Origin of the sequence: Parasutterella muris, from assembly GCF_943193095.1 — a bacterium.
Lineage (GTDB): Bacteria > Pseudomonadota > Gammaproteobacteria > Burkholderiales > Burkholderiaceae_F > Parasutterella > Parasutterella muris.
Map to the genome: position 1 here is coordinate 1 of NZ_CALPCV010000017.1, position 47,238 is coordinate 47,238.

General features: G+C 50.6%; 40 protein-coding genes and 3 pseudogenes. 22 read left to right on the forward strand and 21 right to left on the reverse strand.

Annotated features, from left to right (window positions below; translation table 11 throughout):
- Together NFR90_RS07270 and NFR90_RS07275 are read left to right on the forward strand one after the other, a co-directional pair.
- Positions 1-507, forward strand: a pseudogene (locus tag NFR90_RS07270) (hypothetical protein); the annotation flags it as partial.
- A gap of 343 nt (positions 508-850) precedes the next feature.
- On the forward strand, positions 851-1,264 hold the full coding sequence (locus NFR90_RS07275; RefSeq protein WP_251451897.1) for a helix-turn-helix domain-containing protein: 414 nt from the start codon (positions 851-853) through the stop codon (positions 1,262-1,264).
- A gap of 12 nt (positions 1,265-1,276) precedes the next feature.
- Here the strand turns inward: NFR90_RS07275 and NFR90_RS07280 are convergent, their stop codons facing one another.
- From NFR90_RS07280 to mpl, 9 genes are all read right to left on the reverse strand, one after another.
- Positions 1,277-2,479 (reverse strand): MFS transporter, encoded by a 1,203-nt coding sequence (locus tag NFR90_RS07280; RefSeq protein ID WP_160335397.1) that lies wholly within the window; start codon positions 2,477-2,479, stop codon positions 1,277-1,279.
- A gap of 127 nt (positions 2,480-2,606) precedes the next feature.
- On the reverse strand, positions 2,607-4,100 hold the full coding sequence (locus tag NFR90_RS07285; RefSeq protein ID WP_251451900.1) for an FAD-dependent oxidoreductase: 1,494 nt from the start codon (positions 4,098-4,100) through the stop codon (positions 2,607-2,609).
- Positions 4,101-4,560: 460 nt separating this feature from the next.
- The gene (locus tag NFR90_RS07290; RefSeq protein ID WP_251451903.1) at positions 4,561-4,893 is read right to left on the reverse strand and encodes an MBL fold metallo-hydrolase; all 333 of its coding nucleotides are present in this window, start codon (positions 4,891-4,893) and stop codon (positions 4,561-4,563) included.
- A gap of 256 nt (positions 4,894-5,149) precedes the next feature.
- Positions 5,150-6,325 (reverse strand): histidine-type phosphatase, encoded by a 1,176-nt coding sequence (locus tag NFR90_RS07295; protein WP_160335400.1) that lies wholly within the window; start codon positions 6,323-6,325, stop codon positions 5,150-5,152.
- Positions 6,326-6,337: 12 nt separating this feature from the next.
- Entirely contained in the window at positions 6,338-7,795 is a 1,458-nt protein-coding gene (mgtE, locus tag NFR90_RS07300; protein WP_370267275.1) for a magnesium transporter, read from the reverse strand.
- A gap of 50 nt (positions 7,796-7,845) precedes the next feature.
- Positions 7,846-8,673: a shikimate dehydrogenase gene (gene aroE / locus NFR90_RS07305; RefSeq protein ID WP_251451906.1), complete on the reverse strand. Its 828-nt coding sequence runs from the start codon at positions 8,671-8,673 to the stop codon at positions 7,846-7,848.
- Positions 8,674-8,733: 60 nt separating this feature from the next.
- Positions 8,734-10,722 (reverse strand): ribonuclease catalytic domain-containing protein, encoded by a 1,989-nt coding sequence (locus tag NFR90_RS07310; RefSeq protein ID WP_251451909.1) that lies wholly within the window; start codon positions 10,720-10,722, stop codon positions 8,734-8,736.
- Between the two features lie 150 nt (positions 10,723-10,872).
- A complete protein-coding gene (locus NFR90_RS07315; RefSeq protein WP_160335404.1) occupies positions 10,873-11,442 on the reverse strand; it encodes a YqiA/YcfP family alpha/beta fold hydrolase in 570 nt (189 codons plus the stop codon).
- Between the two features lie 10 nt (positions 11,443-11,452).
- Positions 11,453-12,817, reverse strand: a complete 1,365-nt coding sequence (gene mpl / locus NFR90_RS07320; protein ID WP_251451912.1) for a UDP-N-acetylmuramate:L-alanyl-gamma-D-glutamyl-meso-diaminopimelate ligase — start codon at positions 12,815-12,817, stop codon at positions 11,453-11,455.
- A 235-nt stretch (positions 12,818-13,052) separates the two neighbouring features.
- Here mpl and NFR90_RS07325 point away from each other — a divergent pair, with 235 nt between their 5' ends.
- The 6 genes from NFR90_RS07325 (at position 13,053) to NFR90_RS07350 (ending at position 17,988) form a co-directional block, all read left to right on the forward strand.
- Positions 13,053-13,697, forward strand: a complete 645-nt coding sequence (locus NFR90_RS07325; RefSeq protein ID WP_251451916.1) for a hypothetical protein — start codon at positions 13,053-13,055, stop codon at positions 13,695-13,697.
- 174 nt (positions 13,698-13,871) lie between these two features.
- Positions 13,872-14,303: a type II 3-dehydroquinate dehydratase gene (gene aroQ / locus NFR90_RS07330; RefSeq protein WP_251451919.1), complete on the forward strand. Its 432-nt coding sequence runs from the start codon at positions 13,872-13,874 to the stop codon at positions 14,301-14,303.
- Between the two features lie 34 nt (positions 14,304-14,337).
- Entirely contained in the window at positions 14,338-14,799 is a 462-nt protein-coding gene (gene accB / locus NFR90_RS07335) for an acetyl-CoA carboxylase biotin carboxyl carrier protein (protein WP_251451922.1), read from the forward strand.
- Positions 14,800-14,813: 14 nt separating this feature from the next.
- Complete coding sequence (gene accC, locus NFR90_RS07340) at positions 14,814-16,172, forward strand: acetyl-CoA carboxylase biotin carboxylase subunit (RefSeq protein ID WP_160335409.1); 1,359 nt, start codon at positions 14,814-14,816, stop codon at positions 16,170-16,172.
- An 8-nt stretch (positions 16,173-16,180) separates the two neighbouring features.
- On the forward strand, positions 16,181-17,080 hold the full coding sequence (gene prmA / locus NFR90_RS07345) for a 50S ribosomal protein L11 methyltransferase (protein ID WP_160335410.1): 900 nt from the start codon (positions 16,181-16,183) through the stop codon (positions 17,078-17,080).
- A 17-nt stretch (positions 17,081-17,097) separates the two neighbouring features.
- On the forward strand, positions 17,098-17,988 hold the full coding sequence (locus NFR90_RS07350; protein WP_160335411.1) for a DUF3426 domain-containing protein: 891 nt from the start codon (positions 17,098-17,100) through the stop codon (positions 17,986-17,988).
- On the opposite strand, the gene modC is transcribed toward NFR90_RS07350, so the two are convergent.
- Genes modC through modA form a run of 3 tightly spaced genes read right to left on the reverse strand, consistent with a single transcriptional unit; the run spans position 17,985 to position 20,512 of the window.
- A complete protein-coding gene (modC, locus tag NFR90_RS07355; RefSeq protein WP_251451925.1) occupies positions 17,985-19,070 on the reverse strand; it encodes a molybdenum ABC transporter ATP-binding protein in 1,086 nt (361 codons plus the stop codon). The two genes, NFR90_RS07350 and modC, sit on opposite strands and share 4 nt — an antisense overlap.
- Positions 19,067-19,747 (reverse strand): molybdate ABC transporter permease subunit, encoded by a 681-nt coding sequence (modB, locus tag NFR90_RS07360; protein WP_160335413.1) that lies wholly within the window; start codon positions 19,745-19,747, stop codon positions 19,067-19,069. The genes modC and modB overlap by 4 nt, the downstream gene beginning before the upstream one ends.
- A 12-nt stretch (positions 19,748-19,759) precedes the next feature.
- Positions 19,760-20,512 (reverse strand): molybdate ABC transporter substrate-binding protein, encoded by a 753-nt coding sequence (gene modA / locus NFR90_RS07365; protein ID WP_251451928.1) that lies wholly within the window; start codon positions 20,510-20,512, stop codon positions 19,760-19,762.
- A gap of 82 nt (positions 20,513-20,594) precedes the next feature.
- Between modA and NFR90_RS07370 the strand changes: the two genes are divergently transcribed.
- Both NFR90_RS07370 and NFR90_RS07375 read left to right on the forward strand, forming a co-directional pair.
- Positions 20,595-21,347: a LysR family transcriptional regulator gene (locus NFR90_RS07370; RefSeq protein ID WP_160335415.1), complete on the forward strand. Its 753-nt coding sequence runs from the start codon at positions 20,595-20,597 to the stop codon at positions 21,345-21,347.
- Between the two features lie 196 nt (positions 21,348-21,543).
- Entirely contained in the window at positions 21,544-22,173 is a 630-nt protein-coding gene (locus NFR90_RS07375) for a NapC/NirT family cytochrome c (RefSeq protein ID WP_160335416.1), read from the forward strand.
- A gap of 120 nt (positions 22,174-22,293) precedes the next feature.
- Here the strand turns inward: NFR90_RS07375 and NFR90_RS07380 are convergent, their stop codons facing one another.
- From NFR90_RS07380 to NFR90_RS07405, 6 genes are all read right to left on the reverse strand, one after another.
- Complete coding sequence (locus NFR90_RS07380; protein ID WP_251451931.1) at positions 22,294-23,724, reverse strand: C69 family dipeptidase; 1,431 nt, start codon at positions 23,722-23,724, stop codon at positions 22,294-22,296.
- Positions 23,725-24,045: 321 nt separating this feature from the next.
- On the reverse strand, positions 24,046-24,954 hold the full coding sequence (locus NFR90_RS07385; RefSeq protein WP_160335418.1) for a permease: 909 nt from the start codon (positions 24,952-24,954) through the stop codon (positions 24,046-24,048).
- A 67-nt stretch (positions 24,955-25,021) separates the two neighbouring features.
- A complete protein-coding gene (locus NFR90_RS07390) occupies positions 25,022-25,330 on the reverse strand; it encodes an ArsR/SmtB family transcription factor (RefSeq protein WP_251451934.1) in 309 nt (102 codons plus the stop codon).
- Positions 25,314-25,895 (reverse strand): molecular chaperone TorD family protein, encoded by a 582-nt coding sequence (locus tag NFR90_RS07395; protein WP_251451937.1) that lies wholly within the window; start codon positions 25,893-25,895, stop codon positions 25,314-25,316. Before NFR90_RS07395 ends, NFR90_RS07390 begins: the two co-directional genes overlap by 17 nt.
- Before the next feature lie 31 nt (positions 25,896-25,926).
- Positions 25,927-26,688, reverse strand: a complete 762-nt coding sequence (locus NFR90_RS07400) for a 4Fe-4S dicluster domain-containing protein (RefSeq protein ID WP_160335420.1) — start codon at positions 26,686-26,688, stop codon at positions 25,927-25,929.
- Positions 26,689-26,702: 14 nt separating this feature from the next.
- Positions 26,703-29,228: a molybdopterin-dependent oxidoreductase gene (locus tag NFR90_RS07405; protein ID WP_251451968.1), complete on the reverse strand. Its 2,526-nt coding sequence runs from the start codon at positions 29,226-29,228 to the stop codon at positions 26,703-26,705.
- A 380-nt stretch (positions 29,229-29,608) separates the two neighbouring features.
- Between NFR90_RS07405 and pepN the strand changes: the two genes are divergently transcribed.
- The 6 genes from pepN (at position 29,609) to menC (ending at position 38,441) form a co-directional block, all read left to right on the forward strand.
- The gene (gene pepN, locus NFR90_RS07410) at positions 29,609-32,311 is read left to right on the forward strand and encodes an aminopeptidase N (protein WP_251451940.1); all 2,703 of its coding nucleotides are present in this window, start codon (positions 29,609-29,611) and stop codon (positions 32,309-32,311) included.
- A 40-nt stretch (positions 32,312-32,351) separates the two neighbouring features.
- On the forward strand, positions 32,352-33,341 hold the full coding sequence (locus NFR90_RS07415; RefSeq protein WP_251451943.1) for a class 1 fructose-bisphosphatase: 990 nt from the start codon (positions 32,352-32,354) through the stop codon (positions 33,339-33,341).
- A 368-nt stretch (positions 33,342-33,709) separates the two neighbouring features.
- Positions 33,710-35,008 carry an isochorismate synthase MenF gene (gene menF / locus NFR90_RS07420; protein WP_251451946.1) on the forward strand — a complete coding sequence of 433 codons (1,299 nt, stop codon included), beginning with the start codon at positions 33,710-33,712 and terminating at the stop codon, positions 35,006-35,008.
- Between the two features lie 13 nt (positions 35,009-35,021).
- Positions 35,022-36,692 (forward strand): 2-succinyl-5-enolpyruvyl-6-hydroxy-3-cyclohexene-1-carboxylic-acid synthase, encoded by a 1,671-nt coding sequence (menD, locus tag NFR90_RS07425; protein ID WP_251451949.1) that lies wholly within the window; start codon positions 35,022-35,024, stop codon positions 36,690-36,692.
- Entirely contained in the window at positions 36,689-37,447 is a 759-nt protein-coding gene (menH, locus tag NFR90_RS07430) for a 2-succinyl-6-hydroxy-2,4-cyclohexadiene-1-carboxylate synthase (protein ID WP_251451952.1), read from the forward strand. The genes menD and menH overlap by 4 nt, the downstream gene beginning before the upstream one ends.
- Complete coding sequence (gene menC, locus NFR90_RS07435) at positions 37,386-38,441, forward strand: o-succinylbenzoate synthase (RefSeq protein ID WP_251451955.1); 1,056 nt, start codon at positions 37,386-37,388, stop codon at positions 38,439-38,441. The genes menH and menC overlap by 62 nt, the downstream gene beginning before the upstream one ends.
- Positions 38,442-38,534: 93 nt before the next feature.
- On the opposite strand, the gene NFR90_RS07440 is transcribed toward menC, so the two are convergent.
- A complete protein-coding gene (locus tag NFR90_RS07440; protein WP_160335427.1) occupies positions 38,535-39,044 on the reverse strand; it encodes a LapA family protein in 510 nt (169 codons plus the stop codon).
- A gap of 120 nt (positions 39,045-39,164) precedes the next feature.
- On the opposite strand from NFR90_RS07440, the gene upp reads away from it, so the two are divergent.
- The 3 genes from upp (at position 39,165) to NFR90_RS07455 (ending at position 42,436) form a co-directional block, all read left to right on the forward strand.
- Positions 39,165-39,815: a uracil phosphoribosyltransferase gene (gene upp, locus NFR90_RS07445; RefSeq protein WP_251451958.1), complete on the forward strand. Its 651-nt coding sequence runs from the start codon at positions 39,165-39,167 to the stop codon at positions 39,813-39,815.
- 171 nt (positions 39,816-39,986) lie between these two features.
- Positions 39,987-40,826 carry a fumarate reductase cytochrome b subunit gene (locus tag NFR90_RS07450; RefSeq protein ID WP_160335429.1) on the forward strand — a complete coding sequence of 280 codons (840 nt, stop codon included), beginning with the start codon at positions 39,987-39,989 and terminating at the stop codon, positions 40,824-40,826.
- Between the two features lie 656 nt (positions 40,827-41,482).
- The gene (locus NFR90_RS07455) at positions 41,483-42,436 is read left to right on the forward strand and encodes a sugar phosphate isomerase/epimerase family protein (RefSeq protein ID WP_160335430.1); all 954 of its coding nucleotides are present in this window, start codon (positions 41,483-41,485) and stop codon (positions 42,434-42,436) included.
- Positions 42,437-42,612: 176 nt separating this feature from the next.
- Here the strand turns inward: NFR90_RS07455 and NFR90_RS07460 are convergent, their stop codons facing one another.
- A complete protein-coding gene (locus tag NFR90_RS07460; RefSeq protein ID WP_160335431.1) occupies positions 42,613-43,884 on the reverse strand; it encodes an amidohydrolase in 1,272 nt (423 codons plus the stop codon).
- A gap of 299 nt (positions 43,885-44,183) precedes the next feature.
- Positions 44,184-45,455: a C4-dicarboxylate transporter DcuC gene (gene dcuC, locus NFR90_RS07465; RefSeq protein ID WP_251451962.1), complete on the reverse strand. Its 1,272-nt coding sequence runs from the start codon at positions 45,453-45,455 to the stop codon at positions 44,184-44,186.
- Between the two features lie 261 nt (positions 45,456-45,716).
- On the opposite strand from dcuC, the gene NFR90_RS07470 reads away from it, so the two are divergent.
- The 3 genes and pseudogenes from NFR90_RS07470 to NFR90_RS07480 all read left to right on the forward strand — a co-directional run.
- Positions 45,717-46,880 carry a hydantoinase/carbamoylase family amidase gene (locus NFR90_RS07470; RefSeq protein ID WP_251451965.1) on the forward strand — a complete coding sequence of 388 codons (1,164 nt, stop codon included), beginning with the start codon at positions 45,717-45,719 and terminating at the stop codon, positions 46,878-46,880.
- Positions 46,835-46,936 (forward strand): annotated as a pseudogene (locus NFR90_RS07475) (hypothetical protein); the annotation flags it as partial. The gene NFR90_RS07470 and the pseudogene NFR90_RS07475, both read left to right, overlap by 46 nt.
- Before the next feature lie 42 nt (positions 46,937-46,978).
- Positions 46,979-47,238 (forward strand): annotated as a pseudogene (locus tag NFR90_RS07480) (histidine kinase); the annotation flags it as partial.

Below are 47,238 nucleotides of genomic sequence, written 5' to 3' on the forward strand. Positions count from 1 at the left end.
CGGCCTTCGGTAACAGACCAAGGCGGCAAAATTACGAAAAGAAAAACTCGAGTTCTTCCGGGAGCTCTTTTACCGGAAGAAATTCTTAATAAATGGGTTGGCCTCGATGAAGGATCGATCGTGGAAGCCGTCACTGACACGGTGAAGAAAAACACCGGAGAAATTCTTGGGCCTCAGGTCCGCTATTACATCTCATCATTAAGGTACGATGCCCCGAATGTGGAGCAGGTTCTGCATCGTGCCATTCGTCAGCACTGGGCAATTGAAAACAAAGGCCATTGGGCGTTAGATATGGCCTTTAATCAGGATCGGCTGCAGTGCACAAACGCTCAGTATCTGGCCGGAAGAACACTGCTTAACAAGATCGCCCTAAACTTCACGACGAAAATCCAAACACGCTTGGAAGAGACAACGGGCAAAGAGGCGCCGTCCAAACCGGTGATCAGGGCGAGGCTGAATAAAATTGAGGATATGCTGGCTGCAATGAATGATTGCATACGCATCTAGCGGCTCCCTGGGCTAAGGTCTCCCTTCAAAAGGAAACCCTTATCGTGGTCTTCTATTTAATTTCTGATGCGTCCGACCTGTATTCCATGCCCTCCCCTGGATTCCTCCAAAGGAACCCGACACCGTCATCAAACTCTTTCATGAGTATGGAGTCCCGCTGACATTTCATTCACGCCAGCTTTTAAAGGCCAAGGGAGAAAATAATAAGTTATATCTTGTTACAAAAGGAGCGCTGGCTTATTACATTGCCGACCAATATAAGAGCCATGCAAGTGTGCTCAATCTACTGATTCCAAATCGTGCTGCGTGCGACCTCTCTGCGCTCACTGGAACCAGAGTCAATGTGACCACTCGCGCCATCGGCACCTGCGAAGTTCTTTCCATGTCTCCGAACATCATTCCGAACTATATGCTCGAACACGCGGAGTTTGGTTTGGAAATGGCCAAGCACGTAACTATCAAACAGGAATGCTCCATTGAGGCGATGGTCGCAAACTTTACACTTGAACCGGCTGACCGCCTGCGCACTCTGCTTAAAGTGCTGCTCCTAAGCTATGACAAGCCGATCGTCGACGATCAATGGATGAAAATCCCGCTTGATCTCACCAATGAACAGTACGGATCGGTCGTCAATCTCACACGAGTCTCAGTAAGCAGACTCTTTTCCGACTGGAGCGCTAAAGAACTCATAAGAAAATCCGGCCGTAACGTCTTTGTTCGTTCAGAACTCTTTAAAGATATCTACGACTGGGTTTAATCAAACGATTAATTACGAAGAAGAAGCCTCGTCATCCTGATTCTTGTCTTTGCCTTCCGAAGCCAAATACGCAAAGATAACCATCAGGATCATCGCCAAAATAGCGCATGCCCTGACTGAATGGACTGCGCCGAACTTCTCGGAAGCCAGTCCGAGAATAAACTGCCCGATCGGAACAAAACCGAGCATCACAGCTAAATACATCGCCGAAAAGCGCCCTCGATAAATATTGGGCGCTCGGCTCTGCACCAGATTATTCGCGCTCGCCAAAGAAAATGTCAGCGATGCGCCGGCAACCAATGCGCACAGCCACTGCGAAGTCAGTGAATCCAAGGCGGGAAGTGCCGCAAAACCGATACATGTGACCCAGCCGCCCATCCATACGGTTGTTACATGGTCAATGATTCCGCGGTTTCTCTGCATCAGAACCGCGGCGGCCACCGCTCCGAAACCTAAACCGGAGGACATGGAGCCGAAACTCAGCAGCTCGCTGCCTTTCAGAGAAATCGCCGGCAGCAGTGCGACCGCAGGCATCACCAGAATGGACAGACAGGCCACCTGAGGAAGGATGTCGCGCAAGATTCGATACCGCATAAAGAGTTCAACTGAACCCATATTGACGCTTTCTTTGCGTTCCTCCTCCGTCGTACGGTTCGGAATTCGGACAATGCGCATCAAAGCGATCATCGGAATAAAGCAGACCGCGTTCATCGCAAAGCACCAGGTTGCTCCGACGCTTTCAATGATAAATACCGCAAACATCGGCGCCACGGAGCGTGCGATATTCATAATCAGAGACTGCCGCGCAATCGCTTCCGAAACGGTTTCACCGGTTTCCACAAGCATCGCGTGCATGCACGGGCCGTCAATGGATGTAATGATGCCGAAACAGAGCGCGAGCAGTGCAAGCTGATACGGCCCGAGATCGCCCTCATAAGACAGCCAGGCGGTCAGAGCGGCAATCACGCAGCCGAAGGTCTGTGTGATTAAAAGAATATGGTGGCGGTGAAATCGGTCGGCGATTTGGCCCGCAATCGGAGCGAGCGGCAGAGAGGGAAGCGCAGACAGCAACGCAATCGCGCTTAGCCAAAGCGGAGACTTGGTTAACGTCCAGACAACCCAGGAGAGCGCCATGCCGTGTACAAAACGGCCGAGCGTAGAAAAACTGTAGGCGCTCCAAAAATAGGTATTTGTTCTGTGGTTGGTCTTTTGCACACTCTTCTCCCGACTGAGAGATTATTTTAGTCGTCGATAAAGTATACGTGAGCGGCTTTTGCGTTCTGAGAAGCCCGAAACGGCAAAACCGCCCGAAGGCGGTCTTGTCTAAGTTATCGCAGAAATATTACTTCTTAGCAGCGATGTTGTGATCCTTGATCGCGCTTTCCGCAGCGATACGAGCGGAGTTGACGGCGAAGCCGATTGTGGAGCCGGCCATCAGGAGGTCATAGGAGTCACCGTACATACCGCCGACGTCAGAACCGGCAGCGTAGAGGTTCGGGATTGCCTTATCTTTGTCGGTAACAACCTGCAGACGGTCGTTAACCTTGATACCGCCGAGTGTGCCGAGAGAGGAGGCAACGCTCTTGATCGCGTAGAAGGGACCCTGTTTGACCGGGAAGATGTACTGCGGATCTTTAGCAAAGAGGGCGTCATGACGCTGTTCAGCAGCCTGGTTGTACTGTTCAACACTGGCTTTCAGCTTGGCAGGATCCATACCAGTCTTCTTGGCGAGTTCGTCAAGAGTGTTGGCTTTGACTGCCCAGCCGGCCTTTTCAGCGGCATCCCATTCTTTGTCGAAGTTGGTGAGCTTGGCACCGATCGGAACCATAACACCAACACCCTGAACAATACCGTCGTGCTTCATAGAGTCGAGGTTCTTGTTGTCATAGACAACCCACATCTGGCCGCCGATTCTTTCAAGAGCGTTACCGGCTGCGGGCCAGTCACCCATGATTGTTTCGTCGGTGAAGCGTTCGCCCTGCGGTGTCAGCCAAAGATGCGGCTGCTTAGCTGTAGCGGAAACGTGGTTTGTTGTTCCGACGGCTCTCGGACCCGGACGATAGGACTGCTGAACTTCCAGACCTTCTTTACCGCCGCCTGCGGACCAAGCCATCTGAATACCGACACCGTTCTTGCCGGACTGAGCCAGACCGTCTGTATCCGGGAAGCGTGTGTACTTCTTCATCATTTCAGGATTATCAGCGAAACCGCCGGTAGCGATAATCACAGCCTTGGCGTTAACAGTAACGGTGTTGCCGTCTTTGTCTTTAGCAATAACGCCGGCGACCTTGCCGTCTTTCATGAGAAGCTTTTCAGCCGGAGTGTTGAAGAGCACTTCCATGCCGTATTCTTTTTGTCCTTTTTCCTGGAAGAGCTTGATCCAGCCGGCGCCGCGGCCTTCATAGATGTGCCATGTGTAGAGACCGCCCGGGTAATTGGTTGTCAGTTTTTCGAATTTAACGCCGTGTTTCTGCATCCAGTCAACGGTGTCGGCGGATTTGTCAACGAAGGCTCTGACGAGGCGGGCGTTGCTTCTCCAGTGGCCGTAAGCCATGATCTTCTTAAACGCTTCGTCCTTTGTCAGAGGAATGTAGTAGTCGCGCTGCATCTTGGAGCCGACAGCGAAAATACCTTCTGAGAAGTTGCCTGTGCCGCCGGCGATCGCTTTCTTTTCAAGACCGATAACCTTCGCGCCTTTTTCAGCGGCGGCGAAAGCCGCGGCTGTACCGGCTGCGCCCTGACCGACGACGACGATGTCAGCGTTCAGAACCTTGTCGGCAGCATAGGACATTGTTGAGAAAGCAGCTAACACTGCAACAGCTAAAAGTTTTTTCATTCTTGAATACTCCTTGAGAAAAACAGCCTTTATCGGCTTTTATGAAACTATTTCTAGGACCTGTGGTGAGGTGGTCTGTGTCTTTATTTCTATGGAGAAAATTATCGCCTCTCCCCATTAATCATGTCTGTAATTACTGTTACAGCTAAATTAGAAAAAACGTATACACGATTACATTTATAGGAAAAACCCTCCTATTTGTAGACAAATTCCTCTACACGAACAAATACCGGGTTAAATCAGTCCGCTCCCCATGAGTTCGTCATCTGCAGCCCTTGTCCGCCAAGCGATTTTTCTTTTTCCGGCTCTCCAAACACCCCCCTCTCTCAATTCGTATTTTCCCAGCCCAAGAAAACTATCTGAGCAAAGAAACCAAATCTGTCGGATCTTCCTTCCGGGCACAAAAAAGCCGGAAAATACAGATCCGGCTCCTGGTGTATCTCAGCTAAAAAACTGAATCTTAAAATTCAAGCGTCTCTCCATCCTCCGGGATAAGAGCGCTCTTCTCCATCTTGTGCTCTGCGACAAACTTCCGCATACCTGCTCTGTATACCGTTGCGTGCGCAACATTATCCATATGGCTGATGATGGTCTTCGCATACGGCGCTTCCTTATGAACCTCTAAAACATCATGGGCGTCCATAATCAGTCTGCCGAAATACTGAAGAGCGGCACCGCAGGCATTGAGAATGATGACTTCCGGACGATACTTTTCCAGAACTGCTGCAACTTCATCATAAAAAATGGTGTCTCCTGCAATATAGAGAGTCTTCTCGCCGGGAGCCCGGAACAAAACTCCACACGCCGGTCAAGAAATAAAACTCTTCGTCGCAAAATTGGTCGCGAGCGCCTACTTCAAACTAACCCGCTCATTCTCAGCCCTGAAGCCGCTTTAGAGCCAAGAGTTAATTGCTTATACCCAAACAATGTCTAAAGCAGATGTCTTACTGAAAAAACTTTCGCAAACGGGACGACTGCGGAAAATCAAAGCCGGTCATAAAAATTAAAGCCGAAGTTTTTGGCTCCGGCTTCAATCAGACAATCGCGCTTTAAAGTGCGCCGTCTTCAATGCACTTACTAAACAAGAAGCGGCTGCTTGCTTTCTTCCACTCGTCAAACTTAACGCCGCGAGGCAGAATCTCAAAGTCCGCTGTCGGCTCCGTAACCGTTTCCGCGTTCATCTGTTCAGGTGTCAGCGCGGAATAATAAACTCGGATTTCAGCTTCGCCGTTCACCAGCCACTTTTCAAATGTTAAGTAACCGCCCGGCGTGTTCTCGTTCTTTGCGCGGTTCGGAAGCTTCCAGTTCAGATCAAACAGCGCCCCGAGATTTGCAAGGTTCGTGTCGTGCCCGACCAAATAGGTGTATTTCGGACCATGATCCAGAGAGTCAATAATCTTTTTCGCAAGCGCAGAGCCTTTATAAGCGGCAACTTCCATATCGCGGTTCAGTGCGGTAAATACACCGACTCGAAGCGGCATCAGCTGCATAATGCCGGGCCAGTCCAATACGCCCCAGCCCGCCTTTTGTCCGGGGAACTGTCCCCATTCCAAAGCAAAAATCTCTGTGATGCTCGCAGCGGAATACGGCGCGCCTTCATAACCGACTTTATGTTTGCTCGCTTTACCGCGCATTTTCCCTGTGAGCTCCCGCCCTAGGATTTTTTCGACTTCGGCTATCTCGCTGCCGTAAATCTTCGAAAAGCCTGCGGCCCGTTCCGTCAGCTTCTCGGCAAGCTCTTTCGGATACTCAATCTTGCATACTTTGGCTTTCAAAGGAGAAAAAAGGGCGGAATGCTTTTTATCTGTCGTTCGTACCTGATAGCCGCATCCCGGATACAAACCTTCATTCAGCGCTTTGGCGGTCGCGATGGTTCGCTCATCCGTATCGGCGATGATCTGAACATCATCTGGTTTAGGACAAGTCCCGTATGTAAAAGGCGCACGAGTGCGATTCAGCGCCCAAGTACGCTCTACCAGATAGTAGCCGCGCTTTGTGAGAATGCCGGGATCGACCCCGAAATTCGGCCACTTCTTCGAAGACCAGGACTCCAGTTTCTCTGCCGACTGCGTCGGAGAACGAACACCGTGTCGGGAAACCACGACGACGTTCATCAGTTCTTCGGAATGTACGCCGGGAAGCGGGCCGGTTTCAGCTGCCGACGCCCCGGCCGATGCGAGAATAAAAAGAGATACTGCAGCGGATGATGCAAGCGATGTTTTCATTTTGTCTATCCATTAGGAAGATAGTCCAAATATATACGTCGCAAGCGCCAGGAAGATAAAAAATCCGCCTGAATCGGTAATAAAGGTGAGAAGGACAGATCCGCCCATCGCCGGATCGCGGCCGAGTTTTTTCAATGTGATCGGAACAAGAATCGCAACAATCGCACCCATCAGCATGTTCAGCAACATCGCCAGGAACATTGTCAGCCCCAGCAGTTTGCCGTCCGGCGTGTTGTAGTAAAGCGCCCAGGCAAAAAGACCGGCAACAATGCCCCAGATGAAACCGTTCACAATCGCGACCAAGACCTCTTTCTTCACCACGTCGATTTGGTTGGCGTCCGTAATCTGACCGGTCGCTAAAGATCGAACCAGAAGCGTCAGAGTCTGGTTGCCCGAATTACCCGCAATACCGGCGACAATCGGCATCAGCGCCGCCAGAGCGACAACTTTCTCGATCGTTCCGTCAAAAGCGGAAATCACGCGGGAAGCAAAGAAAGCGGTAAAGAGGTTTACACCAAGCCACAGCCAGCGGCCTTTCGCCGATGACCAAACCGAATCAAATAAGTCCTGATCATCATCCAAACCGACGGCACCGTAAGCTTCTTCATCACTTTCTTCACGGATGACGTCAACAACTTCGTTAACCGTCAGACGACCGACCAGTCGTCCGGTCTCGTCCACCACCGGAGCACTCACCAAGTCATATCGCTCAAACGCCTGAGCGGCGTCGCTCACATCTTCCAGAGGCGAAAGCCGCAGTACTTCCGTCAGCATCACGTTCTTAACGGAATCCTCCGGATAGTGCGTAAGAATTCGATCAACCGGCAGCGTGCCCATAAGCTTCTCGTCCCGATCAATCACAAAGACCTGGTCCGTATGATCCGGAAGCTTTTTCAGCCGTCGGAGATAGCGAAGCACGATATCGAGCGTCACATCCTGCTGAATCGAAACAATTTCGAAATCCATGCGGGCACCGACCGTGTCCTCGGGATAACTCATCGCCGCACGAAGCTGAGCTCTCTCTTCGTGCGAAAGTCCTTCCTGAACCTCCGCGACAACGTCAGGCGGGAGGTCCTCGACCAAGTCTGCGATTTCGTCGGTATCCAGTCCTTCGACCGCGTCCACAAGTTCGTCGCGGTTCATCGCGTCGATAAGCGTTTCTCGTACGCCCTCGTTTACCTCGACAAGGATCTCACCGTCTCGGCCCGCGCGCACGCAGTCCCAGACGATGAGACGCTCATCCAGTGGGAGCGCTTCAAGAATGTAGGCAATATCCGCAGGGTGCAGCCCCGAAAGCGTATCGCGGAGCAGTGTCCTGACTTCTTCGCCGACCCTTAGGTCTTTGCGCTCCTGGGCCTCTTCTCCTTCATCAAGCAGCTGCTGAATAATCGCTAAACCGCGCGCAGCCGCCTCCGGATCACGTACAGCGATGTCGTAATCCGGATCGTGAAGAGGTGTATCTGGATTGATCGTACCCAAATCAATCTCCTTAGAAATTCAAACGCGGGGTTTGAGAGGAGTTAAGCCGCAGAAGCCGTGAGCATTTTGCGAATCGCTTCGTAGACGGAAGCGGTTTGCGGACGATGTCCCATCCAAATCTCATAGGAATCGGCGGCCTGCTCGACCAGCATGCCGAGTCCGTCAGAAGCCTCTTTTGCGCCGCCGCGTTTTGCGAGCTCCATAAAGGGAGTAGGCACAGCCGCATAAACCAAATCGTACGCCAATGTACAGCTGTCAAAAGCAAAGGGAGAGACCAAAGGCGCTTTATTCTGAAGACTGGTCGGAGTCGCGTTGATGATGAGATCGTAATTTTCCGAACCGGTTTCATCGTAAAGAATGCTCTGAATGCCGAATTCGTCACAAAGTTCAGAAGCTCTTGCAGTACTTCGGTTGGCAACCGTCACGGATTTTGGCTGACGATCCATCAGCGCGGGAAGAATACCGCGCACGCCGCCGCCCGCACCCAAAATCAAAATCGACGTCCCTTTGACGGCAAACTTCAGACGTTCTTCAAGGTCGCGAATAAAACCGCTTCCATCCGTGTTCTCGCCTAAAATCTTGCCGCCCTGAAAAGTCAGTGTGTTCACTGCTCGGGACTGTCTGGCCTGAGAGGAGCATTTCGTAGAACAGCGATAGGCGTCAACTTTGAACGGGATCGTCACGTTGATTCCGAAATATTCTTCATCAATCAGATCTCCGATGGCGCTTTCAAATTCCCCCATCGGAATCTCTATTTTTTCGTACGAAATATTGTCTCCGAACTGCTTGGCAAATAATTCGTGGATCGCGGGGGAGTAGCTATGCGCTACCGGGTTCCCAACAACTCCCAGTTTTGTAAGCTTTTTCATCGAATATCTCCTGCTCCTCTGTTTTTGTAATCTTAACTCATGCATACAGCGCTTGAATATCTATTGATTTTCAACCGCTGCAGTCTGATTTTCCCCTTCCTCGGAATCAGCAGAAAGTTTCTCCCCTTCCTCTTCTTCCTGTTCTATTTCGTCATCAAAGTCATCTTCATGCGTTTCATCGAGCACTTTGACGAGACTGCATTCCATCACCAGTTCGACATAGTCCAAATTCAAAACACGCATCAAAACCGACTGTCCGCGCGGAAGCTCCGGCAGTCCGGGCACGCGCTGAGCCATCGGAAGGCCTTCGACGCGAACCAAGTCTCCTTTAACAACACTTGCCTTAACTTCCTTAATACCTTCCTGCTCAATCCAGCGCATCGACCAGTAACGAGACATTCTTGACTGGAAGTCATTAAAGGCCGAGTAGTTGCTGTCAAAGAGCGAAATAATCGAAAACAATTCGCTGTCGTTGCTTCGCAGCGCCGGAGTCTCCCCTTTCAGCGTCGAGATGATCTGACGCTGATTGATCAGGTCCACATAGCGTCTCAGCGGCGAAGTCGACCATGCGTAATACGGCACGCCGATTCCGTCATGCGGTCCGGGCACGCTGGTCATTTTGACGCGGCCGGCGCGCTGTGAACGATAAATTCCCGCGGTACCGCGCTCTTCAAGCCACGCGCCCCAAGTGCAGTTCGCAAAAATCATCATTTCCGCAACCAGCAAATCGAGCGGGTCGCCGCGGCGGCGGCCTTTCAGCTCGATCTCCGCATTCTCGTCTTCGCCCTTCAGACTGAAGTACCAGTCAATGCGGCCGACAGGCTCGGGTCTGCCCCGAACTTCTTCACGATTTTTAAGAAGTACCTTGGCAAAGTTCCACAGCCAAATAATCTCACTGCTGAAGGGCACATCCAAAGAGCCGCTTTTAATCGTTTCTTCCGTGACTTTGTCGGCAATCAGGTCATAGCGCAGATTCTTTTCCACCCGCACCCGTTCAAGCCGGGTTTCGGTCGAAATCACGCTGAAGGTCTCGTTGTCCACGACCGCGTATAAAGAAACCGCAGGAGACGCTTTGCCCTCGTCCAGCGTAAACGCTTCAATCCAATTCTTCGGCAGCATCGTGGTCTTCAGCCCCGGTGCATAAACCGTGGACATGCGCTCTCTTGCAGCCAAATCTATAGGAGAGTCATGTGTGATGCCGAGTCCCGGTGCGGAAATATGAATGCCGACTCTTGTACGGCCGTTGTCAAGCGGTGTCACGGAAATCGCGTCATCAATCTCGGTCGTTTCCGAATCATCAATAGAAAACGCGACAGCGTCCGAAATCGGAAGCTCCTCATGAACATCTGCGGGAGGCGTGCCTAAATTTCCCGGGAAGTTTTTGCCATGCGGAAAATTGACCGTGAAGAAGCTGTCCACGTGCCAGTGCCAGGCGTTCTTAATCGCTCCGACATTTAAAAGCATGCGCAGCGGAGAAGTGCTGATCTTGTCGCTTGCTTCCTTAACCGCTTTCCATTCCAATGAATTCTTATCAGGCTTGGTTAAAAGCTCAATCGCCTTGGCTTTGATTGCCTCAGGAGTCTTATGCTCTTCAGTAATCTTGCGCACATACTCGTCTTTGACGCGTTCCTGTTCTTTCTTGCGCTCGATGGCGGCCAAAGCCAGTCTCAGAGTCTCCTCCGGCGCTTTTCGGTAGGAGCCTCTTCCCTTACGGTAGAAGTAAACCGGATTGGCATGTAGTTTGAGAAGAATCGCCGCTTTCTGCACCGCCGTAGGCGCAGCGCCGTAATACTCGTCGGCAATCGCACCGAACGTGAAGTCGCCTTCGGGAGAAAACTCCCAGAGAAGATCCACATCGATTGTCTCAGCCTCTTCCTGAGCACATCTAAGAAATTCTGTCGGACTCGGGTTCTCAAACGTAATCAGTATGTGAGAGCGTTTTGCTTTAATCCGCTTACCTGTCGGAAGTTCCACCTGACAGGCAGACGGAGTCGAACTCTTTTCCGTTCCAACTTTAAATGCTCCGTCTTCTTCAAAAAATAAATTCATGCCGGCCTTTCAGTCGCTAAGCAGGAGTTAACTCAGCGACAAATTTTTTAAATCTCGTTCTGCTGCAATTCTAAGCGAGCAGATATGTTTTCAGCTTCTTCTGCGCTTGCCGCACAGAAAACTTCTTCAGCGCGTCTACTTTAACCGTTCTTACGAGCGAAGAAACTCAAGAATCGGCTCAACATAGGGCGTAAAGTCCGAAATTCTGTGATCGCCTTCCGCTATCTCGATGATTTTGGTCTTAGCAAGCATCTTCGCTGTAACAGTCGGATCGAGAACCTCGTCCTTCAGACTCAGCAGCGTGAGGCAGCGCTCGGGGCGCGTCACTTCGCGCACCAGCATCTCATTGAGCTCATCCATGAAGGATTCGCACACGTACATCTTTTTATCAATGCCGCTGACCTGCATCCAGCCCGGGCGAAAATCCACTTTGCCCCAATTGCCGAGCGCGGGGTTCAGCAAAACCGCCCGATTAATATCAAAATGCTCGGCAAGCCAAGCCGCGTAAAAGCCGCCCAAAGAAGAGCCGACGACATTGACGTTTTCCGCGCCGAGGCGGCAAACCGTTTTTGTCAGCAGCTCTGCGACTTCCTTAGGCGACATGTAAAGCTCCGGCGCCTCAAAGGGGATACCGGCCTTTTCATGTGCCAAGCGCAGAAGGCTGCCTTTATTAGAATCCGGATGCGATAAAAATCCGTGCAGATACAGAGTGGTTCTCATCGCAGACTCTTTAGGCTTTCTGACCAAAACGAGCCTTCAGCTCATCGAGGATCATCCCATGAACCCCACCGAAACTTCCGTTGCTCATAACCAAAATAATGTCTTTCGGATTCACAGCAGCGGCTGCCTCGTGCGCAAGCACGTGCAAATCTTTATAGACATGTGTTTTGTCTTCGATCGGCCTGAGCGCTTGCTGAATATCCCAGCTCACGGACGGCCCCTGGAAAGCAAATACCTGAGCCGCCTGAGACAGACTCGGCGCAAGCGCCTGCTTGACCGCTCCGAGCTTCATAGTGTTGGAGCGCGGCTCAAATACCGCAATGACTCGCCCTCCGTCGGTCTTGGCCGCAACCGCTCGAATGGTTTCTTCTATCGCGGTCGGATGGTGCGCAAAGTCATCAATGACGCGAATTCCGCCGACTTCGCCCTTAACTTCCATACGACGCTTGACGCCGTGGAAGCGAGTGAGCGCATCCAGCGCCTCTTCCGTACTCACGCCGGCGGTCGTCGCCGCGGCAACCGCAGCGAGCGCGTTCAGACGATTGTGCTCTCCGGGCAGATCAAGCTGCATCCAGCCAAGCTCTTTACCGCCAGCCGAAACTCTCCAGCCCTCATGATCAACCAGACGCCAATCCGCGTCTTCTTCCAAACCGAAACTTTCCGCCGGCGTCCAAAGGCCCATCGCAAGAACCCTGCGCAGCGCTTCGCTCTTATTATTAAAGATGACCTTTCCTTCCGAAGGGATTGTCCGCACCAAATGATGGAACTGCCGCTCAATCGCCGCAAGATCGGAGAAGATATCGGCGTGGTCATATTCAAGATTATTCAGAATCGCAGTTCTCGGACGATAGTGAACAAATTTGCTTCGTTTATCAAAGAAAGCGGTGTCATATTCGTCGGCTTCAATGACAAAGAACTTAGAATCCGTCAGTCTTGCCGAGCAGCCGAAATTCTGCGGAACGCCGCCCACCAGGAAGCTCGGATTCAGACCCGCGTCTTCCAGCATCCATGTGAGCATGGATGTCGTTGTGGTTTTACCGTGTGTCCCGGCAACCGCAAGCACATGCTTATTCACCAGTATGTTTTCAGACAGCCATTGCGGACCCGACGTATAAGGAAGGCCCTGATTCAGGATCGCTTCCAAAAGCGGATTGCCGCGGCTGATAGCGTTGCCGATCACATATAAATCCGCGCCGAGTGTAAGCTGATCCGGGCTGTAACCTTCAATTAAATGAATTCCTGCCTGCTGCAGCTGATCCGACATCGGAGGATAAACACCTGCGTCACAGCCGCTTACTTTAAAGCCCATTGCCTTTGCCAGCTGGGCAATACCGCCCATGAAGGTTCCGCAGATGCCGAGAATATGAATATGCACCTTATGCTCCGTCAGAAAATAGTTCGGAGTCCAATATACAGCGGAGAGGACTCAGAAGAAAATACCTGAAGAAAAACTTTAGTAAGCGAGTCCTTACTAACAAATACGGTGCCATTAATTAGAAGCAGATCGTGATAATTTGATACTTTTTAGGTGCGCACAATTTTTTTGCGCTCGTTATGATTGCTCTTCTTAGAGAAATAAAGAAAAATCGGTCTGAGTATCGATAAATTTCATGAAAAATAGAAACAAGTTAGAAGAATTTAGTGAATTAGCGGCAAAAACCGCCGAACTCATTGCCGAAGGTCGGGATTGGAGCGAGGCGAGAAGCAAAATCGCGGAGTTTTACGACGTACCGGTTTTCCGTCAGCCCTCAGACGAAGAAATTGAATCGGCTCTGCGCTGTCACTACAGCATTTACGACCCGCAGGGGCATGCCCTTCGACTGCTTGAGCTCAGAGAAACGGCGCTCTTTATTATGCGCGAACTATCTGCGTTTCAGCCTCGGCTCACCAAAGGCGTTCTCAGCGGGTGCGCCGATCAATATTCCGATATCTGTCTTCAGGCGGTGAGCGAGGACTTAAAAGCGTTCCAAATCGCCCTGCTTGATCGGGATGTCGACTTTACCGTTCTGCCTAATCCGAAATCCGGCAGGAAAGAATTTGCGGAGGAAGTCGTTTTTGAGGCACCCTTAAAACCGAACGGATACTTTGCGGTCAACCGCATGACCGTTTGGGTCCGAGTCAAGGTATTTGAAACACAGCCCCCTGTCAGACAAAAGAGCGAAAAAACTCCGGACGCGTGGCAAATTCCGCTCGAAGCGGCAAAATCCGTCGACATTGACGGACTCACGCGTTTAATCGACTCGACACGAGTCTAATCCTGTATTTTTCATTATCTTCGTCTATCTTTTCTCATCGTTTTCCCAAATAGTCTTTAAGGTTATTTGAAAGAAAATCATGCAAAAGAGAAGATTTTTAATGTTTTAAATACAGTTAAGCCCTATACTTGCGAAATATTGACTTATTCCCGCTATAGCTCGGGATATAACTCTATGAAAAAAATATTATTGCTTAACGGGCCGAATCTCAATTTGCTGGGAACTCGTGAACCGGACAAATACGGGAATAAGACACTCGCGGATATCGAGTCGTCGCTTTCAGCCTACGTATCAGAAAAAGACGCGAAGCTGAGCTACTATCAGAGCAACCATGAGGGAGACCTGGTAGACCGTATTCAGCAGGCCAAAGAAGAAGGAATTGACGCCGTTATTATTAACCCCGGCGCCTATACGCACACCAGCATCGCGATCCGCGATGCCTTTTTGTCTGTGCAGATTCCTTTTGTCGAAGTGCATCTATCCAATATCTTTAAACGCGAAGCGTTCCGCCACCATTCCTATCTGTCCGATATCGCGCAAGGCTGCGTGATCGGTTTAGGCGCCAAAGGCTATTTTCTGGCTGCGGACGCGCTTCTCGACAACTAATTAATTTATCTCTCTTATATAAAGAGGCTTTTCCATGGACTTGAGAAAACTTAAAACATTGATCGACCTCGTTCAGGCTTCAGGCATTTCTGAAATCGAAATCACAGAAGAAGGCGATCATGTCAAAATCGTCAACCGTCCGGCTGCAGCTGCCGCTGCGCCCCGCGCTCCGGAGCCTGTTGTCTACGCGGCTCCAGCTCCTGCCGCACCGGCCGCTCAGCCCGCAGCTCCGGCGCCCGCCGTCACCGCGAACACGCCTTCCGGAACTCAGGTCACAAGCCCGATGGTCGGAACTTTCTACCGCGCCCCGAGCCCCGGCGCCGACCCCTTTGTCGAAGTCGGCACTCAAGTCAAAAAGGGCGACACTCTGTGCATCATCGAAGCGATGAAGCTGCTTAACGAAATCGAGGCCGAAGTCAGCGGCACCGTTAAGGAAATTCTCGTTGACAACGCTTCTCCGGTTGAATTCGGTCAGCCGCTTTTCGTCATTGAATAACCAGAGAGATATCTATGTTCGGTAAGATCCTTATCGCAAACCGAGGAGAAATCGCGCTCCGTATTCAGCGGGCGTGTAAAGAAATGGGCATCAAAACCGTTATCGCCCATTCTCTTGCGGACACAGACGCAAAATATGTTCGGCTTGCCGATGAGTCCGTATGTATCGGACCGGCGCCTGTTCATCAGAGCTATCTGAATATGCCCGCGCTTATCAGCGCCGCTGAAGTCACCGATGCTGAAGCCATCCATCCGGGCTACGGATTCCTTTCTGAAAACGCCGATTTCGCTGAACGCGTGGAATCAAGCGGCTTCGTCTTTATCGGCCCGAGACCGGAAACCATCCGTCTGATGGGAGATAAAGTCTCCGCGAAGAAAGCGATGATCGAAGCGGGCGTGCCCTGCGTCCCCGGCTCCGGCGGCGCGCTCCCGGACGATCCTTCCGAAATTATCAAAATCGCTCGTCAGGTCGGCTACCCGGTCATTATTAAAGCCTCCGGCGGTGGCGGCGGACGCGGCATGAAGGTCGTCCACACGGAAGCGGCGCTCATCAATGCGGTCCAAACCACCAAACAGGAAGCAAAAGCCGCCTTCGGCAATGACACTGTCTATCTTGAGAAATTCCTCGAGAACCCGCGCCACATCGAAATTCAGGTACTTGCGGACTCTTTCCGCAATGCCATTTGGCTCGGAGAGCGCGACTGCTCCATGCAGAGACGCAATCAGAAAGTCATCGAAGAGGCGCCCGCTATCGGTATTCCCCGCCGCCTGGTCGAGAAAATCGGCGAGCGCTGCGCAGAGGGCTGCCGCAAGATCGGTTACCGCGGTGCCGGCACTTTCGAATTCCTATATGAAAACGGCGAGTTCTACTTTATCGAAATGAATACCCGTATTCAGGTCGAACATCCCGTAACTGAGCTGATTACGGGCGTGGATCTGGTGCAGGAACAAATTCGAATCGCCGCAGGTGAAAAGCTGCGCTATCGCCAGCGCGATATCCAGATTAAGGGACACGCGATCGAATGCCGTATCAACGCCGAAGATCCGTTTAAGTTCATTCCGAGTCCGGGCCGTATCACAACGCTGCATCAGGCGGGCGGCCCCGGTATCCGCGTGGACTCTCACGTCTATCCGGGCTACTTTGTTCCGCCTTACTACGACTCCATGATCGGCAAGCTGATCGCTTACGGCGACACTCGTGAACAGGCAATCGCCAGAATGCGCACCGCGCTTTCTGAAACGGTCATCGAGGGCATCACGACCAACCTTCCTCTTCATAAGGAAATGATGATCGATCAGAAATACATGCAGGGCGGCACCAGTATTCATTACCTCGAAGAAAAGCTTTCTCACCGGGCTTCCGTTCAAAGTTAAGGACTCATATGCTGCACGAGTTTTCTCTATTAGCCACAAAACAGATGGCGGAACCGCTCTCTGACTTTCTGATGGAGCACGGCGCTTATTCCGTCTCCATTGAAGACGCAGACGCCGACACCGATCAGGAAAAACCGATCTTCGGCGAACCGGGAACCGAACTTGATGACTTCGCGTGGGACCGCTCTCTTTTGAAAGTGCTCTGCCCTGACGACTTCAACATCAAAGCCGTCGTTGAACTCAGCGCACAGGAACTGGGCATTGAGACACCCACCATCGAAAACGTCGTTGAGGTCCCGAACAACGATTGGGTACGCATCACACAGGCGCAGTTCACGCCGACCCGAATCGCAGGCGACCTCTGGATCGTCCCCTCCTGGCATGAGCCCCCCAACCCGGATGCCGTCAACATTCGTCTGGATCCGGGTGTCGCGTTCGGCACGGGTACGCATCCGACAACGCGTCTTTGCCTGGAATGGCTTCATGATCATTCGCTCAGCGGCAAATCCGTTCTGGACTACGGCTGCGGCTCGGGCATTCTTGCGGTTGCCGCTAAAAAACTCGGCGCCTCCGAGGTGCTCGGTACGGACATTGATCCGCAGGCGATCGAAGCGGCCAACTATAATGCGGAAGTAAACCAAGCAGACGCGCACTTTTACCTGCCCGAACAAATGCCGGAAGGAAAGTTTGATGTTGTGGTGGCCAATATTCTCAGCAACCCGCTCAGAATCCTTGCACCTGCTCTGCTCGGCAGAGTAAAGTCCGGCGGTCATTTAGTGCTCTCCGGAATTCTGGAACGTCAGGCTGACGAGCTGATTGAAGTTTATCGCTCGTATCGCCCTGATTCTCCGCTCTCCGTATGGAAGAGCATGGACGGCTGGATCTGTCTGGCAGGACAGATCGCGTAAATACAAAGTGAGGATTTATGGAGCCAAAACTCAGCGACACTAATGTTTCTTACCATCTGCCTGACGAACCGTCTCTGACGCCGTTCGGCGAGCAGAAGTCCGACATTCCGAAAATTGTGCCGGCTGATTTTAAGGCTCCTCCGCGTGTGGTTCCCAAGCAGGAAGCAGGCGCGGTAAAGCCTGCGGCGGCAAACCCCGCTCCGGCACCCGCTGCGCCTCAGGCTGCGGCGCAGCAAAGCGCGGCACCGTCGAACACGTCCGGAACAACCTACAGCGCAAACGATCCTCGAGCCCTCATGGCTTCGCTCTCTAAAGACATTTCCGAGCTTTCTCAGCCACGTAAAAAGGAAGAGGCGCCCGTCACTCCGAGCGAACCGGAAATCGGCGTTAAAGGAGCCGACGGCATCATGTATCCGCCGGAAGATGATCTTGGAGACCCCGAGGTTCCGCCCTCTTCCTCCGGTTTCTTCCGCTCTGTCATGCTGCTGATCTGTCTGTGCTGCGTCATTGTGGCCGCTTGGCAGGTCACACTTTTCCTTCAGCCGGAAATTCTTCAGAAAGAACCGTTCAACTCCATTTCGGAAAAGAGCTGCGACTATCTGTACTGTCCGCCTCTGAGAACGCCGGTTATTCTCAAAAGCGGCGTGGATGCTGAAGGCCCCAACAAGTGGATGCTTTCGATGCAGATTCAGAATCAGGACATGCGCTCACAGAAACTTCCGAACCTGCAGCTAACGCTCGAAGGTACGGACGGCGCAAAGACACAGAAGATTTTTGAACCGAGAGAATATAAAGTCGTTTCCGGAGAGAAAGCCATTAAGGGCGGCGGCACTATCGAAATTCAGGTACCGTTTGACTACACGGAAAGCAGACCGAAGTCTTTCAGAGTCAAAGTGTTGGAAGATTAAACATGGTGCAGAGCTACGCTCTTCACTAAAAGCCAGACCTCAGAGCCCTTCCGGATTGATAAGTCCTGAAGGGCTTTTCTTGTGAGCTTGGCGACGATCGTCTGACCCGAACATAAAACCTGAATCAAAGCGCCTGAGCCGTCAGCAAGATCGGTCAAAGCGGACACAGTGCCTTTGAGTCGGTTCTGCACCGACAGATGTGCGGGATTTTCCAGCGAGACCACAATGTCCTTTGCGGGGATCGTCATCGAAATCTTATCGCCGACCTTCAGGCCGTCAGCGCTGACCCAAAGCATGAGATCGCCTGAGCGCACCGCGGCAAGATTCCACTGTTCATCGATCGAATCCACAGCGCCTCTCAGAAGCGCGCCGGAATCTTCTCCGACTTTCACCGGAATATCAATGTTGGTCAGAACCGACTGTAGCTCTCCCGAGGATTTGATTTTGCCCTGCTCCATCACAACCAGATGATCGGCCAGACGCATAACCTCTTCGGCCGAATGCGTCACATAAAGCATCGGGATATTAAGACTCTCGCGAAGTCGCTCCAGCCAGGGAAGAATTTCATTTTTTCGTTTGAAATCGAGCGCCGCCAACGGTTCATCAAACAGCATAATTGCGGGCTCTGTCGCAACGGCGCGTGCAATCGCGGCGCGCTGTCTTTCGCCGCCTGAAAGCTCCGCAGGACGGCGATTCATGAGGTGACCGATTCCAAGCAGATCGATGGCTTCGTCCATTCGCCTGCGCGCATTCTCGCTCTTTGAGCGGCGCACGGCGAACTCGATATTCTGCTTTGCGGTCAAATGAGGAAAAAGGGATGCCTCCTGAAAGACGTACCCAAGCGGCCTGTCCCATGTCGGCAAAAAGATATTGCACGCATCATCCTGCCAAAGCTGTCCGCTGATCCGAACTTGCCCGAGGGCTCTCTCCAGTCCGGCAACGCACCGCAGCACCGTTGTTTTGCCGGACCCCGACTCTCCGAATAGGACCGTGATTCCTTTATTCGGAAAGCTGAAAGAACAATCCAGCTCGAAACCGTCTGCACGCTTGAGAAGTAAAGATGCGCTACAATTTTCCGTCATGGCATTACACGCTCATTTTTGCGATTCAGAAGTGTCAGCCCGAGCAGTACGATAAAGCTGAAAGCTACCATCCCACCGGCAAGCCAATGCGCTTTCCCGTACTCCATAGCCTCGACGTAACTATAGATCTCGGTTGACACGACCTGAGTCTTTCCGGGAACATTCCCGCCGATCATTAGAACTACCCCAAATTCGCCGATCGTATGAGCAAATGTCAGAAGCGCTGCCGTCACAAAACCCGGACGCGCCAACGGTACGACAACATTCCAAAAGGCATCCCATGGACGAGCGCCTAATGTCGCCGCCACTTCCAGCGGCCTTTTTCCGATCGACTCAAACGCAGCCTGCAGCGGCTGGACGGCAAAAGGCATTGAGTAAACAATGCTGCCGATCACAAGTCCCGGAAAAGTAAACGTCAGAATGCCGATACCGAGCGCTTCCGTTAGCTTTCCCAAGGGACCGTGCGGTCCGAGTGCGACCAAAAGGTAAAAACCTAAAACACTAGGCGGTAATACAAGCGGAAGCGTCACAATCGAACTGACTGGCGCACGCCACTTTGAATTTGTGTGCGAGAGCCACCAGGCAACCGGCGTCGCGACAGCGATTAAAAATACCGTCGTGATCAGTGCGAGCTTGAGCGTCAGCCAGATCGGGAGAAGTTCTTCCGCTGTAAACATAATTACTGTTAATTATTCAAGACCGTAGCCATAGGAAAGGATAATGTCCCTGACCTTCGGGCTGGTTTCCATAAATTTCATAAACGCAGCAACATCCTTGTTGTCTTTGCCGAGATTCAGCACCACGACGTCCTGTCGAATCGGCGAATACAGATCCGAAGGCATAACCCAGCCGGAACCGGATGTCATCTTACCGCCTTTATACACCTGAGAAAGGGCAACAAAGCCGACTTCAGCATTGCTTGTCTTAGCAAACTGATAAGCCTTGCCGATATTGTCACCGGTCACAAACTTATTCTTAACCTTATCAAGCATGCCCCACTTCTCAAGCGTCTGATAAGCCGCCTCTCCGTAAGGCGCAAGTTTCGGATTGGCGACCGCAATCTTCTTTACTGCGGGCTCTAAAAGAAAGTCCTTGCTTTCCTTAACGAAGTCAGGAGTCGCGCTCCACAACACTAACTTTCCGTACGCGTAAGGTCTAGCGCTGCCCTTAACACCTAGGCCTTCGTCTTCGATTTTCTTAGGCGTTTTAGCATCCGCGGCAAATAGGATCTGATAAGGCGCTCCGTTTTTAATCTGCGCAAAAAACTGACCGGTCCCGCCGAAAGAAGCAAGAACTTTATTTCCGGTTTCCTTTTCGTATACAGCGGCAATATCTTTCATCGGAGCGGTGAAATTTGCAGCAACTGCGACATTGATGTCTGCAGCCTGCGCTGATCCGCAGAAGATGAGCGCAGAAAGGGAGGCAAGTGCAAAAGTTTTCATAAAAGGATTTAAAATGTGGAATTAACGATGTCGTTATTCTAATCTGGAATAGCGAAAGAAAACAACTCTTTCAACTTCAAATATGACGCTCAATATTTCGAACGCTTTATCTCAGAATGTTGTCGACAAGCGCGTAGACGTGCTTCGCAAAATTAAGCAGTGCGGGAGCATTTCGGAAGCCGCCCGCAGTGCCGGTATCAGCTATAAGGCCGCTTGGCAGGCTATTGAAAATATGTCCGCGCTTGCGGGTGTTCCACTCGTTGAAAAAATCGTCGGCGGATCTTCCGGGGGCGGCGCACGCCTGACGGAAGCCGGAGAATCCGTTCTTGAAGCCGCTGCCGCTCTGAGCAAACTCAGAGATCAGCTCATTATCGATATTGAAAACAAAGGCAGCAGCGGACTTGCGGCGCTTGCCGCAAACACTCTGAAAATGAGTATCCGCAACATCATTCCCTGTGTTGTAGAAGATATGCACGGCGGAATGTCGATGACCAAGGTAAAACTCAAAATCTGCGAAGGAGAATACCTGCGGTCGAGCATCACGATAGAAAGCCGGGAACTGCTGGACCTTAAGACCGGGGACAAAATCTTAGCTTTATTTAAGGCCTCCGGCGCAACGATTAATTTGGACCCGGAAGCGGAACCCAAAAGCTGCTGCCTGAAAGGTCAAGTGGTACGACTTCCTCCCAAAGAAAAAGGAGGCGAAGTGACAATCCGCCTTCCCAATGGGTTTAATGTCGTTGGTTTTGCTCATAAATCCAATGGGTTATCTGTTGGTTCAGACGCCTACGCCCATATCCCCGAGCAAGCTGTTGTACTCGCACTTTTTGGGTAATACGTCTTCATGACTCCTTTAATTCTTCAAAAAATTATCAGGGAAAATTCTAAGAAATAATCAAAGCGCCATACTTGTTTGTATAATCCTTAAAATAATATTATGAGGTTACGATCAGATACACCTCATCTGCTCGTCCTCACAACCGCTGTAAAGAGCGCTAAAAACTGCTCTATAGAACAAAAGAGTTGATCATATGTCTCAGGCCAGTAAATGGGGAACCTTTTGGCTTCTCGTCATTGGTGTCGTTGTCGGTATTCTTCTTACCGCCGCCACCGTCGGTGTCGTCCAGTGGGCGGGCACTGACAAGTTCTGCACCGGCTGGTGCCACTCTATGGACGGCGTAACTTACGCCTGGAAACAGGGCCAGCACGCCCGTACTCCCTCCGGCTATACCGCCGGCTGCTCCGACTGCCACCTGCTTAACGAAACCAACCGTCCGCTGACCCCGGTTGCCTACGTTGAACTGCTTTTCGCAAAAGCTAAAGCCGGTTCCATTTCCGGTTTCGGCGAACTTCGCGGCACTCTCAACACACCTCAGATGTGGCTCGAAAAACGTGCTGAACTCTCCAAGAGAGTGGTCGACACAATGACCGGCAACAACTTCAGAAACTGCCGCGGCTGCCACAATCTTGCTGAAATGTATGACGCTAAGAAACCGATGGTTGCTGCAATGCACAAGGGCTTCATTGACAAACCCACCAACTGCGTCATGTGCCATAAGATCGCCGGCCATAACTACAAACAGGCTGATGAAATTATCAAAGAAACCGGCAAATGGCCTGATCCTGCTAAAGCTTGGGAAACCGCTGAAGCTAAGAAATAATTAGGTCCCTAATCAAAAAACGGAGCGCGCAAGCTCCGTTTTTTGTTTGCATGAATTCTTCGCCGACAAAAAAAGCCCGCAGAGCGAATCTTGCGGGCTGATTTTTATGCGATGACTTAATTAGTCTTTCTTGGAACGATTGGCAAAGAAGATGTCCTTCTGAATCGTTTCTGTCGCGAGCGTGAAGACCTGGTTGGTCAGTTTTTCACACAGAGCTTCTGTTTCGGCAAGCATTTCAAGGTTGACCTTCTGCAGCAGAGCTGTCGCAGCCTCTTTGTCTGTCTTAACAAGAGCCATGTATTCTTCTTCCAGCTTGGCCTGTTTGGCGCTGAGCGCCTGTTCCTGTTCGGCAAACGCCTTCTTAACGCGCGGCGCATAAACTTCATAGTTCGTCATAACGAGTGTCTGAAGTTTGCGGAACTTCCAGTAAACAGAAGCGCTGTCAGCCTGATCCGTACCGATCTGATAGTGTTCCGGAACAGATTCGAGACCCTGATAGAACGGCATGAAGCAGGAGAGATCAGCCATACCGAAAGCGATATAGATCACATCGCCGATCGCATGCGGCATCCAAGGACGAACCTGAACCACATGCGCTTCGTATGTACGGAAAACGCTGACCGGACGCCACGGTTCTTTACCGTTAAGGCCATTTGAATACGGATCGTGTTCGGAACCGTCAAAATGGTCTCTCATCACGCGCTTAGCGTCTTCAACGCTGAGTTTGCGTTCCGGCTTCATAAAGACTGCAAATTCTCTGCCGTCATCAACCGGCTGAATCACAGACGGATTAAAGAGCTTCTGAATCTGCCAGACGCGCGGGTCATTGTAAATACGGTCGCGCTCGTCATTGCGGGTGTAAGCGGCTGCAAAATCAAAGGGACCTTTGGCCGGATCATAGAAACCGTTCTTTTCAGCGAACTCAACCAATGTCGGGCTTGCGAGCTGATCCTGAGCTTCGGGATCATAGAAGCGCAGACGGCCCTGATTGCCGGAAGCAAAGTAAACATCATCAGGGATGCGCTGAGCAAACCACTGATGGCCAGTACCGGTTTCGAGATACCAGATTTCTTTGTCGTCGCAGAAGCCGACACCGAAGCCTTCGCCGGCGCCGTGAGTTTCGATAATCTTGCCGAGGAGCTCTACGCCTTCCTTAGCGGTCTTGGCGCGAGGAAGAATGATATCGATGATGTCATCTTCGGTAATGCCGGACTCTTTGTTGTACGGGTCGATCGCGAGCGCATCGTCACGCGCAAAAATCGACTCAGTTCCCGTAACGGCAAGACCGACTTCGTTAAAGCCGACAGCGCCGTGCAGTTTGGTCTGCCAGTTCGGAACGGAGGTGTAGCGCATCGCGTGAGCGGGCTGCGGGTAAACAAAATCCGTTGCGCCATTATGATCCTTTGTGCGATACATTTCGCCGGCGGCATAATCCTTGGCCGGGTGAATAAGAAACAGCTGGGCCTTAAGGGCGGAGCTGTCCGCGCTGCGGGCCATGATGAATGAACCGTCTGCAGAACATTTGCCGCCAACAATAAAAGTAGTACACATATTCGGATCCTCTTTAAAAAAGTTCACGACATTCTAAAGCCGAGGACCGTTTGAGGGAATACTCAAACTCACTGCTTATATAACAAAAGTGTGAAGATTTTCGACAAATAAAATATTCTCCGCTAAACACTCCGTCCTGGCTTCAGAAACAAATTATTTTGCGGTCTCCTTCGTTGACTGAGCTTTCCTCAGTTTGGATTCCTCTTTAGAAGCGGAGCTCCCACTCGTTTCCACTTTAGTGATACTCATCTGGCAGCAGCACTTCTTTTCGGGTGCAATGAAAATTTTTTTGAATAGAGATTTCAAATCCGACATAACTAATTAACCTAATAGCTGATTGAAAATAAAGCCTGTGGTGCAGGCAACAATAAAAACCGATAACAGAAAGGCGGTAAGCATCTTTTTCGTAAAGATCGAACTCAGTAATGAGACTTCCGGGATACTGGCTCCTCCGCCTCCGATCATCAATGAGATTAAAACACCCGGACCTAAACCGCAGCTTTGAAGAATGGTCGCCGCCGGAATAATTGTTTCGGTCCTTAGGTAAAGAGGAATACCAACGACAGCTGCAACGGGAATACTTAGCCAGCCGGGGATCGAAGAAAGTTTTTGAACCACGGAAACCGGAAGTACTCCGTGTATGACGCTTCCAATGGCAGCGCCAAATAGAAGATACGGAAATACTTTTCTAAGCAAAAGCAAAGAACCAATCAGAGAATTTCGAAGAGCAGTACGGATTTTCTCTCCGGTCGTTCCGCTTAACTCTGCCCAACTGAGAGACTCCTCACTTCCGCCCGTAATATTCACGTCATAGACTTCCTTTTCAAAACCAAGACGCTCCAAGAGAAGACCAAAGAAAACCGCAAAGAAGAAGGTGCACAAGCCATAGAGCACCGCAACCCTAGCTCCGAAGAAAACTCCCATAAGTGTAAGGATCGCAGGATTCAAAATGGGAGAAGAAATAAGAAAGGCTACCGAAGTTGAAAACGGCACTTTTGATTTGATAAAACCCACAAACAATGGGATCGTAGAACATGAACAAAAAGGCGTGACTGCCCCGACAAGAGCTCCGCAAGCCGCCGAAAGCAGTTTGTTTTTCCCTGCATACTGAAAGAGTCTGCTTCTGGGATTTATGAAGTATCTGCCAAGTCCGACTAAAAAGGAAATTGCAAAAAAAAGACCGACAAGCTCAGCGGTCAGCTTTAAAAAGTACAGCAAATAAGACAACATAGATGATACAAATTGCGTTTATGCGTTATCTATACGCATAATTAAACAGGTTTCCTCAGTACAGACTTCAGAGTTTTTTTGTGATTCGGCTCATTGAGATAAAGTCTTTTGAACACTGCAGGAAGCTTTTCAGGCAAGACATTTCAGCAGAGTAAATAATGGAATTGGATTTTTTCTCTGACTTAACAATCTGGGCCTCTTTCAGCACAGCCAAATGACGTGAAACAGTCGGCATTTCCAATTGAACTAAGGCGGCAAGCTCCGTTACAGTTTTTGGTCCTTCAAGCAAAGCTTCAGCCATCATTAACCGTGCAGGGTGACCAATGGCCTTAAATATCTTTGCCTGCCCCTCGTATATTTCAGGAAATTTTGCCATATTTTTTTGCCTCCAAATTACCCCATTCAAAAAAGAACTTTCCTAACTCTTTATAAAATTTATGTGTTGTCTCTTCCGTTAGAAGGCTAGACCATTTTAGGATGAAATTACTCAGGAATTTTTCAAAGAATTCCTGCTTTTCTTCTTCGTCTAATAATTCATACACTTCAAGAACGGGAACAATATGCTCCGGAAGTTCTCTGACATCCTCTTCTATCTCAAATCCCTTGCTCTGCAAATAAGATAAGTAGTCCTCGAGAACATTACTGCCCAGTTCGTTCTTCCAGCACGTTAAGTAGTTTCTTGCCAGCGGCTGCCCGGGACTGAGAAATAATCTGGTGTACTCCAGCAGCATTTCTTCAAAAGCCTGTTTGTCACGAGTCCCCTGGCTATACAGCGCATCTAGAAGACGTGCTTTTTCGGCCAGCCCATCCTCCAAAGATTCCGCGGCTCTATTAAACACATGTAACTCTCTAATTTCGTCGCTTGGCTCAAACAAGCCAACAAGCACAAGATTCAGCGGTGAAGTTTGCATAATTAAACTTAAATCGGACGGAAGAGGCACAAAGCCTCTTCCGTGTTAAAACATCAAATGCTTATCCTCGCGGAGAATACTGACCCATATAAAAGACCTTCGGAGATGTTCCTTTATCTTCCTTGAGCCTCCAAACCTGACCGGACTTCATTTTCTTTGAAATCACAGAATTCGGATCATCTAAATCACCAAAGACTCTGGCCCCGGCAGGGCAAGCGTCCACACACGCGGGATTTAATCCGTTAGATGTGCGGTGGTAGCAGAAGTTGCATTTTTCCACAACGCCCTCTTTTCTCTGCGTAGCGGAATCACCGGCTTTAAACAAATTGGCATAGGCAGGAAGCGCCCCTGCTTTGCGAGCGAGTTCCTGAGCTCCGCCTGTGACACCCTCAATTAGAGTAGGCCTAGTCGAAGCATCTCCTCTCGGATCAACCCCCTTTGGATTAAAACTAATCACCGAATAGGATTTCCCGTCGAGACTTTCTACTCCCAATTCCGCTGCCGAGTAGGGACAGGCATTCTGACAAAGACGACAGCCGATACAGGCTTCATCATTGTGGAGAACGACTCCCTCGGGGCTGATAAACATCGCGCCCGTCGGACAAACCTTTACACACTGCGGATTTTCACAGTGGTTGCACAGCACAGGAATAACTGCCTGAGTAGTATTTGGGAAAGCTCCTTTGGTTTCCTGAAGGAAATCGGCCCAGTTGAAACTCTGACCTTCTCCTCTTGTTCGGGTGTTGTTTTCCGCTTTGCATGCGAGCGCACACGCCCCGCAGGAAGAGCATAAATTCAAATCAATGATCATTCCAAATTTCATTTTTCTCTCCCTGGTTAGATGATTTTGGAAACTTTCTTAATGCTGACTCTTGTAAAACCACCGTTTCTGCACGAGGTTCCGGACAATCTATCGTAGTCATCAATAAGAATCTCATTGTTGTTTCCGCCGCGAGGAACTTTTCCATATTCTTTCGCCGCCACCTGACCGTATGCCCAGTGACCCTGTCCGTAGGCTTTGGCAACCGTTCCCGGCCCTACTCCTTCCCAGACCTTAATCTCTGTAACAATGGTGCCCGCCGGCGACGTAATTTCGACAAGATCATTGTCCTTTAAGCCGAGAGTCTTAGCGTCCGCAGGATTGATCTTCAACACATCTCCCCATGAGCGATCACCAGCGTCGCATTTTTTGAATTCCTGCATCCAAGGAAGGTTCGCAGAACGTCCTTCACGATTTAAGCGGCTCTTGTGATCGATAAACAGGAACGGGAACTGTGCTGCGTCGCCGTGACGCAGAGGTTCTTCATAATGAGGCATCCAGCCTTTAATTCCTCTGGCTGTGTAATGACAGGCTTCAAGGATCTGATCGGGTGTGGAATTGTATTTGGCTGAATGGTCTTCGAGTACTTTTCTTAATGCGCCCGAAACAAATTCAAACTTGCCGCTGGGTGTGGGGAATTTACCGCCCCAATGCTTTTTGTATGCCTGAGGCGCTGAGTTATGCATGCCTTTTTGTCTAAAGTCTTCCCAGCCGTTGATCTGGTCACCGGGGATCGCTTTGGCTCCTTGTTTCCAGCAAGGCGCAGAAGCAATCTTAGTCGTGATTAGCTGGAACTCTTTCTCATTTGTCGGCTTGGCTCCGGTCTCAGGATCCGCAAACTCATTAGCATAGTAGTTCAGCAGAGCCGGCCATCCTTTCTGAGCCAACTTCTCAGCCAAGAGCCATGTAACTTCATTCTCTTCCTGTTTAACATCCCAGATTCTGTTGCAGGTCGGCTGCTGTATTGAAGTCCACGCGTGCATTGAGCCGAAGCCGGTCACTGTACCCATTCCCTCAGCCGCATTAAATGTCGACGGCAGAACGATATCTGCAAATTGTGTCATTTCAGAAGGGAACGGAACCATATGAACGAAGAACGGCACATTAGCAAGTGCTTTTTCCCAGCGCTTACCGTCGGCCGCGGCAAACGGCGTGTTCGTCCACGAACTAATCATGATCTTCACAAAGTCAGGATGGCTGAGCATGTAGTTAGCAATGTTGTTCGTAACAACACCGCTTCCGAGTTTTGCCTTCATTGCGGCAGGCATTTCTTTATCCCCGCGGCCGTCGATTTTCTTGCCTTTACCGTGGGATTTAGCCAGTTCATCTACATACTTATCGGCTGACGGATAACTGCCTTTTAAGGATTTGGCCGGATCATGGGTACCGCCGACATTGTCAACGGATCCTAAGATACCGTTCAATGCATGCACGACCATTGCGGTGTAGGTTCCTCTGGGATTCATGCAGACGCCGGGTCCCATCCAGACAATTACATTGGGTGCGGCTTTACCGAGAGTCCTTGCCACTCTCTTAATCTGTTCAGCGTCAAGTCTGCATTCCTTGGCCGCTCTTTCCGGTGTCCAGTCCTTCGCCTCCTCGTTCCAGTATGTGACTAGACCAAGAGTGTTATTCTCCTTAAAAAGAGCGGGATCGACAGTCTTGCCGGAAACAAATAAGTTTTTCCCGTTTTCAAAGTCGCCCACAAATTCTTTATGCCAGAGTCCTTCTGTGAGAAGAACATGCGCAATTGCGTTAGCGAGGGCTCCATCAGTTCCCGGAAGAATCGGAAGCCACTCTTTTGACTTGGCTGCTGCAGTCGAGAGTCTCGGGTCGACTGTGATTAATGTACCGTTTTTCTGGAGAACACCGAGTTTGGAAATGACATTGGGAACCTGACGATTTGAGGAGAAAGGATCAGTACCCCAGAACACCACGCACTTAGTATTTCCGAGATCATAATCTCTATAGGAGAATAACCCTTGTGTATAACCCGGACCCATTTTTTCAGTCTCTGCACAAAGAGCAGAAGTTGAAAAGTTGTTCGGAGAACCGTAAACCTTAGTTAAAGTTCCATAAAGCAGACCGTGAGAAGTATTTCCGTATCTGCCTTTTAGATAAAGCAGTCTTTCGGGTTCACCGCTATTGCGGAGCTCAATCATCTTGTCTGCGACTATGTCAAGAGCCTCATCCCAGGAAATTGGAACCCATTTAGGATCAACTCCACGGCCTTTTTGCGGATTTGTTCTTTTAAGCGGCTGCTTGATACGATCAGGATCGTAGTTTTCCTGAGGAATCAAATGTCCTCGCGGACAGCAAAATCCATGATTACCTTTGGAATTTTGATTGCCGCGTACACGAGTTGCTCTGCCATTTTGGTTAAAGATTTCAATCGCACAATATTGAGTACATCCTTGGCATGTCGTACCAATCCACTTGCCTTGCGAAGGGCTGCAAGGGAGAGGAAGTCTTTTCACGGACAAACCCTGAGCTTTCAGTAACGGCGAAGAAGCTATGAAAGCAGCACTGCCGACAAGCTGCATGAATATTCTTCTTGTAAGTTTCACGAGATGGTCTCCTTGAAGGAAGAAGTTGGGGTGTTTAGCTAATTTGCTACTTAGCCATATTGCTAAATATATCCCATATCATACCTCTTCAATAGAGCGTTTACCCTAATATTTTCTTACTAATTTAAGAAAGATAAACAAAAAGTAATTTTCCTCAAATGTATTTAATTTGTCCTAAACCTGCACTGATCAGACGCAGTAAATTAAAAACCATGAGATAACTTGTTTCTTTGCGCCTCTGCCGGCTTCTTTAACCCAACAATGGAGAGCTCTCAAACAGGATTTACATTACTCACTTCCCATTGAAAAAAAATCGGACGCGCTAAAATTGCAAAATCTTATATAAGAGGAAGCTGATGACAGCCAATACCAACAAAGCCGGGACCGAATCTATCGTTCATCGCGAAGATTACGCCGCTCCCGACCACAATGTGGAATCCATACACCTTACTTTTGATCTGGTACCGAATCAGACGACCGTCACGGCAAGAATGATTGTTATTCCGAAAGACGATCGTAAAAGCGATGATTTCGTCCTCTACCGCGACGATGTCTCGATGACTTACCTAAAAATCGGCGGAAAAGATTCGCTGCCGGGTCAGTACGCCTTTGTCGCAGATAAACTGATTATTCACGACATTTCAGAACCGACCGAAATCGAAATTCAAACCCGCATCAATCCGCGCACCAATCTGCAGCTCTCCGGTCTCTACATGAGCCGCAATAACTACATCACACAGTGCGAGGCCGAAGGTTTCCGAAGAATCATGTACTTCCCGGATCGCCCGGACGTGCTTGCAAAATACCGCGTCGTGATCCATGCGCCGAAAGACTACAAAGCACTGCTCTCAAACGGCAACCTGATGGAGCAAGGCGAGCTTCTCGACGGCAGAAACTATGCGATTTGGGATGACCCGTTCCCCAAACCCTCTTACCTCTTCGCGCTGGTGGCCGGAAATTTCGTCGCGCAGGAAGAGACCATCAAACTCGCAAACGGCAAGGAAGCACTGCTGCAGATCTGGACAGAACCTTCCAATCAGGGCAAAACAGACTTTGCCATGCAGAGCCTTATTAAGGCCATTCGCTGGGACGAAGAACGCTTCGGTCTGGACCTTGACCTCGATCGGTTCATGATTGTCGCCACCGACGACTTCAACATGGGCGCGATGGAAAACAAAGGTCTGAACATCTTTAATTCCAAATGCGTCCTTGCCGACAGCCGTATTGCTACAGACGAAGACTTTGCGCGCATCGAATCCGTAATCGCGCACGAATACTTCCATAATTGGACCGGTGACCGCGTCACATGCCGCGACTGGTTCCAGCTTTCGTTAAAAGAAGGCCTCACGGTTTTCCGCGAGCAGGAATTTGCGGCCGACATGCTCGGCACTCCGTCCGCGCGCGCCGTTAAGCGCATCCAGGACGTCCGTTATCTGCGCACTAACCAATTCCCCGAAGATGCGGGCCCGATGGCGCATCCGATTCGCCCGGAATCCTACCGACAAATCGACAACTTCTACACCACCACCGTCTATGAAAAAGGCGCGGAAGTGGTACGCATGTACCAGACGCTTTTCGGCAAAGAGGGCTTCCGACGCGGTCTTCTGGAGTACATCAACCGCTTTGACGGAACCGCCGCCACATGCAGCGACTTCTTAACCGCTATGGAAGAATCCAACGGCGAAGACCTTTCGCAGTTCGAACTGTGGTACTCGCAGGCAGGTACGCCGCGTGTCAGCGTCAGCAGCAAATGGGATGAGAACGAAAAAACTCTAACCCTGACGCTGCATCAAAGCAACCGCTCCTTTCCCGGAAGAGCCGCGCCCAAGCCGCTTCTGATTCCGGTCTCCATCGGTATTCTCGGCGACGACGGCAAGGATATCGAACTGCAGCTGCAGGGCGAAGACAATCCTGACGGAACAACACGCACGCTGCTCTTTGATCAGCAGGAACAGACCTGGGTTTTCGAAAACATCAACAGCCGTCCGATTCTCTCGATCGGCCGCGGATACTCCGCCCCGGTTATTTTTGACATCGAATACACGAAGGATCAGCTCGCGTTCCTCGCGAGAAATGACTCGGATCTCTTCAACCGCGCTGAAGCCTTCGATCGTCTGACACTTTTGATGATCGATCAGTACATTCTGGATCTGCAGAAGAAAGGACCGAACCAGGGCCGCGACCATATTCCGGTCTCGGAAGCCTATCTCTTTACGTTCGAAGATATTCTGAACGATGAGTCACTCTCTCCTGCTTATCGGGCTGAACTGCTGAAATTCCCGGACGAGAACTACATCGCCGAGCATCGCATTCTTATTGAGCCGGCGCTTGTACGTGAAGTCTCTGATCAGATTCGCAAGAAGATCGGCACACGTCTTCGCGCAACGCTGGAAGACAAAGTCCAAAAGATGGCGACGCCCGGCGCCTACCGTCCGAATCCGATTGACGCCGGCAAGCGCGCGCTCAAGCATGTCTGCCTGGGCTATCTTGCCTTTGCGGACAACCCAAAAGCAATTCAGCAGATTCGTGCGCTTTACAAGACCGCCAACAATCTGACCGATCAGCTTGCCGCACTCAAAATTTCTGTCGAAGCCTCGCTTCCGATCGCACAGGAACTTTTGAATATGGCGGAAATCGAATGGCAGAGAGAGCCGCTGCTCATGAACAAGTGGCTCACGCTGCACTCCCGTCTGCGCCACAGCCGCGAACAGAGAACCGTCGTGGAAAAGATTCACGCGCTGACTCTGCACGGCAGCTACCAGCCGAAGAATCCGAACTGCATTTACTCTCTGCTTTACGCCTTCTTCCGCAGCGGCGGCCCCGAGTTCCACCGCCCCGACGGTATGGGCTATCAGCTATGGGTGAACAGCGTCCTCTCAACCGACCAATTCAACCCGCAGGTTGCGGCTCGCCTCGCTCGTGTGCTGGAAAACTGGCGCCGCTACGAACCGTCTCTCTCTCGTATGATGTACAAAGCGCTTCGTTTCGTGAATTCCCACCGCGAACTCTCTCCCGATGTTCGCGAGATCATTGAAAATGCGCTTTACGAGCCCGTTTGATATATATTGTGAGTACTTCCTAGTTAGAGGAGAACATAAATTGTCCAAAACCCTACAGCAGTTCCTTGCGGAACAGCTCTCTGCAGGCAATATCGATCAGCAGCTCAGCGACCTGCTTAACGCGGTCGCCGACCTCAGCAAGAACATTAATGACAAAGTCACGCACGGCGCTCTTGCCGGTGTTCTCGGCTTTGCGGGCACTGACAACGTTCAGGGCGAGCATCAGAAAAAACTCGACATCATTACGAACGAAGTCTTCATCGACGGCGTGGAATGGACCGGCTCCATCGCCGCTATGGCCAGTGAGGAAATGGACCATTCCCTCAGCACGCCGGCTGAATTCCGCCGCGGAAAATATCTGATCATGTTTGATCCGCTTGACGGCTCAAGCAATATTGACATTAACGCGCCGATCGGCTCGATTTTCTCGATCTCCGAGGCCCCCGAAGGCAAAGTTACGGACGAAAGCTTCCTTAAAAAAGGCCGCTCTCAGGTCGCTGCCGGCTATGTCATGTACTCTCCTCAGACCATCCTGACACTCACTGTCGGTCACGGCGTCTATATGTTCACGCTGAACCTCGGAACCGGTCAGTACATCCTGACAAAAGAGAACATTCGCATTCCGGAACAGACTCAGGAATTTGCCATCAATATGTCCAACATGCGTCACTGGGAAGCCCCGGTTCAGAAGTATGTCAAGGAACTGCTTGAAGGCGAAACCGGACCGCTTGGAAAGAACTTCAATATGCGCTGGGTTGCGGCGATGGTCGCCGAAGTCCATCGCGTGCTCTGCCGCGGCGGCATCTTCATGTATCCGCGCGACAACCGCGATCCGTCCAAACCCGGCAAACTGCGTCTCATGTATGAAGCCAACCCGATGGCGATGCTGATTGAACAGGCCGGCGGAAGAGCCACAAACGGACATGAAGACATCCTTGATCTGCAGCCGGAGAAGCTTCATCAGCGTGTTGCGGTCTTCCTCGGAAGTAAGGAAGAAGTTGATCGCGTCACAAGCTACCATAAGAACTAAGCGATACTGATTCAGTCACAGCGGGCGGCCCAGGCCGCCCGTTTTTCATCCCGGAAGATCTGAACCTCAGTGACGCTGAATTGAAGTTAGTATTCACTTCTAAATAAAAACCTGCATTTTCATTTCGTTTCTTACATCAATTTCCGGCGCATAGACCTTGGAACCTATGTACCCGAAATGACCGCTTCTTTTTCAAAATTAATATCTCATCACTGAGTCAATAAAAATTTTAAATTCAATACATTACGAATACATTCATCTTAAATATTATTAGCAAATGTGTTCTTTCGATTCGTAATGTAAATCTTCAAAACATATCCCCTCTCGGTCTTCTTATAATCGACTGATTTAATTGTTAAGAGGTCCGCATGCTCCCACTCGACACGGCGCTGAATGATTTGCTGAATCAGCTTTCTTCAACGCTGCCCGACGCCCCCGGCTTACGGGTTTTCGAATCTTCTTTTGCGCTGAACGACAGCTTTGATGCCCTGACTTGGCTCTCAAGCCAGAGCGCCTATCCGCAGTTTTACTGGCAGCAAAGAAGCGGAAGCGAGGAAGCTGCAGTCCTTGGTAAAGCAGTCGCATTCACTTCGCTTGAAGATGCTCAGAAATTTATTCGTCAGTATCCGGATGAAGACATACGTGTGTGGGGACTGAATGAATTTGATCCGTCCCGATCAAGCCTGATTCTGCCTCGTCTGGAGTGGAGACGAAACGGAGAAGATGCAGCTTTACGGCTGACGCTTTTCAGTGAAAATTCTCTGCGCTCTGACAGCGAATTCGCTAAGGCTTATATCGCAGCCCTCAAGTGCGCAAAACCTTTGCCGCCGCTCCAATCTAAGATGATCCGTGAGGAGCATCGACCGGATAAAGAAGAATGGTGCCGTTTAATCAAACTTGCCACCGACACGATCAGTAACGGCAAACTTAATAAAACCGTACTTGCAAGAGCGACCGACCTGCACTTTGAAAAGCCGATCAACCCGGCATCCATGCTGAACGAGAGCAGAAAGCAGAACCTTCACTGCTATCACTTCTACATGGCCTTTGACCCTGACAGCGCCTTTCTCGGTTCTTCCCCGGAAAGACTTTGGCGGCGCATCGGCAAATCACTGCAAACGGAAGCTTTGGCCGGCACCGTCGCAAACCATAATGATGATCAGGAAGCGCTCAGACTTGGCAGATGGCTCATGTCAGATGATAAGAATCAGCGTGAGAACATGCTGGTAGTCAAAGACATCTGTCAGCGCCTTGAAGCTGAATGCGAAAAGCTCGAGGTCCTGCCGGAGCACATTCTCCGCCTGCGCAAGGTGCAGCATTTGCGCAGACAAATTCAAACATCTCTGCATAAAGCCGATGACACGATATGTCTCTATCAGCTCCAGCCGACTGCGGCTGTGGCGGGACTGCCGCGAAATGCAGCACGAGAATTCATTGCTGAGTACGAGCCTTTTACCCGTGAATGGTATGCGGGTTCCGCAGGCTACCTTTCCTTAAAGCAAAGCGAATTCTGCGTTTCTCTGAGATCCGCAAAGATCAGCGGCAATGTCGTTCGTCTCTATGCAGGCGCGGGCATTGTTCCGGGGTCGGATCCGGAAGCTGAATGGATCGAAATCAATAACAAGGCTGCGGGTCTCAAAACCCTGCTTCAGCCTGAACACAAGTAAACAATAATCTGTCATGTCGCTAAGTTCATTTAACCGCCGCTGGGCGTCCGTTATTCTTGAAGCCGTCAGACGTCACGGCGTCAAACATGTCTGTATTGCGCCGGGTTCCCGTTCCACTCCGCTAACTTTGTCTGCGGCAGAAAATCCGGGTTTTACTCTGCACACACATTTTGATGAACGCGGACTCGGACATCTTGCGCTCGGCCTTGCCAAAGCCGGCAAAGATCCGGTCGCTGTCATTGTTACCTCCGGCACCGCGGTCGCAAACTTGTACCCGGCTCTTATTGAAGCCGGGCTCACCGGAGAAAAACTCGTCCTGTTAACCGCGGATCGCCCGCAGGAATTGATTGACTGCGGCGCAAATCAGGCTATCCGACAGATAGGAATATTTGCGTCGCACCCGGCTCGTTCTCTTTTTCTTCCGAGCCCGACTGAGCGGATTTCAGCTCGATGGCTCGTCTCTTCCATTGATGACGCGATGGGAACGCTGCATGCGGGAGCTGTACACATCAATTGCCCGTTTACGGAGCCCCTTTACGGAGAAATGGACGACACCGGTCTTAGCTGGCAGCAAAGCCTCGGAGATTGGTGGACCGATGACAAGCCTTGGCTTCAGGAAGCTACTCCGATCGAAGTTTTCAAGGAGCGTGACTGGCCGCTCATTCGTCAGCAACGCGGCGTGGTCATCGCCGGCCGCATGAACGCAAAAGACGGTGTAAAGGCGGCGCAGTGGGCACAGACTCTTGGCTGGCCCTTGATTGGCGATGTGCTCTCTCAAACGGGCCAGCCCCTGCCTTGCGCAGACCTTTGGCTCAGCAACCCAAAAGCCGTAGAAGAACTCAACCAAGCCGAAATTGTGATTCAGCTCGGAAGCGGACTCACCGGAAAACGCCTGCTGCAGTGGCAGACTAAATGCGCGCCGAAAGAATATTGGATCGTTGATCCAAACTGCGGCAGACTTGATCCTGCACAGCATCGGGGGCGCCGAATCATCGCAGATATCAGCCGCTGGCTGGATCTGCATGAGGCTGAACCCGGAGCGCCTTGGTATAAAGAATGCGTCCAATTATCCAAAGAAACCGCAAAAATTGTGGAATCAAAGTGCGTCGGTTTCGGAGAAGCTCAGCTTGCGCACCGAATCGGCAAATATCTGCCGGAAAACGGACAGTTCTTTGTTGGCAACAGCCTTATCGTGCGGCTCATTGACGCGCTTGGGCAGCTCCCCGCCGGATATCCGGTGTACAGCAATCGCGGCGCAAGCGGCATCGACGGCTTGATTTCCACTGCGGCTGGCGTTCAGCTCGCCACGGGCAAGCCGACGCTTTCGATCGTCGGTGATCTCTCCGCGCTCTATGACGTAAACTCTTTGGCGCTGCTGCGGCACGCAACCGCACCGTTTGTTCAGATCATCGTGAACAACAACGGCGGACAGATATTCTCGCTTCTTCCGACGCCTCAGGCAGAAAGAACCCGCTTTTATCAAATGCCTCAGGATGCGGATTTCGCGCACGCTGCCGGCATGTTCTCTCTTAGATACTGCGCCCCTAAATGCCGGGAAGATTTAGAAACCGCGCTCGCTGAAGCTTGGAAAATTCCGGCCGCAACAGTTATAGAACTTAAAGTCAATGAAACCGAAGGCGCTCAGATGCTGAGAAGCCTTCTTAAAGAAGTCAGCCGCTTATGATTCTCAGCGCTCAGATTAAAGAGGGACAGTCGGGGCGACCCTGGCTTGTCTTTCTGCACGGTTTCTCGGGAGACCGTCGCGAATGGCAGCCGATCGGAGCGTCTTTTTGCGAACATCCGCAAATGTATATCGATCTGCCGGGCCATGGCGGTTCTTCAGGAATACACGTGAACGGGTTTGAGGACACCGCCCTGCTCATACGTCAGACTTTGGCGCACTATGGTGTGCGGGAATTTTTTCTCATCGGATATTCTCTTGGCGGGCGCATCGCGATGTTTACTGCCTGCAAAGGATTGGTTGGTCTTAAAGGACTAATTGTAGAAGGCGGCCACCCCGGCCTGCAGGACCAAGAAGCAAAAGAGCAGCGGCGCCTATCCGACCAAGCTTGGGCTAAGCGGTTCCGTTCGGAGCCCCTGCCGAAAGTTTTTACCGACTGGTACCAACAGCCGGTTTTCAGCTCTCTGACTCAAAAAGAGCGAAGCGCGCTTATCGCTTTGAGAAGCCGCAATAACGGAGAAACTTTAGCAGCGATGCTTGAATCCGCATCGTTATCAGCTCAGCCGGATCTGCGGCAGGAGCTGAAAAACAGAACTTTCGCCTTCCATTACCTTTGCGGCGAGAAAGACGCAAAGTTCCGAGCGCTTGCTAAAGAGCTCTGTTCTGATGTCAGAGTCATCGAGAACGCAGGACACAATGCTCATCGAGAAAATCCCGAAGCCGTCGCAGAAGCGCTTGCCGACATTCTTCGTTCGTAACGGACCGCTCATCATGAATTCTCCAAAAACAAATCGTACAGCGCGCGTTTATAAATGGCAGATACCTATGGATGTGGGTGTTGCACTGCGCGCCAAACGAATCAGCTGCCGAGAGGGCCTTTATATTGAGCTTCGGTCTGAAGATCGCTGCGGATGGGGAGAAATCAGTCCGCTTCCCGGATTCAGCGCCGAATCCCTTGAAGAGGCTCAGGACGCTCTGCTTTGCTGGACAAAGCTGTGGCTGAGCGGCGAAGAAGAACTGCCGAAGCTCCCATCTGCGGCTTTCGGAATCAGCTGTGCGCTCGCAGAACTCAACGGCACGCTTCCCATGAAAGCAGACTACCGTACGGTTCCGCTTGGAGGCTGCGAGACAGAAAAGCTGGTTAACAAACTTGCCGGCGCCAAAGGAGAAAAAAACGCGAAAGTCAAAGTCGGTTTCTCTGGCGCCGCCAATGACGGGATCACTGTCGATACAGTACTTCACGCTGTTTCGGACGTACGCCTGAGGCTTGACGCCAATCGATCATGGACGCTTAGTCAGGCGCTTGACTTCGCTCAGAACATACGGCCGCATTATCGGGAGCGAATCGCCTTTATAGAAGAGCCTTGTCAGAGCCGGGAAGAATCGCGCATCTTCGCGAGACAGACCGGGATTGCGATTGCCTGGGACGAAAGCCTGCGTGAGTCGGACTTTACATTCGATTCGAGCGATATCGCCAAAGCGGTCGTCATCAAGCCGACTCTGACCGGCAGTTTAGAAAAAATTAAAAGTCAGACCGAAGCCGCCCGAAGGCTTGGCATGACGGCTGTGATCAGCTCTTCACTCGAATCGAGTCTCGGACTCACTCAACTCGCCCGCATCGCAGCGTGGCTCACGCCAAATACTATCCCCGGGCTCGACACGCTTAACCTTATGCAGTACCAGCAGATTCGTCCGTGGCCGCAAAGCACTCTTGAATTAGTTCCCGCAGAATCGCTGCAGCGGCTGCTTTAAAGACAGAAAGCAAAACCGCCGTTCTTCGCATTCAGCGGAGCAAACGGCGGCAGTCAACAGCCGGAAGAAACCCGGCTGTCAAAATTTACGGCGTTATTTACTGATCAGAATCTTTGTAATCTTGTCGTCCATTGTGTCCAGGGAGCCGGTAATCGAGTTGCTGAGATCTTTATTTGCGTTCGAGATTTGATCCTGAGTGTCTTTAAAAGCGCTCAGAATCTTATTCTGGTTCTCTGTCAGACGCTGCTCTGTCTGAGCCAGTACATCTCTCTGCTCCTGAGTCCATTTCTGCCACTTAGCCTCGAAATCCGCTTTAACGTCGGAAAGACGGGAGTCTTCACTGTCGGAAGCAAGTTTGCGCTGAGATTCCAGCTCTTTTGTGAGTCTGCGCATGGTCGCAAAAGCTCCGGTCTGCTGTGCAAACAGACAATAGAGAACGATTAGGAACAAAATCGCAAACCAGAACAGCAGCATCAGCGTCAAAGGAGCCTTCGCTGTAGTGACTATTAAATCGACATCAACCGGTGCGTTCACTGCGGTCCAATTGAGAAAAGTGAATCCGGCACCGAGCAGAAATACAACGAGCAGAACGATATAACGCATGTGAAATCCTTCAGATCAGTTATCTATTTGTAACTAGTCTAATCCATTCCTCAACGGCACATGTAAACGCGATGCCTAAATGAGTGCAATAATTAAAAAAGATTTTTTGGAGAAATATAGATGAAAACTGATCCGCGTTTTCCCAAGCTTCACATCGTCGATCATCCTTTGGTCACCCACAAACTCAGCACGATGCGTGAAAAGAAAACTCCTTCTAATTCTTTCCGCCAGCTTCTGAGAGAACTTACTTATTTAATCGGCTACGAAGTCACACGCAACCTGCCGATGGAAGTCCGTACGATTGATACACCGCTCGGAAAATGCAAGGCGAGTTTCCTTGCCGGGAAAAAGCTGGTCATTGTTCCGATTCTGCGTGCCGGTCTCGGCATGTCTGACGGTCTCCTTGATTTAATGCCTTCCGCACGCGTCGGCCACATCGGCCTCTATCGCGGTCCCGATCATATGCCGGTTGAATACTTGGTTAAGCTGCCGTCCAAACTGGACAAGCGTCAGATTATTCTTTGCGACCCGATGCTCGCGACAGGCAACTCCGCTGTCGCTGCGGTTGACACACTGCTCAAACGCGGTGTCTGCCCGGAAGACATTAAATTTGTCGCCTTAGTTGCCGCACCTGAAGGTGTTGAAACCTTCCAGAAGGCACATCCGGAAATTGAGGTTTTTGTGGCCTCTCTTGATGAAAAATTAAATAAGAACGCCTACATTGTTCCGGGCTTAGGCGATGCCGGCGATAGAATCTTTGGCACCAAATAAGTGCATAAATATTAGTTTCTAGGTAAAAACCCTTAATTTAAAAACGAATTAAGGGTTTTATTTTGTCTTTTATCAGTTTTAGGCAAAAATTTAGGCGACTTTTAACGTGCTCTGGCGCATGATACGTTCAGTCGTTGAGACAATAATTTCACCCAAATATTAAGGTTTATCATGTCCGATGAATTTAAAGACGTATCTCACCTCTACAAGGTGACACCTTCTGCTAAGACCGTGATTGACGGCGAAGACTTAGTAGAGACAAAACAGAAATCTAAGGCTTATGCCTGGTGCGACGTTCTCCAGTCTGTCACAGGCCTTATCCTTGGTCTGTTCCTGTTCTGCCACATGGCTTTCACCAGCTCCATCCTGCTGGGCAAAGACACCTTCTGGTCTCTGGTTTCTTTCACCGGCGGCTACTTCATTGACGGTGTTGACCACCTCTGGATGCACGTTGTATTCGTAGGATTCATTTTCATCCTCGTTATCATTCACGCCATTCTGGCTCTTCGTAAGTTCCCGAGCAACTACAAAGCCTTCCGCATTATGCGCGGCCACTACAAGCTGCTCCGTCACACTGACACCACAATGTGGTGGGTTCAGTTCATCACCGGTGTGATCCTTACAGCTCTTGTTTTCCCGCATCTGCTTCCGATGCTCATGAACCCGGGCGCTATCGGCCCTTATGGCAGCGGTCTTGAGGTTTATCACTCCTGGCTGTGGGTCATCTTCCTGTTCCTCATCGTTACAGAACTTCACGGCATGATCGGTCTCTATCGTCTGTGCATGAAGTGGTGCGGTCCGTCCAACGCTACACGCAGCTTCCTGCGCAAGCTTCTCTACGTTGTCATCGTTCTCATGATCGCTATGGGCTCCTGCACAATCATGGGCTTCTACAACGCCGGCGAAGAAGCTTCCAAGCTTGATCCGGAAACACACTATGTTCCGGGCTGGCTCCAGACTCCTCAGACTCAGCCGTATCCGAGCTGGTGGCCTGACCGTCTGAAGAAATAATCAGATATAGGTTCATCTCCTATAAGGGCGTCGCAAGGCGCCCTTTTCTTATGCCTGCTGTCTATCTTGTCTCACAAGCAACTAACGCACCTTCAAGCTAATGCTACGATCTACATCTCGAGACGACCTCAACCATCTCAAATCTGCTCACTAGTTTTCCTTCAAACAAAATAAAAGTGGACGGCAGTGACGGTACGAATTGAAAGGAGACGATTGCATCAAACAACGTTTTAGAACTTGTAGCTCTATCCATAACACAATCCGCTTTTCAATACTCCTTTACCACAAAAAATAATTTTCAAATGCTTATAAATGCACGCTTAAAAAACGCGTCGTACAGATGTTTGTGATTTCTTGCGATTCTAAGTAGGGCTTTGTTTTTTTAATTTATCCTGCCGTTTATTTTTTATCATTCAATAAGAAGCCAACCTCTTCTTTAGGTATTAATCCGTACTTATAACGATTACACCGGGATCGCATTTCCCCTTATATCCCTTACCCGGACAATTCACTAAAGCACATCCCGAGGGTTGTATTTATTTAAGTCCCTTCGATTCAGAATTTACCCATCGAGGAAAGAGTTAGGAGGCGTCCTATTTAATTTCAATTGCAGCAAGGAAGTTCAGCAGAAACCTTTCACATCAATGGAGTAAATAATGCTTAGAAGAAATTTATTTAAAACAGCAGCAACAGTCGCAGGATCAAGCTTGTTATCTACAGTCCCTGCAGCGCTCGCCATGGAAGCGGGGAAACGGCCTTTACAGGCAATCGCCTTGTGCGCCATCGAGCTTCCTCCGGAGGAGTTCGCTAGTCAGGCTAAAAAAGCCGGCTATGAAATGATGGGACTTAGAATTCATCCCATTGTTCCCGGAGCCCTTGCTCATGAATTTAAAGCCGGTACAAAAGAAATCAAAGCATTCAAACAGTACCTTGCTAATACGGGCATCACATTGCACGGCGTCGATGGGTTTGCCATCAACTCTGATACTAACCCTGCTGAATTCCACTCTGTGATGGACGCCTGTGCGGAGCTGGGTGTTAAAAATTTGACACTCTGCGGAGATGCCCCCAATAAAGAAAAGTTCGCTCGTGTTCTGCAGGATATGGCTGATTATGCTGCACCAAGAGGATTCAATATCGACGTTGAATTCATGATCTGGAGAACTGTAGGTACTTTGGAACAGGCTTATGAACTTGTGAAATTGGCCGACCGTAAAAACTGCACCATCGCTGTTGACGCTCTGCATCTTTATAGATCAGGTGGTTCACACAACGACCTTGATAAAATTCCGCAGCAGTATTTAGGCGAAATTCATCTTTGCGACGCGGTTATCAATGGTCCGATTGACAAGAAGCTTGTTGCTGCACAGCGCGCCGGACAGCTTAAAGTCGAATCGACATCCGGAACCCCAAAAGGTTTTGAAGGAGTTGTAAGAGAAGCTCGCGAAGGCCGACTCATCCCCGGTGTTGGCGAACTTCCGCTGGTTGAATTCCTGCGCCATATGCCGGAAAGACCGATAGGCGTCGAAGTACCGTTACCTGGTTATCAGACACAAAGAGTATTCGACTTAACCTATAAATACAGTCAGGACCTGCTCCGGCAGCTTTAAAAGTTAGTCCTCATCTGGGATAGGTATTATGGAAAATAAGCCTCGCACAAAAACGGCGAGGCTTATTATTCTGCAAGCGACATAGCTGAAATTCTCTACGTAAAAGTCCTTTTTCTGCCATTGAAAAGAGCTGCCAATCAACCGACGGCAGCTCCCTTTCTTATTAGCTCAGGAAATTAAATTCCGTTCACTTTCTTAGCAATACCAACATACATGCCTAACGCAGTCTTCAAAGCGTTTTCGTCAATGTCGAATGTGCTCTGATGATGACCTGCGGCTCTGTCCGCACCACAAATGAAGAATGCGGCTTTACCGCCGTGCTGCTGGACTCTTCTGCCGAGAATCGAAATGTCTTCAGAGCCGCCAAAGTTTCCGTCGGGAATAATCTTCTCAACACCTTCAGTTTCTTTAGCAACTTCAGCAATAAGCTCGCTCAGCTCAGGATCGTTTGTAAAGTCAACAGCGGCACCCATCTGGGAAATTTCATAAGAAACGCCGAAACCCTTGGAAATGCCTTCCAAAATGTTCATAACCTGCTCGGACATATAGTCGTTGATCGAACTGGTTTCACCGCGAACTTCAAGCGCCATGTGGGCGGAGCTCGGAATCACGTTGCGGCCTTCGCCGGCACGAAGCGTACCGATGTTAATGCGAGTCATGCCGCCGCCGTGACGAGGAATACCAAGCATCTGAACAACGGCATTGCAGGCTGCAGCCAGTGCGTTATGGCCGGCATTCGGCTCTTTGCCTGCGTGAGCGGGCTGACCTTTGAATGTCACGTCATACTTGGAAGTGCAGAGCAGACCATATGGAGCGGCAACAATTTCACCGGAATCGGCCATGAACGAAATATGGCTTCCAAAGAAAAAGTCTGCATCATCAACAATACCGGAGGCGGCAACGGCTGAAGCGCCGCGAACGCCTTCTTCAGCAGGCTGGAAAACGAATTTAAATTTGCCTTTGAGCTGGTCCTTGTGGTCAGCAATCCAGTGAGCAAGCGTCAGGCCGATGGAAGCATGCGTATCGTGGCCGCAGGCATGCATATAACCGTCATGCTGGCTTCTGAAGCCTTCTTTATTCGGTTTGTGTGCGGGATCGTCCGTTTCACGAACGCATACACAGTCAATGTCAAAACGGAAGGCGGTCGTAGGACCTTCGCGGCCTGTGTCAAGCACACCGACGCAGCCGGTATAACCGCCCATTTCTTCAATCAGCTTGGGATCAGCGCCTCTTTCGAGCGCGTTCTTGATACCGAGATCAACCAGCTTCTGATTGCGGCCGAAAACCTGTTCAGGGTTAATTACCTTGGTTCCGACGAGAACTTCATAACCGTAAGCCTGGAGCTTCTTCACAATGTAGGAAGTTGTCCAAAACTCAGTCCAGCCTTCTTCGGGCCACTGGTGAAGTTCTCTGCGCTGCTCGATAAGCTGTGTGTTGTAATCGGTCATGGTGTAGGTATCTCCTCTATTCGTTGATGCGCAGCCGATATGAGTCAGATGCGCAGGTAAAATGCGCTTGCAGACGACTGATTTTTAATGGTTTTATCAAACCAATACGGGATGTCATAATAAATCATCCCTAATCACAGAAACGTCCGTAATTTGAACCCGCTGCGGCTCTTGCCGAAGCGTCGCATTGAAGGTTTATTCTATAAGCGGGATACCTATATTGCAATAAAAAATTAATACCAAAAGGCGCCGAACCACGAGGTTCGGCGCCTTTTTGTTAACTATTCAGCGGGTCCTGATTAAACCATGATCAGAGCGAGGGTGAAAACACCGACGATCATCGGAATCGCTGTACGTTTAACCAGCTGCATCGGCTGAACCATAGCAAGACCGGAGATCAGAATCACAACGCCGGCAATCGGGGACATTGTACGTCCGAGAGAACCGGAGATGAGAGCCAGAGCACCGAGGTTCGGAACCTGCATGCCGAAGTCAGCAGCGTGCGGTGTAACCGCTTCGTTGAACGCGAAAGTTGCAGCGTCGCCGGAACCGGTAATAACAGCAAGGACGAACGGGCCGATAGAACCACCCCAGCGAGCGAGTTCGTTGGAAGCCTTGAGCGCTGTAACGAAGGCGTCAATCAGGCCGGCAGTACGCAGACCGGCAGCGAAGACACCGGCGGCAATGATGATGCCCATCACAGAGCCATAACCGTCGCCCATACCGCGGAAGAATTCTTTGGAGAACTTCTGAGGATCGGTCCAGGAAACAACCAGTGTGAAGATGGCGCCAAGGACCATAGCCTGAGCAACACCCATCTTAAGAGCGGGAACCCAAGAGTTGCCGACAACAAGAATAATAAGCGGAACCAGCGGAGCCAGAGCCTTGAGCGGATTGATCTTGGTAATTTCAGAACCGCCTTCCTTGGCTTCATAAGCAGTAAGCTCTTCAGCTGTAGGTTTGTTGTCGCGGAGAACCAGGCAGACGATCGTAATACCGACAAGACCGATACCCATCATGATGAGGGAGAACGGTGTGTGCAGAGCGATAAAGTCCATAACACCCATGTTCGAAATCTTCGAAACGAAGTTGTTATGAGACATACCCGGAGAGAGAATAGATCCGTAAGTACCCATCAGAACGGCAGCGCCTGCGGCGGCTGGACGAATACCGGAACGAATCATAACCGGAATGAATGTCGCGCCTACAGCAGCGGCACAGCCGGCAGCGGAAGGAATCGCGATATTAACGAAGAAAGTAACCACAGTACAGGCCGGGATCAAGAGAATTCCAAGCTTCTTGAGCGGAGCGGCCAGCAGAGAGACTAAATGACGGTCGCAGGAAGTGTGTGTAACCACAAAAGCAAATCCCATCGCACCGCAGATTGCCATGATCAGACTTGCATTGGTCATGCTCTTTGCGAACTGATCCAGTGCTGCCATCGGCTTCATAGAGATGCAGCAAAGAAGTAAGCCGGCTGTAAAGAGGACCAAGCGTGTTTCATAGCGCTTAATCAGGCAGTAAACCGTTGCGATAACAACGACGACTGCAATCCAGGCAGTAATTGACATTGAAAAACACCTTAAAAATATTAGATTTCCCCTTTTGTCAGCTACCTGACAAAAGGGCCTTCTCCCCGACAGAAATAGGCATTCCTGTCGGTTGCTAGTCTCACACAATACGTTTTTTTACGTAATGAGGTAAACCCTTACAAAAATGTAAATGTCGAGTTTACTCAAATATTGGCTTAATGACATACCTATAGGTCTGCAGGTAAACTTTGCCCCTATACAAAACCATTACCAACCAATCTGATTAAGGAGAATCTTTTCATGTCTACAGATTTCCAGCGTGAAGGCCTTGAATTCGCGCAGAAGTGTTTTGACGATGTTCGTGCAATGTCGCTTGACAGCCAGGGCGTATCCCGCCAGGGCTACAGCGAAGTAGAAACTCAGGTTCTTGAGTACTTCAGAAAAATCGGAGAAGAACTCAGCCTCGAAATTTCTGAAGACAAGGCCGGCAACGTCTGGATGACCGTCCCAGGTAAAAACCGTGATCTGCCCGCCTTGGTCAGCGGCTCTCATGCCGACTCCGTTCCTCAGGGCGGAAACTTCGACGGTCTCGCCGGCATCGTTGCCGCTCTCTGCGTCGCCCGCTGGATGCGCAAAACCAACTATCAGCCCGAAAGAGATTTCACCGTCCTGATGATGCGCATGGAAGAAAGCTCTTGGTTCGGCAAGTGCTATGTCGGCTCGCTCGGCATGACCGGACAGCTCACCGACAAGGACCTCGCTCTGAAACACCGCACAAGCGGCAAGACTCTTGCGGAAACCATCAAAGCCTGCGGCTTTGATCCCGATGCGCTGACAACCGGAAAACCTGTGGTGGACCTCTCCAAGATGGCCGCCTTTATTGAACTTCATATTGAACAGGGCCCAACACTGGACTCTTCCGATACCCTGCGCGCCGGTATCGTGACGGGAATCCGCGGAAACGTCCGTCACAAAAACATTCGATGCGTCGGTCAGACCGCTCACTCCGGCGCCGTTGACAAACAGTTCCGCCATGATGCTGTTCTGGCATTTGCTGAACTGGCCTACCGCATGGACTGTCTCTGGGACGAATGGCTGAAGGCAGGACACGACCTCGTATTCACGATCGGTGTCGTTCACACCGCGGCAACTTCCGCAATCGCGGTTGTTCCGGGCGAAGTCACTTTCTGTGTCGACATCCGTTCTCTCTCTCAGGAAACCCTTGACGGATTCCACGCGGTCCTGGTCAAAGAAGCCGAAGAAGTCGCCAAGAAACGCGGCGTTAAATTTGAGTTCGACGGACTGATCTCGAGTAAACCGCTCGCCATCCATCAGGCGCTCAGAGAGCATCTCTCCAAAGCCGCCGCCTCGCTCTTTTCGAAGAGCGCTCCACGATTGCGCGTGAACTGCATGATTCCATTGCTCAGTCGCCCGCATTCTCCCGAATTCAAATCGCTCGCCTGAGCACAGAACTTCACAAAGGAACGGTAAGTCCGGAAGTTGAAAGCATTCTTGATGAGCTCAAGCTCGGCGTCCAAACCGCCTATCAGCAGCTGCGCTCCGTGCTGACCACGTTCCGACTGAAACCGAAGTCATCCGATCTGAAACAGAACATCCTCTCTATTCTGGACGAGTTCAAGGAACGCGACGGCTTCCATTACACCACTGATGTCGAGCTTCAAAGCTTTGAGCTTGACGCAAACAAACAAATTCATCTCCTGCAGATTCTTCGTGAAGCCCTGACCAACATAGAAAAACACGCCAGAGCCGACCAAGTCTTCGTCACGCTTCGCCCGATCGCATCAGGAAAGTTCCGCCTCGT

Coding starts and splice junctions, on each gene's coding strand:
- NFR90_RS07315 (WP_160335404.1), bottom strand. CDS start 11,442: ATGAGAACCACTCTGTATCTGCACGGATTTTTATCGCATCCGGATTCT.
- NFR90_RS07400 (WP_160335420.1), bottom strand. CDS start 26,688: ATGAAATTTGGAATGATCATTGATTTGAATTTATGCTCTTCCTGCGGG.
- NFR90_RS07450 (WP_160335429.1), top strand. CDS start 39,987: ATGTCCGATGAATTTAAAGACGTATCTCACCTCTACAAGGTGACACCT.
- NFR90_RS07310 (WP_251451909.1), bottom strand. CDS start 10,722: ATGAATTTATTTTTTGAAGAAGACGGAGCATTTAAAGTTGGAACGGAA.
- pepN (WP_251451940.1), top strand. CDS start 29,609: ATGACAGCCAATACCAACAAAGCCGGGACCGAATCTATCGTTCATCGC.
- NFR90_RS07440 (WP_160335427.1), bottom strand. CDS start 39,044: ATGCGTTATATCGTTCTGCTCGTTGTATTTCTGCTCGGTGCCGGATTC.
- NFR90_RS07370 (WP_160335415.1), top strand. CDS start 20,595: ATGACGCTCAATATTTCGAACGCTTTATCTCAGAATGTTGTCGACAAG.
- aroE (WP_251451906.1), bottom strand. CDS start 8,673: ATGAAAAAGCTTACAAAACTGGGAGTTGTTGGGAACCCGGTAGCGCAT.
- prmA (WP_160335410.1), top strand. CDS start 16,181: ATGCTGCACGAGTTTTCTCTATTAGCCACAAAACAGATGGCGGAACCG.
- NFR90_RS07285 (WP_251451900.1), bottom strand. CDS start 4,100: ATGAAAAAACTTTTAGCTGTTGCAGTGTTAGCTGCTTTCTCAACAATG.
- NFR90_RS07380 (WP_251451931.1), bottom strand. CDS start 23,724: ATGTGTACTACTTTTATTGTTGGCGGCAAATGTTCTGCAGACGGTTCA.
- modA (WP_251451928.1), bottom strand. CDS start 20,512: ATGAAAACTTTTGCACTTGCCTCCCTTTCTGCGCTCATCTTCTGCGGA.
- accC (WP_160335409.1), top strand. CDS start 14,814: ATGTTCGGTAAGATCCTTATCGCAAACCGAGGAGAAATCGCGCTCCGT.
- NFR90_RS07390 (WP_251451934.1), bottom strand. CDS start 25,330: ATGGCAAAATTTCCTGAAATATACGAGGGGCAGGCAAAGATATTTAAG.
- NFR90_RS07460 (WP_160335431.1), bottom strand. CDS start 43,884: ATGACCGATTACAACACACAGCTTATCGAGCAGCGCAGAGAACTTCAC.
- NFR90_RS07350 (WP_160335411.1), top strand. CDS start 17,098: ATGGAGCCAAAACTCAGCGACACTAATGTTTCTTACCATCTGCCTGAC.
- aroQ (WP_251451919.1), top strand. CDS start 13,872: ATGAAAAAAATATTATTGCTTAACGGGCCGAATCTCAATTTGCTGGGA.
- upp (WP_251451958.1), top strand. CDS start 39,165: ATGAAAACTGATCCGCGTTTTCCCAAGCTTCACATCGTCGATCATCCT.
- dcuC (WP_251451962.1), bottom strand. CDS start 45,455: ATGTCAATTACTGCCTGGATTGCAGTCGTCGTTGTTATCGCAACGGTT.
- NFR90_RS07405 (WP_251451968.1), bottom strand. CDS start 29,228: ATGCAGCTTGTCGGCAGTGCTGCTTTCATAGCTTCTTCGCCGTTACTG.
- NFR90_RS07295 (WP_160335400.1), bottom strand. CDS start 6,325: ATGAAAACATCGCTTGCATCATCCGCTGCAGTATCTCTTTTTATTCTC.
- menF (WP_251451946.1), top strand. CDS start 33,710: ATGCTCCCACTCGACACGGCGCTGAATGATTTGCTGAATCAGCTTTCT.
- menC (WP_251451955.1), top strand. CDS start 37,386: ATGCTCATCGAGAAAATCCCGAAGCCGTCGCAGAAGCGCTTGCCGACA.
- NFR90_RS07375 (WP_160335416.1), top strand. CDS start 21,544: ATGTCTCAGGCCAGTAAATGGGGAACCTTTTGGCTTCTCGTCATTGGT.
- NFR90_RS07455 (WP_160335430.1), top strand. CDS start 41,483: ATGCTTAGAAGAAATTTATTTAAAACAGCAGCAACAGTCGCAGGATCA.
- accB (WP_251451922.1), top strand. CDS start 14,338: ATGGACTTGAGAAAACTTAAAACATTGATCGACCTCGTTCAGGCTTCA.
- modC (WP_251451925.1), bottom strand. CDS start 19,070: ATGACGGAAAATTGTAGCGCATCTTTACTTCTCAAGCGTGCAGACGGT.
- NFR90_RS07385 (WP_160335418.1), bottom strand. CDS start 24,954: ATGTTGTCTTATTTGCTGTACTTTTTAAAGCTGACCGCTGAGCTTGTC.
- menH (WP_251451952.1), top strand. CDS start 36,689: ATGATTCTCAGCGCTCAGATTAAAGAGGGACAGTCGGGGCGACCCTGG.
- NFR90_RS07470 (WP_251451965.1), top strand. CDS start 45,717: ATGTCTACAGATTTCCAGCGTGAAGGCCTTGAATTCGCGCAGAAGTGT.
- NFR90_RS07325 (WP_251451916.1), top strand. CDS start 13,053: ATGAAAAATAGAAACAAGTTAGAAGAATTTAGTGAATTAGCGGCAAAA.
- menD (WP_251451949.1), top strand. CDS start 35,022: ATGTCGCTAAGTTCATTTAACCGCCGCTGGGCGTCCGTTATTCTTGAA.
- modB (WP_160335413.1), bottom strand. CDS start 19,747: ATGTTTACAGCGGAAGAACTTCTCCCGATCTGGCTGACGCTCAAGCTC.